Below are 57,295 nucleotides of genomic sequence, written 5' to 3' on the forward strand. Positions count from 1 at the left end.
GTGGCGCTGCCGGCCCAGGCGGCGCTGGCCGCCATGCACCGCAGCATCGGTTTCGACCATCCGGAGCAGTCGTTCCGGCACGTGGACCTGGCTTCGTGGGAGCTCGACACTCCGACGGCGACGACCGTCATCGAAACGATGTTAGGTACTGGAACCGAAGTCGCGCTGCGTGATTCGCGGCAGTATCGGCGCCATCTCGAAGCCCTGCCGGATGGCGCCGTACCGGCGGCCGGGCTGCTCGAGAACGTGGTGGTCACCGGCGGCAACGGCGCGGTCGGCCGCCATTTCGCACGGACCCTCGCCGCCGCCGGCGCGCGCCGCATCGTGCTGGTGAGCCGCAGCGGTACCGATGCGAAGCAACTGGCCGAGTTCGCGCATGGCACCGAAGTGGTGTCGGTGCAATGCGACATCACGTCGTCCGAACAGATTTCGGCCGCGGCGGCCGCCCACGCCGGTGACGGTGCGACGCTCGTTGTCCATGCCGCCGGCGCGGCGACGTTCGGCTCGACGGTCGGCGCTGACGAATTCATCGACACCGCGGCCGCGAAGGTGGTCGGGCTGGCCCGGCTGGCCGAGGGCTGGCCGTTGCGTCCCGAGGCCCGAATTCTGGTGTGCTCATCGGTGTCCGGACTGTGGGGCGGGCGCGGCCATGTCGCGTATGCGGCCATGAACCGCATGCAGGACGTGATGGCCGGGCAGTTCCGGGCCGAGGGCCTCGACTGTGTGGCCGTGCGGTGGGGGCTGTGGCCGGGCGCCGGCATCGTCGACGCCGAGGAGGTGGCGCGGATCGAGCGCGCCGGGCTGCGCGAAATGGACCCCGAGCTCGCCATCGAAGCGGCCCTGGGAACCAGCGCGCCCGCCCCGCTGATCTTCAGCGCCGATGCCGAGCGATTGGCGACGCTGCTCGGTGAGGCTCCCGTTGCCACGGATGCGGCTGTACCGCAGCAGGTTCCAGTCGCCGTCAGTGACGGTGCCGACGTCGAAGACGTCGTCCGTCACGAGCTCTCGGCGGTGCTCAAACTGGGCGACCCGACCGGCATAGACCTGACCGCGGCCCTGTTCGACCTGGGCCTTGATTCGCTGCTGGCACTGGACCTGCGCAAGCGACTGCGCCGGGGCACCGGCCGGTCCGTGCCGCTGGCCGGACTGCTCAGCGGCATCACCGGTATCGAACTGGTGGATTTGCTAACCGATAAATCAGAAAAGGTGGAGAGCTAGCGTGACCGAGACCGACATCCGGGCGCTGCGCACGCGAGGAGCAGATGTGGCGGAAGAGGCGCGCCTGGAACTGTTGCGGCGCAAGCTGGCCGAGCGCGGCCTGCAGTCCCAGGACCACACGCAGCCGCCCGACGGGACGCCCGTCGCGCCGGTGTTGTCCGACGGCCAGCGCCGGATGTGGTTCGTGCAGAACGCCGAACCCTCGGGTGCACTGCTCAATGTCTGTGTGTCCTTTGCCCTCACCGGCAACCTGGACCACCAGCGCCTGCAGGATGCGGTGAATGCCGTTGCCGTCCGCCATCCGGTGCTGCGCACCACCTACCGGGCAGATGCGACCGGCGAACCCGGCCTGACGGTGCATGACCAGTTGGCTCCCGGCTGGAGCACCCATGACCTGAGCGAGCTCTCCGAAGCATCGCGCGCCCTGCGGCTCGAGGTACTGGCGCAGCGGGAGTTCGGCACGCCCTTCCAGCTCGACACCGAATCACCCCTGCGGATCAGCCTGATTCGCACCGCGGCGGACCAGCACATCATGCTGCTCACCGCACACCACATCGCCTGGGACGACGCCTCCTGGCAGGTGTTCTTCAGCGACCTCACGCGGGCTTATGAGGGCGAGCAGTTGGCCGCGGTGATTCCGGCCCCGGTGCCGGCTGACGACCACACCGAGGCGTTGGAGTACTGGCGCTGCGTGCTCGCCGATCCGCCTGAGCCGCTGGAGCTTCCGGGCCCGCACGGCTCGCAGGTGCCCACCGTGTACCGCGCGCAGCGCGTCAGCCGCCGTCTCGATGCAGAGACCGTGGCCCGCGTTTCCGAGCTGGCCCGCCAGACCGGTGCCACGCCGTACACCGTGCTGCTGGCGGCCTTCGGCACCTTGCTGCACCGCTACACCCACGCCGACGACGTTCTCGTCGCGACCCCGGTCCTCAACCGCAGCGGCGGCACCGAAGACGCGTTGGGCTACTACGGCAACACCGTGGCGTTGCGGTTGCGCCCCGAATCGCGTGGGAGTTTCCGCGACTTCGTCACACAGGCCAAGGACACCACCCACGGCGCCTTCGCGCATCAGCAGATCAACCTCGACCGGGTGGTGCGCGAGCTCAACCCGGACCGCCGCCACGGCGTCGAGCGGCTGGCGCGGGTCTCGTTCGGCGCCCGCGAAGCTGACGGCCGAGGCTTCTGCCCGTCCGGCATCACCTGCCGCCGGGCTGAGTACCGCGGCCACCAGACGCAGCTGCCGCTGGGCTTCATGATCGAATTCGACGACGACGGTGCACTGGTCGAGGCCGAGTACCTGACCGAAATCCTCGACGCCACAGTGGCGGACCAGCTGTTGCGGCACTACGTGGTACTGCTGGAATCCGCGTTGGCCGATCCCAGCATGGCGCTGGCCGAGCTGAAACTGATGGATGACCGCGACGCAGATTGGCTGCGCCAGATGGCCACGGGCGAGCAGCTCAGCACACCGGACACGACCCTGGCCGCATTGATCGAGGCCCAGGCCGAGCGCACCCCGGACTCGGTCGCCGTGGCTTACGAGGGCCGGTACTACACCTACCGCGAACTCAACGCCGGGGCGAACCGGCTGGCGCACTGGCTGATCGGCCACGGCATCGGCACCGAGGACCGGGTCGCCGTACTGCTCGACAAGTCGCCTGAGCTCGTGATCACGGCGCTGGCCGTCGTCAAGGCCGGTGGCGTGTACCTGCCGGTCGATCCGACCTACCCGGAGGACCGGTTGGCCTTCATCCTGGGCGACTGCGACCCGAAACTCGTGATCCGCGAACCGATCACCGACCTGGCCGGCCAGCGGGACGACAACCCCACCGACGCCGACCGCGTGCGGCCGCTCACCGCGGGCAACACCGCCTACCTGATCTACACCTCGGGTTCGACCGGTCTGCCCAAGGGTGTTCCGGTGCCGCACCGACCGGTTGCCGAATACTTCGTGTGGTTCGTCGACGAGTACCAGATCGACGCCGACGAGCGGCTGCTACAGGTGGCGTCGCCCAGCTTCGACGTGTCCATCGCCGAGGTGTTCGGAATGCTCGCCTGCGGTGCGCGCCTGGTCATTCCGCGCCCGGGCGGTCTGAACGACATCGGGTATCTGACCGAGCTGCTGCGCACCGAGGGCATCACGTCCATGCACTTCGTGCCGTCACTGCTGGGCCTGTTCCTTTCGCTGCCCGGCGTCAACGAATGGCGCAGCCTCAAGCGGGTGCCGATCGGTGGTGAAGCACTGCCGGGTGAGATCGCCGACAAGTTCCACGCCACCTTCGACGCGCTGCTGCACAACTTCTACGGGCCGACCGAGACGGTCATCAACGCCAGCCGGTACCGCGTCGAGGGCAAGCAGGGCACGCGCATCGTGCCGATCGGCAAGCCGAAGATCAACACGCAGATGCATCTGCTCGACAATGTGTTGCGTCCGGTTCCGGTCGGCGTCATCGGCGAGATCTACATCGGCGGAACCCATGTCGCGCACGGCTACCACCAGCGTCCCGGCCTGACCGCCGAGCGCTTCGTCGCCGACCCGAACGCTGCGGGCGGTCGGCTCTACCGCTCTGGTGACCTGGCCCGCCTCAACACGGAAGGCGACATCGAGTTCGTCGGCCGCGCCGACGAGCAGGTCAAGATCCGTGGTTTCCGCATCGAACTCGGCGAGATCGCCGCAGCCATCGCGGTGGACCCGAGCGTCGGCCAGGCCGTCGTCGTGGCCAGCGACCTGCCCGGGCTCGGCAAAAGCCTCGTCGGCTACCTCACCCCGGCTGAGCGCGGAGACCTGGAATCGGTTGACGTGCAGCGGATCAAGGCCCGCGTGGCGGCCGCGCTGCCCGAGTACATGGTGCCGGCCGGCTACGTCGTACTCGACGAAATCCCGATCACCGCACACGGCAAGATCGACCGCCGCGCGCTACCCGATCCGGACATCCAGTCCCGCAACGCATTCCGGGAGCCGACCAGCGACACCGAGCGCAAGGTCGCCGGACTGTTCGCCGACCTGCTCGGCATCGATCAGGTCGGGGCCGACGACTCGTTCTTCCAACTCGGTGGGCACTCCCTGTTGGCCACCAAGCTGGTTGCCGCGATCCGGGCGCGCTGCGATGCCGAGATCGGTGTTCGTGAGGTGTTCGAGCTGGGCACCGTCGCGGAGATCGCCGCGCGCGTCGACACCGGCGCACCGCGCAACCGGCCGCCGCTGCTCGCCCTCGACCACACCGGTCCGCGCCAGATGTCGGCATCGCAACTGCGCCAATGGTTCCAGTACCGGATCGACGGCCCGGGGCCGGTCAACAACATCCCGTTCGCGGCCCGGATCACGGGCCCGTGCGACGTCGACGCCTTCGTCGCGGCACTCGGCGATCTGGTCGAGCGGCACGAGGTGCTGCGCACCACCTACACCGAAATCGACGGTGTGCCCTACCAGGTGGTGGGCGATCCGGCTCCGTTGCCGGTCCGCCGCGCCCGCGGCGCCGACGAAGAATGGCTGCAGGCCGAACTCGACAGGGAACGGCGCTACGTGTTCGATCTGGAAGCGCAGTGGCCGATCCGGGCCGCGGTGCTGTCCCTCCCCGGGCAGCATGTGCTGTCGATCATGGTGCACCACATCGCCGCCGACCACTGGTCCGCCGGCGTGCTGTTCACCGACCTCGTCACCGCGTACCGGGCGCGCCTCCAACAGCGTGCGCCCGAGTTCGCGCCGCTGCCGATCCAGTACTCGGACTACGCGGCCTGGCAGGCCACTCTGCTGTCCGACGGGTCGGGAATGCTTGCCGCACAACGCGACTACTGGCGTGGCCAGTTGTCTGAGCCGCCCGCCGATCCGGGGCTGCGGCCCGACTTCACCCGGCCGCCGGTGCTCTCCGGTGCGGGCGCGTCGGTGCCGTTCGGCATCGACTCCGACGTGCGCGCCAAACTGACCGCGCTGACCAGCGAACTCGGCATCACCGACTTCATGCTGCTGCAGTCCGCGGTCGCGGTCGCGCTCGCGAAATCGGGGGAGGGGCTCGACATTCCGCTCGGCACTCCGGTGGCCGGCCGCACCGAGGCCGAACTCGACGCTCTGGTGGGCTTTTTCATCAACATTCTGGTGCTGCGCAACGACCTGACCGGGGATCCCACCCTGCGCGAGATTCTGGTCCGCGCGCGGGACACCGCCCTGGCGGCCTACGCACACCAGGACCTGCCGTTCGACCATGTTGTCGACGCGGTCAGCCCGGCCCGGTCGTTGTCGCGCAACCCGCTGTTCGGTGTCGTGGTGCACGTGCGCGAGGACCTGCCGACGGACCACGTCATCGATTCGCGTCCGGAGGGCGACACCACATTCACCGCGTTGGAGCCGACGTTCGATGTGGCGCACGCCGACCTGTCGGTGAATTTCTTTGCCACCCAGGACAGTTACCGCGGACACCTGATCTACCGCACCGACCTGTACACGCCGGAGACCGCCCGGCGTCTCGCGGACCGCCTGGTCCGGGTGATTACCGGAATCGCCGAGAACGCCGATCAGCGGCTGCGGGAGCTGCGGGTCGACGAGGCCTTCGAAGGGCCGGCGGGCACCGACGGGGTGCTGGTGCTCGACGAGTGGCGCCAGCCCGTGGGCATCGGCGTCGTCGGCGACATCTACCAGGCGTCGGCGCCCACCGGCGAACGCGGCAGGTGGTTGGCCACCGGACAGCTCGAGCGCATCGAGGCCGTCCAGCTGCGCGCGGAACGGACGAGGACCACCGTCACCGAGTTGTCGGAGCCCGCCCGGACCGACACCGAACGGGCATTGATCGCGCTGCTGGCCGAGGTCCTCGACGCCGACGCCGAGATCGGCAGAGGCGACGACTACTTCAGCCTGGGCGGCGACAGCATCAAGGCAGTACAGCTCGCGGCCCGCGGCCGTGACGCCGGTATGAAGCTGACCGCTCGCATGGTGTTCGAATATCCGGCGGTCCACGAACTGGCTGCCGCGATCGACGCTCGGTCGTCGGCCGAAATCCACGGGGCGCAGGGTGAGGACCGCGAGCATGCGCCGATGACGGTGTCGGGCCTGTCCGCCGAAGAACTGGCCGAGCTGACCGCATCGTTCGCGACGTCGTGGACCGCATCGCAGGAGCCGCAGTGACGACACTGCAACCGGCGCCGGTCATCGAAGACGTCCTGGCCCTCAGCCCGCTGCAGCAGGGGCTGTACTCGATGGCCCAGCTCGATCAGGCGGACGACCCGTACCTGATCGCGATGTCGGCCGATATCGAGGGCGACGTCGATGCGTCGCTCCTGCGGGAGTGCGCGGCGGCGCTGTTGGGGCGCCACCCGAATCTGCGGGCCAGCTTCGTGCAGGCCGGAACGCGCACGGTACAGGTGATTCCGAATGCCGTCGACCTGCCGTGGGGGCAGCTGACGGCCGAGTCGGCCGCGCACGCCGACGACCTGGAAGCACGCGAACGGCGCCGGCCGTTCGCCCTGGAGCGTGGCCCGGCCATCCGCTTCCTGCTCATCGAAATGCCGCACCAGCGCTGGCGTTTCGCGGTCGTCGCACATCACATCGTGATCGACGGGTGGTCACTGCCGTTGCTCGTCGGCGAACTGCTCGCCCTGTACGCCGCCGGCGGTGACATCGCGGTGCTGCCCGCCGCGCCGCGCCCGTACCGCGACTACATCGGCTGGCTCGCGGCCCGCGACCCCGAGGTCAGTCGCCGGCTGTGGCGGCGACACCTGACGGGGCTCGACGGCCCGACCATGCTGGCACCGGCCCTCGGGTCCGGTGAACTCGGCGACGATCTGCCCCACACCACCGAGGTCACGGCGCCCCGAGACGAGACGCATCATCTGGTCGAGGCGGCGCGGGCCCGCGGGGTCACGGTCAACACCCTCACCCAGATGGCCTGGGCGGCAATACTTTCAGTGCTCACCGACCGGCGTGACGTCGTTTTCGGAGTCACGGTCTCGGGCCGGCCGGGCGAATTGGCCGGCGTCGAGTCGATGGTCGGATTGTTCATCAACACCGTGCCGCTGCGGATCCGGTTGGACCCGCTGCGGCGGGTCGGCGAGCAGTGCCTGGCGGTGCAGCGGGACGCCGCCGAATTGCGGGAGCACAGCTACCTGTCGCACACCGAACTCCGGTCCCTCGGCGGTGTCGGCGAACTGTTCGACAGCCTCCTCGTGTACGAGAACTTCCCGCCGGGCGGCCTGGTCGGCAGCGACGAACTCGATATCCGCGGGGCCACGTTCCGTCCCCGAGCACTACAGAGCCTGGCGCATTTCCCCATCACCGTCGCGGCGCACCTGACCGACGGCGCGCTGACCATTCTGGTCGAGACGAAAGACGGTGCCACCGGGCTGCTCTCACCAGACAGTCTCGGATGGCAGGTGCTCGAGGTGATGCAACGCCTCGTCGACTGCTGGGACCGGCCGTTGCGCGACGTCGGAATCCAGTTGGCGGCACCTGAGTTGGCGGGCTCGCCCGCGGCCGTGGAAACCGGTGGTATCCATGAGAAGTTCACCGCCACCGCGCGCCGCAAACCGGGCTCGGTGGCGCTGACGTATGACGGCGGCGCGCTGACCTTCCGCGGTCTCGACGAGGCGTCCGACCACGTTGCCGCGGAACTGAGGCGCCGCGGGGTCGAGACCGAGACGCCGGTGCCGGTGCTGCTTCGCCGGGGCCCCGACTATGTCGTCGCGATGCTTGGCGTGCTCAAGGCCGGTGGCATGATCGTGCCGCTGGATCCGTCGATGCCCGCCGACCGGATCGAGGAGATCCTGGGCCAGACCAATGCATCGATCGTTGTGGACGACGCCCTCGTGACCGCCGCGAGCAACACCGCGGTCGGCGGATTCATGCCGGAGCCAACACATCCCGGCCAGGGCGCCTACATCGTGTTCACGTCGGGTACCACCGGCAAGCCCAAGGGCGTGATCGGCACGCATGCCGCGGTGCTGTCGTACGCCGCCGACCACGCTGCTCGGGTGCTGCACCCGGCGGTGGCGAAAGCCGGTCGGCCACTTCGGGTTGCGCACGCCTGGTCGTTCACCTTCGACGCGGCGTGGCAGCCGCTGGTGGCGCTGCTGGACGGCCACGGGCTGCACATCGTCAGCGACGAGGTGCAGCGTGATGCCGAGGCCCTGGTGGCGACCATCGGCCAGTACGGCGTCGACCTGATCGACACCACTCCGTCGATGTTCACGCAGTTGCAAGCCGAAGGGCTGCTGACCACGGTGCCGCTGACCGCGCTGGCGCTGGGCGGCGAAGCTGTCGACCCGAACGCGTGGGCGGCCATCCGCGACGAATGCGATCGCACCGGCATGTCGGCCTACAACTGTTACGGCCCAACGGAAACCACGGTGGAAGCGGTCGTAGCAGCGCTCACCGAACACCGCATGCCATCCATCGGGCACCCGACCACCGCGACTCGTGCTTATGTCCTGGATGCGTGGCTGCGGCCGGTGCCCGACGGCGTCACCGGCGAGTTGTACCTGTCCGGTGGCCAGCTCACCCGGGGCTATCTGGGCCGTGCCGGTGAGACCGCCGCACGGTTTGTCGCCGACCCGTACGCGCCCGGCGCGCGGATGTACCGCACCGGCGACGTGGTGCGCCGCGATCCCGCCACCGGTGGTCTGCAGTTCCAAGGGCGCTCCGACGATCAGGTGAAGATCCGCGGTTTCCGGGTGGAACCCGGTGAGGTCGCCGCGGTGTTGCACGCTCATCCCGGGGTGCGGCATGCACATGTCACCGTCCGGCGGCATGGCAGCGGGCCGCGACTGGTCGCGTATGTCGCCGGGGTGGCATCTGCGACCGAGTTGCGGCGGATGCTGGCCTCGCGGCTGCCGAGATATCTGGTGCCGCACCACATCATCGCCGTCGACGAGATTCCGCTGACCGGCAACGGCAAGGTGGACGACGCGGCGTTGGCGGCCATCGACGCCGAATCCGGCACCGGACAGGCGGCGGGTCCGGCCACCGCCACCGAACGGGCGGTGGCGCAGTTGTTCGCCGATGTCCTCGAAGTGGCCGATCCGTCGGCACTCGACGTCGCCGCTGACTTCCTGGACCTAGGGCTGGACAGCATCGTCGCGCTGTCGGTGGTGCAGGCCGCCCGCCGTCGCGGACTCGCCGTGCGCGCCCGGATGATGCTGGACTGCGCCAGCATTCGCGAGCTGGCCGACGAGCTCGATGCCGAGAACGAATCGGCCGCGGCGGCGGCCGAGGAATCCGGCCCGGTGCCGGTGCTGCCCAATGTGCATTGGCTGTACCAATTCGGCGATGCCCGGCGACTGGCCCAGACCCAGGCTCTACGTGTGCCGGAAGCCATGACCGCCGCGCACCTGACCACGTTGTTGCACAACATCATCGCCGCGCACCCGGCCCTGCGCTGCCGCCTGGACCGGGCCACCATGACCCTGGTCGACCATCCGGTGGGGAACATCCTCACCGAGGTCACCGTGGCAGGGGACGTCGTTGCCGCGGTGGCCGAGCAGACCGATCTCGCGGTCGAGCGGCTCGACCCGGAGCAGGGACGCCTCCTGCAGGCGGTGCTGCTGCACCCGCAAGACAGTGCCGGGGAGTCCGGGGGCAAGGTGCTGGTGCTCAGTGCCCATGTGCTCGCCGTCGACCCGGCATCCTGGCGAATCATGCTCGGTGAGTTGGAAAACGGTTGGCACGCACTGACCGCCGGCGCCGAGCCGGCCGTGATCCGCGAACACACGAGCTATCGGACGTGGTCCCGGTTGGTTGCCGAGCGCGCGCAGCACCTCGACACCGTGGACTTCTGGGAGGCGCAGGTCGCCGGCCCCGACCCGCAGCTCGGCAATCGTCGGGTGAACGCCGAGATCGATTGTGCCGCAGACGTGGTGGTGTCCATGGGGTTGATCGACCCGGAACTGACCGGGCGGGTGCTCTCGGCCGGCCGGCGGATCACCGATGTGCTGGCTGCCGCGACTGCCCGCACCGTCACTCGTTGGCGGCGGCGCCGTGGACAGGACACCCCGGCTCCGCTGCTGGCACTGGAGACCTACGGTCGCGCCGACACCGTGCTGTCGGATCAGGCTGATACCGGAGAAACCGTCGGTCTGTTCAGTGCCATTTACCCGCTGCGGCTCAGTTCCGAAGGGCCCCAACAGGTCAGCGCCGAGATCGCCGCGGTGCCTGGCCACGGCATCGACTTCGGGCTGCTGCGTTATCTGCGCACGGACACCGCGGCGCGGCTGGCCGCGTACCCGGAACCCCAGGTATTGCTGAACTACCTGGGCCGGGTGCACCTCGGCGCGAGCGGTGATGCGCTGCAACTCGACGGGGCGCTACTGGCCGGCGCGTCACCGGTGCCCGAACCGAACTACGCGGTGCATCACGAGCTGACCTTGCTGGCCGGAATCATCGACCATGGCGGCACCGCGGCGCTCGGTGTCCAATGGCGCACGGTGCCAGACATTCTCAGTGCAGACGATATTGCCGAATTGCAACAGCTGTGGGAATCGCAGCTCAGGGAAGTGGTGAAATGACGACCAGCGAGGAGCCGGAGGCGGATCGCGCATGACTGAGACGCGAAACACATTGGCCGTCATCGGCGCCGGTGCCAAGGCAGTCGCCGTGGCCGCCAAGGCCGCTGAACTTCGCGCGATGGGCGTGGACGCGCCCGAGGTCATCGCGGTGGAACGCCTTGGTGTCGGCGCCAACTGGCAGGCCGCCGGTGGCTGGACCGATGGTCGGCACCGGCTGGGCACCGGTCCGGAGAAGGACGTCGGTTTCCCGTACCGGTCCGCACTCGTACCGCGGCGCAACGTCGAACTCGACGAACGGATGATGCGGCACAGTTGGCAGTCCTACCTGATCTCGACGGGGCAGTTCGCCGAATGGATCGACCGCGGCCGGCCCGCACCGACCCACCGGCGCTGGAGCCGTTATCTGGCGTGGGTGGCGGAAAGCGTTGCCATGCAGGTGATCACGGGTGAGGTCACGCAGCTGTCGGTGGACGGCGACCAGTGGGTGCTGCACTGCCGCGATCAGCAGGTGCGTGCCGAGGGCGTGATGATCACCGGGCCCGGACAGGCAGAGCGTTCCATCCTGCCGGGGCACCCGCGGGTGCTGTCGATCGCCCAATTCTGGCATCGGGTCGCCCAGGACGAGCGCATCAACGCCGAGCGGGTCGCCGTCATCGGCGGCGGCGAGACCGCCGCGACGATGCTCGACGAGTTGTTCTCGCACCGGGTTTCGACCATCACCGTGATCTCGCCGGGGGTCACCCTGTTCACCCGCGGCGAGGGGTACTTCGAGAACACCCTGTTCTCCGACCCGACAGGCTGGGCCGGCCTCAGCATCTCCGAGCGCCGAGATGCCATGGCCCGCACCGACCGTGGCGTGTTCTCCGCGCGGGTCCAGGACTCGCTGCTGGCCGACGACCGCATCCGGCACCTGCGCGGCCGCGTCGCCCATGCCGTGCCCCAGCAGGACCGAGTCCGGTTGACCCTGCAGACCGAGCGCGACTCCGGCTGCCTGGAGACGGTGCACGGCTTCGACCTGGTGATCGACGGCTCCGGTGCGGACGCCATGTGGTTCGTGCCGCTGCTCAGCCAGGACGCGTTGGACGTGCTGGAGCTCGGTATCGGTGCGCCGCTGTCGTCCGACGCGCTGCAGCAATCCATCGGCTACGACCTCGCGGTGGCGGGCGTTGTGCCGAAGCTGTTCCTGCCCAGCCTGTCCTGGCTCACCCAGGGACCGGGTTTCCCCAACCTCAGCTGTCTCGGTCTGCTCAGTGACCGCGTGCTGGGTGCCGAACTGTCCACCCAATCCGCGAGGAGATGCGATGAGCAGCAATCCGTTCGATGACGAGAACGGTGCGTTCTATGTCCTGATCAACGACGAAGAGCAGCACAGCCTGTGGCCGGTGTTCGCCGACGTGCCCGCCGGTTGGCGGGTCGTGTTCGGCGAGAGCGCGCGCGCGGACTGCCTGGCCTACGTCGAGGAAACCTGGACCGACATCCGGCCCAAGACGCTCCGGGACACCCTGGCCGGCTGAGTACCTCGAGCGTGCGGGATTACGCGGGAATCGCGACGATTTCCCGCGCCAGGTCCCACGCTCGACGGCCCGAGTAGAGTCGCGATGGCCAACGCTGACCAGGGGGAGTGCAGCAATGACGTATCCGGATCCTCGGTATCCGCAGCAACAACCGCCACCGGGGCCGTATCCGACAGGGCCGAATCCGCCCGGCGGCTACCCCAACCAGCAGCAGCCGTACCCCTACGCGCAGCCGGGGTACCAGCAGCCTGTTTATCAGCAGCCGGGTTACCAGCAGCCCTACGGTTATCCACAGCCCTATGGCTACCAACCGCCGCAGCCCCAGCCCCGAAGCGACGGCAATTCCGCGGGTTGGCACGCCGCGAGCATGGTGATAGCTACGTTGTTTCGCGGCACCTACGGCCTTGGCGGCAGTGCCCGTAACCGCGTCGTCACCGCGCTGATGTGTATGGGTATCGGGCTCGTCGCGTTGGTGATCGTCGTACTGGCCGGCATGTACCTGCGCTAGCGAGCGTCACCCGCCGGCGGGCGAGATCTGCTGCGAGAGCGGCACATCCATGTCGTACACCCGGGCGTGCAGCACCACCCTGTTCCGCAACGCCGACCGCACCGCACGGTGCAGGCCGTCCTCCAGATAGATGGTGCCCCGCCAGCGCACGGCATGCGGGAACAGATCGCCGTAGAAGGTCGAATCCTCGGACAGCAGCCGGTCGAGGGCGAGCACCGTCGTGGTGGTGACGATTTCGTCGAGACGCAACTGCCGCGGCGGAATCTGGGCCCACTCGCGGTAGCTCAGCCCGTGTTCCGGGTAGGGCTTTCCGTCGCGTACCCCTTTAAAGATCATGAGCAGGTCCCGCCGCGAACTCCCCATGAGCCGAGCGGGTCCGCGGTGACAGCGTCGGCATACACCTGACCCTAGCGGGTCGGCACGGTGTTTGCCGAGGCATCCAACCACCAGAGGGGCTCTATCGCCCGCCCGAATCCATCGTCACCGTAAAATGGCGGTGAATCCGGAGGTGACGCATGGGTAGTGCCGACGACCGTCGCTTCGAGGTGCTCCGCGCCATCGTTGCCGACTTCGTCTCCACCAAGGAGCCCATCGGCTCCAAGACGCTCGTCGAGCGTCACAACCTCGGCGTTTCGAGCGCCACGGTGCGCAACGACATGGCCGTGCTGGAGGCCGAGGGCTACATCACGCAGCCGCATACCAGCTCGGGCCGGGTGCCCACGGAGAAGGGCTACCGCGAGTTCGTCGACCGAATCGACGACGTCAAGCCGCTGTCGTCCAGCGAACGCCGCGCCATCCTGACTTTCCTGGAGTCCGGCGTCGACCTCGACGACGTGCTGCGGCGAGCGGTCCGGCTGCTCGCGCAGCTGACCCGGCAGGTCGCCATCGTGCAGTACCCGACGCTGTCGCGGTCGACGGTGCGTCACCTCGAGGTGGTGGCATTGACCCCGGCCAGGCTGCTGCTGGTGGTCATCACCGACACCGGACGGGTCGACCAGCGAGTCGTCGAACTCGGGGACTCCATCGGAGAGCATGAGCTGTCCCAGCTGCGTGAGCGGCTCGGCGCGGCGCTGGAAGGCAAGCTGCTGTCGGCCGCGTCCATCGCGGTGGCCGACCTGGCGTCGCAGATGGACGGTCACGGCGGCCTGGGCGACGCGGTGGGCCGCGCGGCGACGGTGCTGGTCGAGACTCTGGTCGAGCACCAGGAGGAGCGGCTGTTACTCGGCGGCACCGCCAACCTGACGCGCAACACGGCTGATTTCGGCGGGTCCCTGCGATCGGTGCTGGAGGCGCTGGAAGAGCAGGTCGTGGTCCTGCGGTTGCTGGCTGCCCAGCAGGAGGCAGGTAAAGTCACGGTACGCATCGGCCACGAAACCGAGGCCGAGCAGATGGCAGGGACGTCAGTCGTGAGCACTGCCTACGGAAGCTTGGGCAAGGTTTACGGCGGGATGGGCGTGGTGGGCCCCACTCGGATGGACTATCCGGGCACCATCGCCAACGTCGCGGCCGTCGCCCGGTACATAGGCGAGGTTCTGGGCACCCGGTGAGGGTGCCCAGCGGTTCGAGAGATTAGGCAAGGTTCTTAGGCGTGGCACGCGATTACTACGGCCTGCTCGGCGTGAGCAAGGGCGCCAGTGACTCAGAGATCAAGAAGGCCTACCGCAGGCTGGCCCGGGAGCTGCACCCCGACGTCAATCCCGACGAGGGTGCGCAGGCCCGGTTCGCCGAGATCAGTACCGCCTACGAGGTCCTCAGTGACCCGGAGAAGCGGCGCATAGTCGACCTCGGCGGTGATCCCATGGAGGGCGGCGGAGGCGGCGGCGGTGCCGGCTTCTCGGGCTTCGGGGGTCTCGGGGATGTGTTCGAGGCGTTCTTCGGCGGCGGTGCGTCCTCGCGCGGTCCGATCGGCCGGGTGCGGCCGGGTTCGGACTCGCTGTTGCGCCTGCGGCTGAACCTCGAGGAATGCGCGACGGGCGTCACCAAGCAGGTCACCGTCGACACCGCCGTCCTGTGCGACGTGTGCCAAGGCAAGGGCACGCACGGCGACTCCCAGCCGGCGCGCTGTGACACCTGCCACGGTCAGGGCGAGGTGCAGACGGTCCAGCGTTCGCTGCTCGGCAACGTGATGACATCGCGACCCTGCCCCGTGTGTGGCGGTGTCGGTGAGGTGATCCCCGACCCGTGCCACCGCTGTGGCGGCGACGGGCGGGTGCGGGCGCGCCGCGAGGTCAGCGTCAAGATCCCGGCCGGCGTGGGAGAGGGCATGCGCGTGCGGTTGGCCGCGCAGGGCGAGGTCGGCCCCGGTGGTGGGCCCGCCGGCGACCTCTACGTCGAGGTGCACGAGCAGCCGCACGATCTGTTCCTGCGGGACGGCGACGACCTGCACTGCACCGTCTCGGTCCCGATGGTCGACGCCGCGCTGGGCACGACCGTGACCGTCGACGTCATCCTGGACGGGCCCACCGAGATCACCATCGCGCCGGGTACCCAACCAGGGTCGGTCACCACGCTGCGTGGCCACGGTATGCCGCACCTGCGGTCCGGGGTCCGCGGCAACCTGCACGCGCATATCGATGTGGTGGTGCCGTCCCGGCTCGACAACCGCGACCTGGAGCTGCTTCGCAAGTTCAAGGAGCAGCGCACCCGCGACGTCACCGAGGTGCGGTCCACGCAGAGCGTCGCCGGCGGCGGTGGTGGCTTGTTCAGCCGGCTGCGTGAAACCTTCAGCGGCCGTTAGCCTTCGGGGCTGCTGGTGAGCCGGGCGCTGTTCTACGTCGACGCGGTGCCGGAGGTCGGCGGTATCGCCGTCGTCGACGGCGACGAGGGGTTCCACGCGGCGACGGTGCGACGCATCCGTCCGGGCGAGGAACTGGACCTGTCCGACGGGGCGGGGACGTTGGCGCACTGCGTGATCGAGGACGCGGTGAAGGGCCGGTTGACGGCACGGGTGCTGTCGATCGCCGACGTCCCGGCCGCGGTGCCGACGGTGACGGTGGTCCAGGCCCTGCCCAAATCCGAACGCTCGGAACTGGCAATCGAATTGGCGACCGAGGCCGGCGCCGACGCCTTCGTCGCCTGGCAGTCCGAGCGCTGCGTCGCCCGGTGGGACGGTGCGGCCAAGGTGGAGAAGGGCTTACGACGCTGGAGTGCGGTCGCCCGGTCGGCGGCACGGCAGTCCCGGCGGCCGTACGTGCCGTTGGTCAGTGGCCCGATGTCGACCGCTGAGCTGGTGGAGTCGATCGGGGCCGCCAGGGGTGAGCGAAGCGACGGGATGGGTCATGTCACCCTGGTCCTGCACGAATCAGCGGAAGTGGCACTGCGCGACGTGATTTCGCCGTCCACCGAGGCGGTGACGCTGATCGTCGGGCCGGAAGGCGGTATCACCGACGGCGAGGTGGCGGCGCTGGTGGCCGCCGGCGCGGTCGCTGTTCGGCTGGGACCGTCGGTGCTGCGGACGTCGACCGCTGCGGCAGTCGCGTTGGGTGCCTTGGGCGTGCTGACGCCGCGCTGGGAGCTCTGACGGTCAGTGCTCGCCGCGCAGGTATGCCGCCTCGGCCTCGGCGACCGCGTCGTCGGCTTGCCGCGGAGTCGGTAGGTCGGAGGCGTTGGCCTCGATGATCGCCTCGACGCGTTCATCGTCGAGCCCCTCTGCCCGCAGGACGCTTTCGATGAGGGCACGTTGCACCGCACGGCCCTTCATGTTCGCGAGCTTGGCGGTTGACAGGATGCTGCGGGCGAGTTCGGTCTCGGTTGCCGCGGCGGCTCCCGGCGCGAGTTTGATCCGCTGGATCGAACCGCTGATCGATGCCTCGGCGGTGACGTTGCCTGCGGGGTCGGATACCGCGAACACCACCACCCGTGGCCCTTCGTCCTGCTGTGGTGGTTCGTCGTCCTGCGGTGCGGCGGTAGCCGGCGGCTCCATCGCCGCGGCATAGGAGTCGGCCCCGGCAGGTTCTTCGGCGCGTGCCTCGTCATCCGGCGTCACCAGCAGATCCAGACTTGAGTCGTCTGGGTTTTCCTCGTCGCTGTCGGTGTCGCTGAGATAGTCGAGCGCACTCTCGGTTTCCGGGTGCTCGTCTTCTGGGTCGTCCCAAGAATGGTCGGACATCGATCAGATCTGCATCTGCTTGCTGAGGTGGGAGCCTTCCTGCGCGTCCGTCTGATCGTATTGAGAGGCGGCTGTGGTCAGATTCGAGGCCAGGTTGCGGGACTTGTTCTGCATCTGCTCGCAGGCGGCCTTGCGCGCGTTGTTCGCGGCGCTCAGCGCTGATTGCGTCGACATGCACAGCGGCCCGTGGGTGGCCAGCACTTTGACTTCGACATACGACGTGGTGTCGCCGGCAGCGCTGAACACCGCGGCAGCATCGTCTTGTTTGGTGGACAGCTCGCGCAACTCTGAGGTCGTTACTTGCAGTTTGCCGGCCATGTGTCGCTCCTTTCAGAAAGCCTAGGTTTCGGTGGTGATGCGAGGTGGCGCAGTGGGATTCGACGGATCGAGGCTCACGTGGACAGGGCCTTTGGCGCTGTCGGGATCGACGGCCACCTCGACATGGTGGGCTCCGTCGTCGAACGAGACCTGGATGGGCGCACGTCCTGCGGGTGACTCCGCCCCGGGCGCCGCGCCAGACGGATTAGGTTCCGCGGGTTGGGCATTGGGATCGGCGGCCGGGTCGTCGGGCTTGCCGTCGCCGTCCTTGTCCGCGCCGGGTGCGTTCGGATCCTGGGCGTTGGGGTCCTGCTTGCCCTGCTGCGCGGCCTGGGCCGCCTGCGTCGCGGCTTGTGCCACCTGACCCGCGATGCCGGCGAGGCTGCCGAGGAGTCCGCCGCCGCCCCCGCTGCCGGAACCGCCGCCCATCTGCGGCAGCGAAGGCATGCCGCCGCCCGCGCCTGCGCCCGTGCCGGCGCCGGTGGGCATGCTCGAGGCGGCAGGCACCTGCGGCATCGACGGCATGCTCGGCGTGCCACCGCCGGCCCCGGCGCCTGAACCGCCGCCGGAGCCGCCGCCGGAGCCGCCGCCCGAACCGCCGCTCGGGCCGCCACCGGTTCCGACGGGATTGCCGGTGCCCGGCGGAGTGCCTGTGGGGTTGCCGGTGCCCGGCGGGTTACCGGTGCTGTCGGTTCCGTTGCCGCCCGAAGCCGGTGGCGGAGGCATGGTGCTCAGCGGCGCAGCGTGCGAAGCGCTCTGGTACATGCTCGTCGCCTGGCTCAATTGGGCTGCGTTGCTTGATGATTGCGCAATCATATTGCTCATCGTCACGCCGGCGGCCGCGGCGGCGACGGCGACCGATGCGGCCTGTAGTGCAAGCGATTCCGGAGAGCCGATTACCGATGCTTCCAGTGCCAGGCAGACGGGGATCATCGCGCCGAGGCCCGTGGCGATGTTGTCCATCTGATCGCGTCCGTCGGCCACCTGCTGCGCTTCGGCGCCCAGGATCTGCACGACCAGATTGTCAGCCTGCAGCAATTGTTCGGCGCTACCGATCTGCTCGGCGTTCCTGCCGGAGTACGACGAAGCGGCGCTGCCGTGCCATTCGTTCGGATAGGCGTTGCTGAGTCCGTCGCCGGCAGCCTGAAAAAGCTCGGCGCCCTGCGAGAAGGATTCCCCGGTGTCGGGATCACCCATGCCGAAGCCGAGCGACACGAGCGTCAGCCCGTACATTCCGCCCTCGATGATGGGGGTCGCCGCCGCCTCCGGCATCAACATCTGGGCGAGTTGGCCCGCGTCGTTGGCCAGTCCGACGAGGCCGCCGATGGGGTCACCCGACATCATCTTCTTGATGTTGTCGGCGATATCCTGCGCCGTGTCGAGGGCGTTGTCGATCTTGTCGAGGACGTCGTTGGCCTTGTCGAGCACCTCCCCGAGCTTGCCCAACGGGCCGGCGCCGTGATGGTCGCCGTCGTGATGGGGGCTGTTCCGGGGTTCGTCGTCGCGGTGGTGCCCAGGGTTGGGGTGACTGTTGCGGGGATGCGAGGGGTTCGGCGCATGTGGCGGGTTCGGCGTATGCGGCGTATGCGGGCGCCCTGGAAGTCGCGGATGACCAGACATGCAGAACCCTCCCCGATTCCTCACCGTCCCGGCGGACCCTCGCCGGCGAATTCGAGCCTAACAGCGCGCAGAGTGCCTCCATTGCGCTAATTCGGAAGTCCACGACGTGGCTGTTCGGGCGATTCATGTGGCCCGGGACACAGCAATTCCTGCCAGTAAACATCAATTTCCTGCCAGCGGAATTAATCTCTTGACCTGCCTGTTTACATGAATGTCACAGCGGCTCGGACCGCAAGGGGACAAAGACGGACAGACGACGTGAAGGGGAACTCGCCATGAAGAATTTCGGAATTGCAGCAGTTATCGCCGGTGGATTGGCCGCCGGTGCCATGGGGTTCGCCGTTCCCGCCGTAGCCGCCACTGGCCCGGCTCCGACAGGAGTGCAGGCGACGGTGGTGCCGACGGGGGTTGATCACCTGAACTGGCTGGACGACGTCCACCAGGGTGCCAAGTCGCCCAAGGTCGACACCAACGTCCACCAGAGCCGGTAATCGGCGACAACTACTACGCAACCCGCGGGCGGTACCGGATCACGGTGCCGCCCGCGGTTGCGTGACCAGCCAACTCGTTGGGCCTGGCATGGGCCCGGCGGTAGAATGTGCTTCTCAGCTCGACCCAAGAAAGCAGGCATCGAAAACCACGTGACGCCCCGCGATACGAACGCCGCCGCGTCGCGCTCCTCGGAGCTCGGCCCGTCGGTTCGAAGCAGCATCACTGTTCCGCCTGACCTTGTGGTGGGTCTGCTGGGCTCCGCTGACGAGAATCTGCGAGCGCTGGAGAATCTGCTGGCGGCCGACATTCACGTCCGCGGCAATTCGCTGTCGATATCCGGCCGGCCGGCTGATGTGGCGTTGGCCGAGCGCGTCGTCAGTGAGCTCATCGCGATCGCCGCCGGTGGTCAGTCGCTGACCCCGGACGTCGTCCGCCGCAGCGTCGGCATGCTCGACGGCGCCGACAGCGAGTCGCCGGCGCAGGTGCTGACGCTGGACATCCTGTCGCGGCGCGGCAAGACGATCCGGCCCAAGACGCTCAATCAGAAGCGTTACGTCGACGCGATCGACGCCCACACCATCGTCTTCGGCATCGGCCCCGCCGGCACCGGCAAGACCTACCTGGCAATGGCCAAGGCCGTCAGCGCATTACAGACCAAGCAGGTCAGCCGGATCATCCTGACCCGTCCCGCCGTCGAAGCGGGGGAGCGCCTCGGCTTCCTGCCCGGCACCCTGAACGAGAAGATCGACCCGTATCTACGGCCGTTGTACGACGCGCTACACGACATGATGGATGCGGAGATGATCCCGAAGCTGATGGCAGCCGGGGTGATCGAGGTCGCGCCGTTGGCATACATGAGGGGAAGGACGTTGAACGACGCCTTCATCATTCTTGACGAGGCGCAGAACACCACCGCCGAACAGATGAAGATGTTCCTGACCCGCCTGGGTTTTGGTTCGAAGATCGTCGTCACCGGTGACGTCACCCAGGTCGATCTGCCGGGCGGATCGAAGTCGGGTCTGCGGTCGGCCGTCGAGGTGCTCGACGGCATCGAGGACATCCATATCGCCGAACTCACGAGTGCAGATGTGGTGCGCCACAAACTGGTGTCGGAGATCGTCGACGCGTACGAAGCAGCGGAAGCCAAAGTGAGCGAGCACGGTCTGGCCAACCGTTCACACCGCCGAGCCACCGGCCGGACGAGGCGGTGACGGAGTGACGGTCGAGGTTTCCAACGAGTCGGGGATCGACGTATCCGAAGACGAGCTGATCAGCGTGGCGCGGTTCGTGATCTCCAAGATGGACGTCAACCCCGCCGCTGAACTCTCGATGGTCTTGGTGGACCAGTCGGCCATGGCCGATCTGCACATGCGCTGGATGGACCTGCCCGGCCCCACCGACGTGATGAGCTTCCCGATGGACGAGCTCGAACCCGGAGGTCGTCCGGACGCACCCGAGCCCGGGCCTTCGATGCTCGGCGACATCGTGTTGTGTCCCGAGTTCGCCGCGAATCAGGCTGAGGCCGCGGGACATTCGCTGGGCCACGAGCTGGCGCTGCTCACCGTGCACGGCGTGCTGCACCTGCTGGGCTACGACCACGCCGAGCCGGACGAAGAAAAAGAGATGTTCGACCTGCAGCGTCAGCTGCTCGAAGAGTGGGTCGCCGACCAGGTGCACGCCTACCACAAGGATCGGCAGACCGAGAAAGACCGCCGGCTGCTCGACAAGTCGCGGTACTTCGACGAGCCGTGACCGGGGTGACGCCGTTGATCGGCGCCATAGTGCTCGTGGTGGTCGGCGGGCTGTTCGCGGCCATCGATGCCGCCATCAACACCGTCTCCATTGCCCGCGTCGACGAGCTGATCCGGGATGAGCGGCCTGGCGCGGTGCGGCTCGCGAAGATCATCCGGAACCGGCCGCAGTACGTCAACCTTGTTGTGCTGCTTCGCGTTATCTGTGAGGCGTCGGCGACCGTCCTGCTGGTCGACTACCTCGACGAGTTGATGACGCGGGGCTGGGCACTGGTATCCGCCGCGGCCATCATGGTGGTCGTCAGCTTCGTGGCCATCGGCGTCGGACCGCGCACCGTGGGACGGCAGAACGCTTATTCCATCTCGCTGCTGTCGGCGCTTCCGTTGCAGGTGATCTCGGTGTTGCTGACGCCGATCAGCCGGCTGCTGGTGCTCATCGGCAATGCCCTGACGCCAGGGCGTGGCTTCCGCAACGGACCGTTCGCCTCGGAAATCGAGTTGCTCGAGGTCGTCGATCTCGCGCAGCAGCGTGGCGTCGTGGCTGCCGAGGAGCGGCGAATGATCAAGTCCGTCTTCGAACTTGGTGACACCCCGGCGCGCGAGGTCATGGTGCCGCGTACCGAGATGGTGTGGATCGAAAGTGACAAGTCGGCGGGTCAGGCGACCTCGCTGGCAGTGCGCAGTGGGCACTCGCGCATCCCGGTGATCGGGGAGAACGTCGACGACGTCGTCGGCGTCGTCTACCTGAAAGACCTGGTGGAGCGGACCTATAACTCCACCAACGGTGGCCGCGGCACCAAGGTGTCCGAGGTGATGCGTCCCGCGGTGTTCGTGCCGGACTCCAAGCCGCTCGACGATCTGCTCAATGAGATGCAGCGCACCCATAACCACATGGCGTTGCTGGTCGACGAATACGGCGCGATCGCGGGTCTGGTGTCCATCGAGGACGTGTTGGAGGAGATCGTCGGTGAGATCGCCGACGAATATGACACAGACGAAGTCCTGCCCGTAGAGGAATTGGGCAACAAGAAGTTTCGGGTGTCCGCCCGGCTGCCGTTGGAGGATCTGGCCGAGTTGTACGACCTCGAGGTCGACGACGACCTGGACGTCGACACCGTCGGCGGGTTGCTCGCGCATGAACTGGGCCGCGTGCCGCTGCCGGGCGTCAAGGTGCGAGTGTCCTTCCCCTCGCATCGCTCGCCAGATGTCCGGTACCTGCAGTTGCGGGCCGAGGGCGGACGCGACCATCGTGGCCGGGTCCGCGTCGGCACCGTGCTGGTGAAGCAGGTCGAGCCAAAACGTCCCGAAGCTCCCGACGTCGTCGAGGAACTCGAAGAAGGAGAACCCGATGAGTGACGAATTCCATTCCGGCTTCGTCTGTTTGGTGGGCCGGCCCAACACCGGCAAGTCGACGCTGACCAACGCGCTCGTGGGCACCAAGGTCGCGATCACGTCCAACCGCCCGCAGACCACCAGGCACACCATCCGCGGCATCGTGCACCGTGAGAACTTCCAGATCATCCTGGTGGACACACCCGGTCTGCACCGGCCGCGCACGTTGCTCGGACAGCGACTCAACGAACTGGTCAAGGACACCTATTCGGAAGTCGACATCATCTGCCTCTGCATCCCGGCGGACGAGGCCATCGGGCCCGGCGACCGCTGGATCTACCAGCAGATCCGCACCGTCGCACCGAGGACCAAGCTGCTGGTTGTCGTGACCAAGACCGACAAGGTGCCGCGCGATCGGGTGGCGGCACAGCTGCTCGCGGTCAGCGAATTGACCGAGGGCACAGCGGAGATCGTGCCCGTGTCGGCCGTCGCCGGTGAGCAGGTCGACGTGCTGATCGACGTGCTGGCCGCCCAACTGCCGCCCGGCCCGGCGTTCTATCCGGACGGCGAACTCACCGACGAGCCCGAAGAGGTGCTCATCGCGGAGTTCATCCGGGAAGCCGCGCTGGAAGGTGTCCGCGACGAGATGCCGCACTCACTGGCGGTGGTCATCGAAGAGTTCACCGAGCGGGAAGGCCGCACCCCCGAACAAGGCGAGATGTGCGACGTGCACGCCATCATCTACGTCGAGCGCGACAGCCAGAAGGGCATCGTGATCGGCAAGGGCGGCGCCCGGCTGCGTGAGGTCGGCACCGCGGCGCGCACCCAGATCGAGAAGCTGCTCGGCACCAAGGTGTATCTGAACCTGCGGGTGAAGATCGCCAAGAACTGGCAACGCGACCCGAAACAGCTTGGCAAGCTCGGCTTTTAGCTCTCCCGCGAGCGTGCGTGTCTGCACCCGACACGCGGGGCCCGGTAGCCCGTTTGGGCACGCTCGCGGCCGGCGAGCGCGACGATACAGCGCAGTTCGCTCGGTGTGTCGCTGACAGACACGCACGCTCGCGGGAAATGGTTAGGGCTGGGGCTGGGACCACCAGTTCTCGGGCTGCTTGGCGGCCCAGCCGGTGATCGCTTCCAGGCTGGCGGCCAGCGAGATCAGGAGCGGCTCGCTGCCCTCCGGGCCCATCAACTGCAGGCCGATGGGTAGCCCGTCGGCGGTGAAGCCGGCCGGGATGTTGATGGACGGCCAGCCGAGCGCGTTCCAGGGCCAGCACATCGGGCAGGCCGCGATGATCGCACGGTCGGTGGCGGTGCTGCCGAGCCGGTCGAAGGCGTCGATCAGCGGAGGGGGCTGGGCGGTGGTCGGCGCCAGCACCACGTCGTAAAGATTGAAGATCCAGCCGATCCGGTGTTGGAGGGACTTTTCCCGCTGTCGTGCCAGCCGGAGGGCGTGCTCCGACAGCAGCCACCCGGTCCGGATGTTGCTGCGGGTACGAGGGTCCAATGCCACGCCGGGACCGACGCGGTCGCGCCATTCGGCCAGTCCTGATGTCGAGCGGGCCAGGAAGTCCAGGGACAGTTGCAGCCCGTATTCCGGGTCGTCCGGGCGGACCGTGTGCCCGAGCTCTTGCAGTTGTCCCGCAACGGTGTTCAGCGCCGCCCGGATCTCCGGATGCAAGCGGGCCGGGAACAGGGTGAACGGAAATTTGGTCGACAACGCGATGCGCAGGGGGCCCGGTGCCCTCCCGACAGCCTCGGCGGCGGCGATGGGTGGCGGCGTGTGGAGATCGCCGTCGGCGTTGCCGGACGCCGCGTCGAGCACGAGCGCGGCGTCGGCCACCGTGCGGGCCAGCACCCCGTTGACGGTGATGCCGTTGAAGGCCTCCGGCAGCGGCCAGGTGGAGATCCGTCCGCGCTGCGGTTTGATGCCGACCAGATGGGTCCACGCCGCCGGAATGCGGACGCTGCCCGCACCGTCGGATCCGATTGCGGCGGTGACCAATCCGGCCGCGACGGCCGCGGCGCTACCGCCCGACGACCCGCCCGGGGTGTGTTCGCGCGACCACGGGTTGCGCGTGTGGCCGAAACCCGGGCCGCTGGTGAACGGCCATTGGCCGAGCTCGCAGGTGTTGGTCTTGCCGACGATCACCGCGCCGGCCGCCTTCAGTCGGCGCACCACCTCGGCGTCCTCGGTGGCCGGGGGCACGTCGCCGTCGGTGCCGAACCGGGTGGGCACTCCTGCGACGTCGACGTCGTCCTTGATGGCGATGGGTACGCCGAGGAGCGGAAGATGTTGTCCGGCAGCGCGTTTGCGATCGGCTTCGGCGGCATCGGCCAGTGCCTGCTCGGTGAAGACGACGCGGAACGCGTTGAGCTCGAGTTGGCTGGCGGCGATGGCGTCCAGGGATTGCCGGACGATCTGGTGTGCTGTCACGGCGCCGCTCGCGAGCCGGTACAGCTGCTGGGTCAGGGTGGGGAATCGGGGCTGTGCAGGAGGTTCGGCCATGGCGATTCCGAGAATAGTAGTGACCGTTCGCCCGGCGCTGCCTAACGGAAGTTGTCGGTCCGCGATGGGACAATCGCCCGATGCGGTTGTACCGGGATCGAGCGGTTGTGCTGCGCCAGCACAAGCTCGGCGAGGCCGACCGGATCGTGACGCTGCTCACCCGCGACCACGGGCTGGTCCGCGCGGTGGCCAAGGGCGTCCGGCGAACCCGCAGCAAGTTCGGCTCGCGGCTGGAGCCGTTCGCCCATATCGACGTGCAGCTGCATCCCGGCCGCAACCTCGACATCGTCACCCAGGTGGTGTCACTCGACGCGTTCGCGGTCGACATCGTCAACGACTACGGCCGCTACACCTGCGCCTGCGCCATCCTGGAGACCGCCGAACGGCTGGCCGGTGAGGAACGTAACCCGATGCCGGCGCTGCAGCGGCTCACCGTCGGTGCGCTGCGGGCCGTCGCAGACGGCGGCCGGCCCCGTGAACTGGTGCTCGACGCCTATTTGCTGCGGGCCATGGGGATCGCCGGCTGGGCGCCGGCCATCACCGAATGCGCCCGCTGCGCCGCACCCGGTCCGCACCGCGCGTTCCACGTCGCGGCCGGCGGCAGCGTGTGCGTGCACTGCCGGCCGTCGGGGTCGGCCACCCCGCCGCAAGGTGTGCTGGATCTGATGGCGGCGCTGCACGACGGCGACTGGGAGTTTGCGCAGGGCTCGCCGGCGGGGCACCGCAGCCAGGCCAGCGGCCTGGTGGCCGCGCATCTGCAGTGGCATCTGGAGCGCAAGCTGCGGACATTGCCTCTGGTGGAGCGGGGCGATGAGCGCTTGCGCGAAGAGCAGACCGGCCGCGTGCGTCCCGATACCGCACTCCTTGAGCAGCGCGTAACCCTACTCAGGCAGGATATTGCCCATGGCACTCAACCGGGCGCGCAAGACCAGCTATCCGCAACTGCCGCAGGCGCCTGACGACTATCCCGTTTTTCCGGACGTTTCGACCTGGCCGGTGGTCTTTCCGGAGCTCCCGCCGAAGTCCAACGGGCGCTTCGCCCGCCCGCCGCAGCACCCCTCCAAGGCCGTGGCTCCGCAGATTCCCGCCGACCAGGTGCCTAACCACGTCGCTGTCGTCATGGACGGCAACGGCCGGTGGGCTACCCAGCGCGGGCTCGGGCGGACCGAGGGCCACAAGATGGGTGAGGCGGTGCTGATCGACGTCACCTGCGGAGCCATCGAACTGGGCATCAAACACCTCTCGGTGTATGCGTTCTCCACCGAGAACTGGAAGCGCAGCACCGAAGAGGTGCGGTTCCTCATGGGCTTCAACCGCGAGGTGGTGCGCCGGCGCCGGGAGAACCTCAACGCGATGGGTGTCAACATGCGCTGGGTTGGGTCCCGGCCGCGCATGTGGAGCAGCGTCATCAAGGAGTTCGACATCGCCGAGCAGATGACGGTCGGCAACGACGTCATCACCGTCAACTACTGCGTGAACTACGGCGGGCGCACCGAGATCGTCGAAGCGGCACGCGAACTCGCCGAGCAGGCCGCCGCGGGCAAGATCAACCCGAGCCGCATCTCCGAGGCGTCGTTCGCCAAGCATCTGCACCGCCCCGACATCCCTGACGTCGACCTGTTCATCCGCACCTCGGGTGAGCAGCGCGCCAGTAACTTCATGCTGTGGCAGGCGGCGTACGCCGAGTACGTCTTCCAGGACAAGCTGTGGCCGGACTACGACCGCCGCGACCTGTGGGCCGCGTGCGAGGAATACGTCAATCGCAATCGTCGGTTCGGTAGGGCCTGATGTCGAACCTGTTGCAGCGGTTGGCTTCTGTGCTCGCTGATTCGGTGACCATCGTGGAAGAGAGCGACGGCGCCCTGACCGTCGCGCACGACGGTACGGTGGCGTCGCTTCGGGTCGTGACCATCGGCGAGGGGCTGGAGCTGATCTCGCTGACCCAACCGCTGGCATGGGACATCAAGCTGGACAACAACGTTCGTGACCGCGTGGCCGATCACGCGGGCCGCACCATGCTCGGCTCGGTGGTTCTGGTGGAGCGGGCCGGCGATCCCCGGAGCAATGGTGCCAAGAAGTTCGGCGACGTGATGCTGCGCTACAACTTCCCGGCCGCCGGACTCAGCGATTCCGCGCTGTCCACACTGGTCATGCTGGTGCTGTCCACCGGTGTCGACGTGCGGGCCGACCTGACCCGGTGAAGCCGAAGTGACTGTCATCCGGATTGTCGCCGCGGTGGTGGTCGACGAGCGTGGCTGGCTGCTCGTGGTCCGTAAGCGCGGGACGACGGCATTCATGCAGCCCGGCGGCAAGCTCGAGCCGGGGGAGTCGGCGGTCGATGCGCTGGCCCGTGAGGTCCGGGAGGAACTCGGGGTTGGGGTGACCGACGTGCGGGAGTTGGGTCACCACACCGCGATTGCGGCCAACGAGCCCGGGCACACGGTTGATGCTGAACTGTTTTCCGTGCGGCTCGACGGCGTGCCGCAGATTGCCGCCGAGATCGAAGAGATGGCCTGGATCGATCCGCACGCGCCCGGCGACATCGAGCTGGCGCCGCTGACCCGCGACACCGTGCTGGAGTTCGCCCGGGTCAGCTGACCGACGCGGATACGGTGCAGGCCGCACACACCCCGAAAATCTCGATGGTGTGGCTGACGTCGGAAAAGCCATGGGCCGCAGCGGTTTCGGTGGCCCAGGACTCGACCTCGGTGCCGGCCACCTCGACCGTCGCACCGCAGTGCCGGCACACCAGGTGATGGTGGTGGTGGGCCTGCGAGCAGCGCCGGTAGAGCGCTTCGCCGTTGTCGTTGCGCAGGCTGTCGACCTGGCCGGCCGCGGCCATCGACTGCAGGGTGCGGTACACGGTCGTCAGACCGATGCCTTCGCCGCGGCGGCGCAGTTCGTCGTGCAGCTCTTGCGCGGACCGGAACTCTTCGACATTGGTCAGCAGCGCGGCGATCGCGGTGCGCTGTTTGGTCGAGCGGGTGGGGGCGCTCATCGGCTGCTGGTTCGCTCGGCAAGCCTCGCTCACGGCCGGTCCTCCTCGGCGTGGGCGATGGCGTCGACGACGATGTGCGTGAGGTGATGGTCGACCAGGCGGTACATCACCTCACGGCCGACACGGTCGCCGGCGACGACGCCGGCCGACTTGAGGATGCGCAGGTGCTGACTGACCAGCGGCTGCGGCACGCTCAGGGCGTCGACGAGTTCGTGCACGCAGCGCTTCGACTCCTGCAGTTGCAGCACGATCGCGATGCGAATGGGGGCGGCCAGGGCGCGCAGCAGGTCGCCGGCGGCGTCGAGCGTCTCCCGCGGTGGGGGCGACGGGAACGGCGCACCGCTGTGCTGGTGGTCGAGCTCGTCATGCGTGGTGGTGGGTGACAACCAGGTACTCCCTGTTATTGGAAACAGTTTTCATTTAGCTTTCCATGCGTGGACACGCATGTCAAAGGGTCTGTCGGCGCCGGCGGATACCGTCGTGGCATGACAGCACTGGAAGTCGTGGTCCGCGGGCCTGCCAGGGCGGCGGGCCCACCCCGGACCTGAGCCCCGACGACATCACGATCGGTGCCGCGGTGGATGCGAAATTCGTGGCCGAATAGCCCCCACTAGTCTGGACGGGTTGCATCCGACCTGACACAGGAGTGCTCGAACATCGTGGCGTCCATCATCGACACCGTTGCCAACCTGGCCAAACGCCGGGGTCTCGTCTTCCAGTCGGGAGAAATCTACGGCGGTACCAAGTCGGCGTGGGACTACGGGCCACTGGGCGTCGAGCTCAAGGAGAACATCAAGCGCCAGTGGTGGAAGTCCGTCATCACTTCCCGCGACGACGTCGTCGGCCTGGACAGCGCGATCATCCTGCCTCGCCAGGTGTGGGTGGCCTCGGGCCACGTCGCGGTGTTCAACGACCCGCTGGTCGAGTGCCTGAACTGTCACAAGCGGCACCGTCAGGACCACATGCAGGAGGCCTACGCCCTCAAGAAGGGTCTGGACGATCCTGATGCCGTGCCGATGGACGAAATCGTCTGCCCGGACTGTGGCACCAAGGGCCAATGGACCGAGCCGCGTGACTTCAACATGATGCTCAAGACCTACCTCGGCCCCATCGAGTCCGAGGAAGGCATGCACTACCTGCGCCCGGAGACCGCGCAGGGCATCTTCGTGAACTTCGCGAACGTGGTGACCACCGCGCGCAAGAAGCCGCCGTTCGGCATCGGCCAGATCGGCAAGAGCTTCCGCAACGAGATCACGCCGGGCAACTTCATCTTCCGCACCCGGGAGTTCGAGCAGATGGAGATGGAGTTCTTCGTCGAACCGTCGACCGCGCCGGAGTGGCACAAGTACTGGATCGAGACCCGCTTCCAGTGGTACGTCGACCTCGGCATCAACCCGGAGAACCTGCGACTGTACGAACATCCGCTGGAGAAGCTGTCGCACTACAGCGCGGGCACGACCGACATCGAGTACAAGTTCGGCTTCGCCGGCAACCCGTGGGGTGAGCTGGAAGGCATCGCCAACCGCACCAACTTCGACCTGAGTACCCATGGCGAGCACTCGGGCGTCGACCTGTCGTTCTACGACCAGGGCACCGACACCCGGTTCGTGCCCTACGTCATCGAGCCCGCAGCCGGCCTGACCCGCTCGCTGATGGCGTTCCTGGTCGACTCGTACCACGAGGACGAGGCCCCCAACGCCAAGGGTGGCGTCGACAAGCGCACCGTGCTGAAGCTCGATCCGCGCCTGGCGCCCGTCAAGGCCGCGGTGCTGCCGCTGTCGCGAAACGCCGATCTGTCGCCGAAGGCCCGGGACCTGGCCGCCGAGCTGCGCAAGAACTGGAACGTCGAGTTCGACGACGCCGGCGCCATCGGCCGCCGCTACCGTCGCCAGGACGAGATCGGCACGCCGTACTGCATCACGGTCGACTTCGACTCGCTCGAGGATCACGCCGTGACCATCCGCGAGCGTGATGCCATGACCCAGGAGCGCGTCGCCATCGACGCCGTCAGCGACTACCTCGCGGTGCGCCTCAAGGGCTGCTGAGTTCGTCTGCGCCTGACCCGAAATTGCCGCCGGGGACCTGCCGCGGGCTCGAATAGGCTTGTGAGCCATAGGGCCAAGGGGATGCAGGCCAAGGTGATGCAAGGGGGCGGCGTGGGGGTTCTCGGCGCATTTCTTTCGACTTGGGACGACGCGCGGGCGGCATTCGGGTCGGGCACACCGGTTGGCGGTACCGAGTTCGACATGAGCACCCAGCTCCACGAACTGCGCGGCACCGTCCTGTCGGCGGCGCCAGGAGGGGAGTGGACGGGCACCGCGGCGGAGGCCTACGACAGCCGTAATCGCGAGCATGCCGGGACCATCGGCAGACTCGCCGAACTCGACCGGCGCATCGGTGCCGAGGTCGACCGGTCGGCAGCCGTGGTGACGGCGGGCCGTCGTGATCTCGACTCCGTCAAGCAGTGGGTTATCGATGCCGCCGCCAGCGTGCCGCCCACCCCTGCGGGTGACCGTGCACTGCTTCCCGTGGTGGCCAAGGGGACGGCGGAGATCGCCGAGATCATCACTCGGTCCAATGCGGATATGGACGCCATCGCGGCGCGCATCCGGTCGATCGGCAGTGGCTACGACGACCTCACCGGGTCGTGTCCCTGTACACCACCTGAGCCGGATTGCTGAGCAGTTTGTTAGCACCCGCCGCCGATCCCGTTGGGCTTTCGGTATAGCGTGCCGGTATGACGCGAGTTGCGGTGATCACCGGCGGCGCCGGCGGCATGGGTGTGGCGACGGCCAAAATCGTCGGACAGGACCACTCGGTGGTGCTGGCCGACGTACGACAGGACCGCCTCGATGCGGCGGCGGCCGAACTGGCCGGCCTCGGCATTGCGGCAACTCCCGTGAATGCCGATGTCACCGACCGCGCCGCAGTGGACCAATTGTTCTCGACTGCAACAGGTCTCGGCCCTGTCGTCTCGGTGATCCACACCGCCGGCGTGAGCCCGAGCATGGGCTCGGCGGACTACGTGACGCGCACCAACGCGGTTGGCACCGTGAACGTCAACGAGGCGTTTTACGACGTCGCCCGCGAAGGCGCGGCGATCGTCAACGTCGCGTCGATGGCGGCGCATCTGTTGCCCGACGGGATCGCCCCGACGGCGAAGTTTCCGCTGGCGCTCACCGACGTCGACGCATTCCTGGCCGAGATGGTGGCCGCCTGCGCGTTCGCGCCTGAGGAACTGCGCTCGGGAATGGCCTACGGCGTGAGCAAGAACTTCGTCAAGTGGTACAGCAGTGCGCAGGCCGAGCGCTTCAACGCCAGGGGATTGCGCATCGTCTCGGTGTCCCCGGGTTCGGTCGACACGGAGATGGGGCTGCTGGAGGCGGATGCCGGTGCCGGCGCGATGGTCATGAACGCCGCGGTCCCGCGTTGGGGCAAGGCCGAAGAGATGGCCGCGCTCTTCGCATTCTGTGCCAGTGACAAGGCCGGATATCTCACGGGCACCGACATCCTCAACGACGGTGGTGTCGTCGCGTCGATACGCGAACGCGCCCGCGTCGCGGCTGCCCAGGGCTAGAAGCGGCCGCCACCTCCGGAGAAACCGCCACCGGATCCGCCGAAAGTCGTTGAGTTCCAACCGCCACCGTGGCTCCCACCGCCGCCCCGGTTGCGCCCGCCGCCGCGGATCATGCCCGACAGCAGACCGCCGATGATGATGCCGCCGAGGTCGGCGCCGGTACTCGCACCGGACTGCGCGTAGGCCTGGCGCGCGGCGCGGACGTCGTCGTCGGCGAGCAATTGGGCCTGCGCGGCAAGGGTATCCGCGACATTGGCCTGCTCGATGGCGGCCGGCACATCGGTGGCCTGCAGCGACTGCGCCGCGCCCAGACGGCGCTGGGCCTCGGCCAGCCGGGTGCGGGCTTCTGAACCGACGCTGCCACGGCGGGTGTCGATGAAATCCGAGACGCCGCGTACGCGGGACTGCGCCGCCAGCAGCGCCTGATCGAACGACTGCCGGAGCCGACTGAGGGCAGCGGTCTCCTCGGCGATGGTGGCGAGCAGCTTGTCCAGCTGCGAGTCGGCGGCGCTCAGTTGCGTGAAGGCGCTCAGCGGGTCGGTTGCGCCCGTCGCCCGCGCGTTGGAAACCGCCTGCACCGCAGCGGAACGCGCTGCCGTCAACTCGGCGTGGTGGGCTCCGGGCGGGATCGCCTCCGCAGCCGTGATGCCCTGCTGGATGTCGGTGATCGCGGCGGGCAGCGCGCTGGTCGCGTGGGTGATGTCGTCCGCGGCGCTGTCGACTGCATCCAGCATCCGCTGCGCCTGTCCCAGCGCCGACTCGGCGGCGTGGATCGCATTGACCAGGGCGGCCTGACTGTCGCCGGGCTTGGTGACCAAGCCGCGGGCGGTGGTGATGTTCTGGTCAGCGAAACGCAATCGATCCCGCGCGTCGTCCACATTGCCGGCCACCGACGTCAGGGCGGTCGGCCCGAACTGACCGTGCAACCCGGTCAAGGTCTGCTGCGCGGGCTCGACGCGCGCCGTGAGAACGACCAGCTGCTGGGTCAGGGCGTCCAACCGGGTCGGGGCGTTGATCACCAGATCGCGCAGCTGATGGAACGCCGTGCGCTGGTTCTCCAGTTCCTTGTCGGCACGGGCTGCCGCGACGACGACCTGGGTCAGCAGGTCGCGCCGCTGCTGCGGAGTCTCGGGCACTGCGTCGTCGAGGGTTTGACGCACGCTGAAGGCCTGTGCCATGGCGCTTTTCGCGTTCTGGACCGCTGTGGTGAAGGGTGCGGTGTCGCGCTCGCCGAACTCGCCGACCGCCAGGGCCAGCTCATTGTCACTGGTGCGTACCGCGTTGTCGACCTCGACGAGGATCGACTTGGACAGGTCCTCCAAGGTCTCCAGCGACATCTTCGCGAGGGCTTTCGCATCGGTGGCGTCGACCTGCTGCGCGGCGTTCAGATCGGCCTGCCGGCGCTGCTGACGCCGACGCCGGACCCACCAGAGCAATCCGGCCAATGCGACGCCGATCGCCGCCAGCGCGGCGATCAACCCAACCCAGTTGAACGGTGGAGTCGGCGCCCGAAGGCCGTCGGCCGCGGCGACGGCGGCGCCGGCCCAGTCGCCGTCGTGCAGCTTCGGTTCGACCGTATCGCGGCGCAATTTGTCGACGTCCACGTGACCCGCGCCTGCCTTCGGGACCAGGAGCGCATAGGCCCGATCCTCGATCGCCACCGCGAGGATGGCGTCATGGTCGCCGAGAAAGCTTTGGCGCCAGGTGTTTTCCGCCCAGTCGCGGGGATTCGCCCCGGAGAAGGTATCGACGTAGACCACCCACAGCCGGGTGCCCCGCTTGTCGTACAGCTGTTGCACCGCGCCGGAGACCTCGCTGCGTTGCTGCGAGTTCAGTGCACCGGCCTTGTCGGTGACGTAGTCCGGCAGCCGCATGGGCGGCTCGGCGGACACGGCCGGGGCCACCAGCGTCCCCACCATCAGGACCGAGACCATCAGCCAGAGCAGCCGCATGATGCGCATGCCGCCCAATGTAGTGACAGGGTATGTGGTAGCCGGGTGCGCCCGGGCTGGCAGACTTCGGCCGTGGGCATCGCAAGCGACGGATACAGCGACTTCGACCGGCAGCGGCTGGTCGAAGAGGGCGTCAAGAGCGCTGCGCTGCCCGGCACTGATTCCGGGCACCGCACGGATTTCGCGCGTGACCGGGCCCGCGTGCTGCACAGCGCGGCATTGCGCCGGCTAGCCGACAAGACGCAGGTCGTCGGGCCCCGCCAGGGTGAGACCCCGCGGACGCGGCTCACCCATTCCCTCGAAGTGGCCCAGATCGGACGCCACATGGCCGTGGGGCTGGGCTGTGACGCCGACCTGGTGGACCTGGCCGGTCTGGCCCATGACATCGGCCACCCGCCCTACGGACACAACGGCGAACGCGCGCTCGACGAGATCGCCAAGCCGTTCGGCGGGTTCGAGGGCAACGCCCAGAATTTCCGGATCCTGACCCGGCTGGAACCGAAAATGCTTGACAGCGAAGGTCGTTCGGCCGGGCTGAATCTGACCCGGGCGGCGCTGGACGCCGTCATCAAGTACCCGTGGTTCCGCGAGGGGCGCGTCAAGTTCGGTTTCTACGACGACGACGCGGCCGCCGCAGCCTGGGTGCGCGAGGGGGCCCCGGACGAGCGGTTGTGCCTGGAAGCCCAGGTCATGGACTGGGCCGACGATGTCGCGTACTCGGTTCACGACGTCGAGGACGGCATCATCTCCGGCCGTATCGATCTACGCGTCCTCGCCGACGCGGACGCCGCCGACACGCTGGCGCGCCTCGGTGCGCGGTCCCATCCGACGGTTACGCACGACGACATGCTGGCGGCGGCGGCACGGTTGTCGCAGCTGCCGGTGGTCGCCGGCGTCGGTAAGTACGACGGCTCGGTCGCGACATCGGTGGCGCTCAAGCAGCTCACCAGTGAGCTGGTCGGGCGATTCGCCAACGCGGCGGTCACCGAGACCAAGAAGCAGTCGGGGCGCGCGACCATGCGCCGTTTCGAGGCCGAGCTCGCAGTGCCGGACCTGGTCCGTGCCGAGGTGGCGGTGCTCAAGATGCTGGCGCTGCAGTTCATCATGTCCGACCACCAGCACCTGCAGATTCAGGCCGACCAGCGCACCATGGTCCGCGAGGTCGCGCTGTCACTCTGGGGGCAGGCCCCGGCGAGCCTCGACCCGCAGTTCGCCGCCGAGTTCGCCCTCGCGGACGACGACGGCGCCCGGCTGCGGGTGGTTGTCGACCAGATCGCCTCGTACACCGAGACGCGGCTGGAACGCGTCCACGAGGCGCGCTCGCCGCGCCCCTTGGATTAGCGGGCAACGTACCGAGGCCAAACCCGCTCAACCGCCGGAAAAGCGCCGCCTACACTGGGCGCGTGGCCGGCCGGATTCCTGATCGCGATATCGCGGCCATTCGTGAACGCACCCGCATCGAGGACATCGTCGGCGAGCACGTGCAGCTGCGGCGCGCGGGTGCCGACTCGCTCAAAGGCCTGTGCCCGTTCCACGACGAGAAGTCCCCGTCGTTCCACGTGCGGCCCAACCACGGCCAGTTCCACTGCTTCGGTTGCGGTGAGGGCGGTGATGTCTACGCGTTTGTGCAGAAGATCGAGCACGTCACCTTCGTCGAGGCCGTCGAATTGCTTGCCGACCGGCTGAGTTTCACCATCAGCTACGAGGGGTCGTCGACCACCAATGTGCAGCGGGACAAAGGCAGCCGCAGCCGCCTGTTGGCCGCCAATGCCGCCGCGCAGGAGTTCTATGCCGAGGCGTTGCAGTCGGCGGAGGCCGCCGCCGCCCGCCAGTACCTGATCGAGCGGAACTTCGACGCCGAAGCGGCCAAGCGTTTCGGCTGCGGGTTCGCGCCGTCGGGCTGGGACACCCTGACAAAGCACTTGCTGCGCAAGGGATTCACCTTCAAGGAACTGGAGGCGGCCGGGCTGTCGCGGGAAGGACGTCGCGGCCCGATGGACCGCTTTCACCGGCGGCTGCTCTGGCCCATCCGGGGCGCGACGAGCGAGGTGATCGGGTTCGGCGCCCGGCGCCTGTTCGATGACGACCAGATGGAAGCCAAGTACGTCAACACGCCGGAGACGGTGTTGTACAAGAAATCCAACGTGCTGTTCGGCCTCGACCTGGCCAAACGTGACATCGCCAAGGGGCATCAGGCCGTCGTCGTCGAGGGCTACACCGACGTCATGGCCATGCACCTGGCCGGCGTGACCACCGCGGTCGCGTCCTGCGGCACCGCATTCGGCGACGAGCACCTGTCGATGTTGCGGCGATTGATGATGGACGACAACTTCTTTCGTGGTGAGCTGATCTACGTTTTCGACGGGGATGCCGCCGGACGCGCCGCTGCCGTGAAAGCCTTTGAGGGCGAACAGAATCTGACGGGGCAGTCGTTCGTCGCGGTGGCCTCAGACGGCATGGACCCGTGCGATCTGCGGCTCAAGGCCGGAGACAGTGCGCTGCGGGACCTGGTGGCGCGTCGAACACCGTTGTTCGAGTTCGTCATTCGCACCGCGCTCGAAGAGCACGACCTGGACAGCGCTGAGGGTCGGGTGGCGGCGCTGCGCCGGTGTGTGCCGCTCGCGGCCCGGATCAAGGACCCCACCCTGCGTGACGAGTACGCCCGTCAGCTGGCCGGATGGGTCGGTTGGGACGACGTGGCGCAGGTGATCGCGCGGGTGCGTGAGACGGCCAAGTCGGGTCCGGCGACGTCGAAGCGCGACGCTCGGCGACCCTCGGCACCGTCGGCCCCGGCGGCCACGACGGTGGGACGTCCGAACCCGAAGGATCCGACCCTGTGGCCGCAGCGGGAGGCACTCAAGTCGGCGCTGCAGCATCCGGCGATGGCCGGCCCGGTGTTCGACGGGTTGCCCGTCGACAGTTTCACCCATCCCGGGTACGCGGCAGTCCGGCAGGCGATCACCGCCGCGGGCGGCACGGCCTCGGGGCTGGGCGGCGCGGAATGGATCGAGGCCGTGCGCGAGGCAGAACCGGCCGCGGTGAGCCTGATCACCGAACTATCGGTCGAGGCGTTCCAGGTGGAAGAGGACAGGCTGCCGCGGTACATCGCGAGCGTGCTGGCCCGGCTGCAAGAGGTCTGGGTGGGCCGCGAGATCGCGGAATTGAAGTCGAAGCTGCAGCGCATGTCGCCGGTGGAGCAGAGCACCGAGTACCACGCCCTGTTCGGCGATCTGGTCGCCATGGAGCAGTACCGGCGCAGTCTGCTGCAGCAGGCGAGCGGCGACGATCTCAGCTGAGACTTTCGGTCTGCTGTAACACGCTGCTGTAACACGCGGAACCACCGTGCGCGATATGGTGGGGCAGAACCGACCGTAGGGGAGAGCTCACCATGACCATTCGGGCAACCCGGCTTTTCGCCGCAGCAGCGCTCGTGGCCACCGCGGTGGCTGCCCCGGTCATCGTTGCGCTGAGCAGCGCCTCGTCCTCGCAGTCGACCGCTGACGGTGGCTGCCTCGCCTGGTTCGGTAACAAGGAAGACGGCAACTGCATGGGCCGGTCCAACGGCCAGCCAGTGAACGTCGGCACGCCGTGGGGAACCTGGGGCCCTAACGGCGGCGTCAGCAGCGGTCCGCTGCTGCCCGGCCAGAGCTGGAACCAGCCGCTCGGCTGACGGTTCTCGAACCAATAACCGCCCGAGGGCGGTCTTCAGGCCTGCCGGTCAGTCGTGAATGGACTCCGGATGCAGCACCGTGGTCTGGGAATCGATTGCGGTCAGCCGCACCATGTTCGGGTCCGGTGACACCTTGTCGGCCAGCCTGCGCCGACCCGCGTCCAGCAGCGCCTTGGTCTTCGGGCTCTCGGTGATGGCGCGGTAAGTGCCGGCGATCTGCTCGTAACGGCGACGGCCTGCCTTGGCTCCCAGAACATAGCCAACGGCCATGACGGCGACGGCTCGGATCACTGGACCCCTCCCTGATGACGGTGCTTGGCTCCATCCTGCCTCACGATCGCCGATGCGTCTGGCCCGACCGGCGGCTACCAGCCGATTCAAAGATCCGCGCAGTCATGCGCTAGAGTCATGCCTCGGTTCAGGGACACGCGCCCGGAACCTGAGCACAATCCCCTGTAGCTCAATTGGCAGAGCTCCCGACTGTTAATCGGGCGGTTATTGGTTCGAGTCCAATCGGGGGAGCAACGGTGACCAGCACGAAAGTGCTGGTCATTTTGCATTCTGACGGTGGGTGCGGGCCCCACGCTCGACACGCGCGCAGCGTTTTGGTGGCGACGCTCGCGGGTATCCGCAATACATGAGTGAATCGCCTACGTCGGTCGGCGCCATGGTGCCGGGCCTGGTGACCATCGGCACGAGTTTTGTGGCGCTGGTTGTCGGCGCCGTCGCGATGGTGGCCGGATATCTGACGTTCGGCGCGGTGGCGATGATCGTTTCGCTGGCTGCTGCGACATTCGGCGCCGTGTGGTTGCTGTCGGGCATGTTGCTCGGCGAGCATCACCATTCACACGGTCGGCACGCCTGATCCCGCGCAGGAGGCGCGGTTGAGGAATAGGGGACCATATCGATGTCGGACGTCGGTCAGCTGGTGGGCGCGACTGCTTATGACCTGTCGGGAGCCAAGATCGGCAAGATTCACCAGGTGTACGTCGATCGGCGCGGACAACCGAGATGGGTGTCGGTTCACCGTGGGCTGTTGGGCATCTCGGAGCCGCTGGTCCCGTTGGCCGGCGCGCGCGATGGTGACGACGGTTCGGTGCGATTGGCTGTTGCGAAAGACATCGTCAAGAGTGCTCCGTCGATCGACAGTGGGGATCACGTCACGCCGGCCGAGGAAGCCGGGTTGCTCGAGCATTACGGAATGTCCGCGGAGCACACGACCGGACTGGAAGCGGTCCGGTCGCTGTCTTCGACCTCGGGCAAACGCCTGCTGGATGCCGCTGCCGCGGCAGCAGGAATCGGCGGCACGGCCGCGAACACCGCCGCGCGTACCGCTGAGCCGGAGCCGCAGTCTGATGACCGCGCGTAGAGAACCTTGAGGTGTGAGCCGGGCTCCGCAGCGGACTCGGCAGGCCCCAGGTGCAGGATCGGAAATGGTCGCCCGTCGCCGTCGGTTTCCGAGCGGCTCAAGGTGACGAAGCCGTGGCGATGGTAGAAACCGACGGCTTGAGGATTCTGCTCGTTCACGTCGACCAGCAGGTCCGGATTCTTGGCGATCGCGTCGGCCAGCAAGACCGATCCCGCACCGCGGCCACGATGCTGGTGGTCGATGAACAACATCTCGAGGTTCCCGCCTGCGACGCCCGCGAATCCGACGGGTACGCCGTCGGAGTCCGCCACGGTCACGTCGACCAGCTTCAAGTACTCGTCGGCGAGCCGGAGTTCGTAGAAGTCGATGTCATCGGCGGTGAGGAAGTCGTGTGTCGCTTCGACCGCGCTGCGCCAGATGCGCACCAGCTCAGGCCATTCCGCGGGGCCGTGGCAAGGGCGGAGCGCGAAGCGATGCGGTGTGGACATGTTCACAGGGTACTGACAGGGTCGGTGACCGCACCACGCGAGAAGTTGGTCCGGGCCCGTCTCTTCGTCACTGTCCGCCGAAACGGGGTTGAGTAGATCGCCCCAGCGCTTGAGCGCGGTTCGCACCGCGTCGGGACGGGACCCGCCCGCCAGTCGCAGGGAATGCCCACCCGACAGCTCGACCAGCGCCTCGGCCAGTACGTAGGGGGACATGTCCGCGTCGTGGGCGACACCGATCAGTTCCACAGCGGCGTCTTGCCATCGTCGCCGCTGCAATCCAACGAGGACGCCGACGGCAAGGGCCAGTACGCGACGTTGTGCCTTGTTACCCGAGGCCGGCCACGTCCCGCCGCCGGACAGCCCCGCGACGCCCCCGGGCAAATCGCCGTCGTACTCCGGCGGTCCACCGACCGTGATCGACATGGCCATTGGTTACCCGCGCCATTGCGCCACGAAACGCGCGGCTATCCGGAGCGCCGCCTGCGCGCCGCTCCGGAGGAGCTGGTATGGCTACTTGTTGCTCGGGCCGGGTTTCTTGGGTCCGGCGCTCTCCGGCCCGGCGTTCTTCGGGCCGGAGATTGTCGGAGCCGACGTCACCTTGGAGTCCTGTTTCGGTGGCTTCGCCTTGGTGGACGCTGCCGGTGCCGCGGTGCCGGTATTGGCCGCCGAAGCGTTGGGCACCAACGCCTTTGGTGTTGCCGCGGCAGTACTGGGCGCCCCCGGAATTGCGGGCGTTGCCGGGGTAGCAGGGGTGGCCGTGACGGGCATCGCCGCAGACATCGATTGGGCGGCAAGGGTTTTGGTGGTTGCGCTCAGTGTCGTGAGGGCTGTCACGGGGATCGCGGTGGGGGCCGGCGGATCGATCGGTGTCTGTGGATGCGTCGCTGTCCATTGAGCGATGACGCTCGCCGCGGGCTTTGGCGTCCAATCCGTTTGGAACACACCGAGCGTGTCCTGGTCGCTGGTGCTGCCGGTGTTGCGGTCTCGGGTGGTGTAGATGAACATCGGCCCGGTGTAGTTGACGCTGCTCCACGAGTTCAGGAAGTTGGAGATGAACGACGCCTGCGTCGTGTTGTCGACGACCGAAGTCGGCTCGCCATATTCGGTGGCCCAAATCTGCTTGCTGCCATCGCCTGCTGCGACCATCTCCTGATGGATCGTCGCCAGCTGGTTGATCGGCGCGATCGGCCCGTACGGCGTGCCATTTCCGAAGGGCACCTGGTACTGGTACGGATGGAACGACAGCGCGTCGAAATAGCCCTGAGCTCCGTCGTTGTACATGTCCTGGATGTATGACGCCGCGTTGATGGCCAGGCCCGGGGTATCGGTGACCCAACCGACGACGCCTCCGATCACCGTGGCGTTCGGATCCGCGGCCTTGATCGCCGGATACGCCGCCTGCAGCAGCTTGGTGTATGCCGCGGGATCCGGCGAGGGGTACCAGGACGTCGCCGCGTTGGGTTCATTCCACACCTCGTAGGCGGACACCTTGCCGGCGTAGCGCTGGGCGACGGTGCTGGCGAACTGGGCGTACTGGGCGTCGGACGCCGGCGGCGTCGCCACGGCCGGATCACCCGCAGGCACCGCCCAGGCCGGTGTCGAGTTGAGGACGCCGAGAATGCCCATGTTGCGGGCGGCCGCGGCGTTGACCAGCGTGTCGACGGTGCTCCAGTTCCAATAGCCCGGGGCCGGTTCGACGTTGTTCCACGGGATCAGGATCCGGACGTTCTGGACACCCAGTGACTGCATTTCGTCGAGTGTCTTGTTGATGTCGGCCGTCGACATCCCGATGATGTCCGAGTCGGCGAATCCGACCGTCGTGTTGGAGTCGGTAATCGCTGCGGACAGCACGTAAGGCACCGGTTCTGGACCGGTGCCTGCGCTCGCAAATAGTAAACCGGCAACCCCGACCGGTAATGCCGTCGAGATTGCCACTGTCACAGCGGCCTTGACCGCCGGCCTCTTGGATTGACCTCTCTTCTGCCTGTGCCACATCGAAATTCCCCTATTCACAATTGATTTCGCGCCCGACCAACCCCAACCGGGCGTCAAAGACAATGTTTGGGTGCCCCGTGGATCGGCGGGGCAAACCATGCTGATAGCAAAAGGCTTGGTGCGCATGGACGTAGGCTGACCCCATGCGGCCCATCAGTTACACGTCAGCGTTTGTCCTGCTCGCGGGGTCGGCCCTGCTCGCTGCCGGGTGCGGCTGGAGTCCGAAAGGCCCGGATCCCGCCCCACAGGCCGACAAGTGCACGCCTGCTGATGCGCCGGCGCAGAACGTCGTGACAGCGTCCATCTACGCGTTGCCGGCACCGACGTCGGGCAAGTGGACGCAGATGGGCAGCGGCCACACCGCGAATTGTGCGTTGTACTGGGTGCAGGTGGGCCAGAACAACTCGACGCCGGACAGTGCGCAACAGGTGGTGTTCTTCAACAAGAACACGATGATCGGCACGCCGACCCCCAACGCGCGGCCGTACATCACCGTGACCGCGAGTGCTCCGGACAACGTGACGGTTCAGTACCAGTGGCAGCAGGCCAAGGATCAGCCGGGGATGCCGACGGGTATCGGCAGCGTGCGGTTCACCGTCGACGGTGGTGCGCTCAAGGCGCTGGATCCGATCCCCGGGCCGTGAACGTCAGTGTGCGGCGAGCAGGCCGCGCATGATCTCGACGGCGGCCGCCAGGGTGTCCCGGTCGGAGCTGTCGAGGTCTGCCAGGAACGGGTCGATGGCGTTGCCGCGGTCGGCGCGGACCTTGGCCAGGGCCGCGATGCCCTGCGGGGTGATGCTGATGAGGACAGCGCGGGCGTCGTCGGGATCGACGGTGCGGGAGACCAGCCCGGCGTCCTCGAGCCGACGGACCTGGGTCGTCATCGTCGGTTGCGAGCTGTGGTCGATGGCGGCGAGGTCGGAGATCCGGGCACTGCCTTCGGCTTCGATGGTGGAGAGCAACCGGGCCTGGGCGAACGGCAAGGAAAGTCGGACGCGCTGATTGGCCAGACGGTTGATGCGGGCCACGACGGCGAGGAGATCCGAGGCGAGAGTCGTTTCGGACGCCGGTGCAGCTGTCATGGTCAACATAGTTTCATAGATTCTCTATGTAGTCGAACAACCGCCCACAGTGGTGACGGTCACAACACCGTCGAGTTTACTCGTCAAAATGCCTGGCAGAATTGTGCAATGACTGCTGCCGGCACCCGAGGCGAAGCCGGTCCCCTCAATCCGGGCGAGTACGCCCAGGCCGCCGTGATGGCGGCGCTGAGCGCGGCCACCGCCATCATCGCCGTCGTCGTCCCCTTCGCCGCCGGCCTCGGCATGTTGGGCACGGTCCCGATGGGACTGCTCGCCTACCGCTACCGCCTTCGGGTGTTGGTGGCCGCGACCGTCGCCGGCGCCACCATCGCTTTCCTCATCGCCGGGATGGGCGGCCTGATGACGGTGGTGTTCTGCGCCTACATCGGTGGCCTGACGGGGATCGTCAAGCGCACGGGCCGCGGCATCGTCACCGTGCTGTGGGCATCGGTGTTCGCGGGAGCGGCGTTCGGCGCCTATGTCATCGGCATCCTGCTGTTGGTGGGGCGGCTGCGGGAGCTGATCTTCGCGTCGATGACCTCGAACATCCACGGCATCGCCAACATTGTCGCGGCGGTGCCCGGCGGCGAGCGCGCGGCCGAGGACCTGCGCACCGGGTTCGCCGCGTTCCTGCACTACTGGCCGGTGCCGGTGATGCTCTCGATGATCCTGCACATCATGCTCGTCACCCTGCTGGGTTGGTGGGCGCTGTCGCGAGTCTTGAAGAGGCTGTTCGGTATTCCCGACGTCCATAAGCTCGACACCATCGAATCCGCCGGCCCCGCGGCGCCGGTTCCGGCCCGGCTGCGCGACGTTCGATTCCGGTACCCGGGTGCCAATCGCGATGCGCTCGGCCCGGTGAGTATGGACATCAAGGAGAGCGAGCACGTCGCCGTCACCGGTGCCAACGGATCGGGCAAGACCACGCTGATGCTCATGCTCGCGGGCCGCGCACCGACCGCCGGCACCATCGACCGGCCGGGTGCGGTCGGGCTCGGCAAGGCCGGTGGCACCGCGGTGGTGATGCAGCACCCGGAGAGTCAGGTGCTCGGCACCCGGGTGGCCGACGACGTGGTCTGGGGCCTGCCGTCGGGGACCACCATCGACGTCGAGCGGCTGCTGGGTGAAGTCGGCCTGAGTGGCATGGCAGGCCGGGACACCGGCGGGCTGTCCGGCGGCGAGCTGCAGCGCTTGGCGGTGGCGGCCGCACTGGCCCGCGAGCCGGCACTGCTGATCGCCGACGAGGTCACCAGCATGGTCGACCAGGAGGGCCGCGATGTGCTGCTCTCAGTGCTGTCCGACCTGACGCGGCACCACCGCATGTCACTGGTGCACATCACTCATTACAACGATGAAGCCGACTCGGCCGACCGGGTGGTCCGGCTGGACGGCACGACCGACAACATCGAGATGGTCGCGACCGCACCGGTGCCGATCGTGGCGGCCGGCACCGAACCCGACGGCCCGGCGGTGCTCGAGGTCCGGGGCGTCGGCCATCAGTACGGCAGCGGAACGCCTTGGGAATCAACGGCTTTGCGTGACGTCAGCTTCACCGTCCACGAGGGCGAGGGCGTGCTGATCCACGGGCTCAACGGCTCCGGCAAGTCGACGCTGGCCTGGATTCTGGCCGGACTCACCGTGCCGACCACCGGCAGTTGTCTTCTTGATGGCAAGCCGGTGTCCGATCAGGTCGGTGCCGTGGCCATTTCATTCCAGGCGGCCCGGCTGCAACTGATGCGCTCGCGCGTGGGCGCCGAAATCGCCTCGGCGGCGGGATTCTCGCGGCGGGACACCGCCCGGATCACCGAGGCCCTCGCGATGGTCGGACTGGACCCGGAAATGGCCGACCGGCGTATCGATCAGCTCAGTGGCGGCCAGATGCGCCGGGTGGTGTTGGCTGGGTTGCTGTCTCGTCGTCCGCGGGCACTGATCCTGGATGAACCGCTGGCCGGGTTGGACGCCGCGAGCCAGCGCGGTCTGGTGACGCTGCTCGCAGAACTGCGCCGCACCACCGGGCTGACGGTCGTCGTCATCTCGCACGACTTCGCCGGGCTCGACGAGCTGTGCCCGCGCATCTTGCGGCTGCACCGCGGCGAACTCGCTGAAGCTCCGATCACCGCCGGAGAACGATCATGACGGCTCCCACCCAGCGCCGGTCGATGGTGCTGCTGCGTCCCGTGCCCGGCACCTCGCGTGTCCACGAATTGTGGGCCGGCACCAAACTCATCGTGGTGGCGCTGATCGGCGTCGTCCTGACCATGTATCCGGGCTGGGTGCCCATCGGCCTGGTCGCGCTGCTGGTGATGCTCACGGCGTGGCTGGCGCGCATCCCGCGCAGCGTGCTGCCATCGGTGCCGCGCCTGGTGTGGGTGCTGATGTTGCTCGGCGGCGGCACGGCGGCGCTGGCCGGCGGCGAGCCGTTCCTCGACATCGCGTCGGTGCATCTGGGGCTGGGCGGCTTCCTGAACTTCCTGCGGATCACCGTGCTGTCCATCGTGCTGCTGGGCTTGGGCGGTCTGGTCTCCTGGACCACCAACGTCGCTGAAATCGCGCCTGCGGTGGCTACATTGGGCCGGCCCCTGCGGTGGCTGCGGATTCCGGTCGACGAGTGGGCCGTCACGTTGGCCTTGGCATTGCGGGCGTTCCCGATGCTGATTGACGAGTACCGCGTGCTGTTCGCCGCCCGTCGGTTGCGTCCCAAGGTGCGGCCGGAGACCCGCCGCGAGCGGCGGCGGCAACGTCGCGCCGAGATCGTCGACCTACTGGCGGCCGCGATCACGGTGGCGCTGCGCCGCGGCGACGAGATGGGTGATGCCATCACCGCGCGGGGCGGAGTGGGCCAGATCGTCGCGAGTCCGGCGCGGCCGGGACGGGCCGATGCGGTGGCATTGCTGATGGTGATTGCGATGTGTGTGCTGTCGGTATGGGTCGAGGTGGCCACGCCGCTGGCCACCCACCGGCTTTAGCGATCGGCGGCGGCGTTGGCCGCCTTCTGCGCGTTGGCCAACGTCGATGCGACCGGCGCGCGGCCCAGGAACATCTCGTCGAAAAACGGCTTGACGGCGAGGAATCCGGCCGGGAAGCCGGCCCCGCCGGGTGCCGGGATGCGAGGGCCGTCCAACACTTCGAAAAACGGCTGCACGGCAATGCCGCGCTGTTTCCAGTAGTCGAAGTAGACCGGTTGGGCCCCGAGCACCGCGGGCACCGCCGCTCCTTTGGCGCCCAGGAACGCGTTTCCGTCGGTGCTGCCCATCCACTCCAGCACCGCATGCACCGCGTCGGGATGGCGGGTGGCCGAACTGGCCGCGGCGGCAATCCCGTTGGTAACGCTGACGCGGCCGGCCGGGCCGCTGGGCAGCATCGCCACGCCCCAGCGGAAGCGCGCCTGATCGGCGATGGCAGCCAGGTTGTAGGTACCGGACTGAAACAGCGCCATTCGCCCCTGCAAGAACTGGTTGCGGGAGAAGTCGCGGTTACCGTTGGTGTCGGCCGCTGACGGGGACACGTGGTCGCCATTGATCAGCGTGACCAGATACTCGAATGCCTCCCGTGCGCCGGGGTTGTCGAACGCGAACCGGTCGCCGTCGCTGAACGTGCCGCCGGCCGAACCGATGTAGTTGAGATAGATCCCCTGTAGATCGTTGGCGGCGTTGTAGCCCCACTGCCGCACCTGCCCGGCGTCGAACCCCGGTGTCCCGGCGTGGTTTCCGTGCCGGTCCAGCGTGAGCCGCCCCAGTAGCGGACGCAGAGTGTCGTCGGGGCCGGGCGACCAGTGCAGCGTGTCCAGCTCGGCCGGGTCGATTCCCGTGGACGCCAGCAGATCGGCGTTGTAGTACACGGCGATGCCGCCGTCGGTCAGTTGCGGCACCCCCCACAAGGCTCCGTTGCGGGTGAATTGCTGGTTCACCGACCGGTCCCACGCGGCGGAGGTGCCGTGGCCCAACAGTTTTTCGATATCCAGGAGCCGGCCGGTGTCGGCGTAGCCGGCCAGGTAGGCATTGGACAGCCAGAAGATGTCGTCGGCGCCGCCGCCCGCGACATCGGTGCGCAGCGAATCGAAGTACGACGCGTAGGCGACGACGTCCACCCGGACCTCGATGCCGGGGTGCCGGCGGGTGAACTCCGCGAACGACGCGCGGTATGCGGCAGCGACCTCGGCGTCCCACACCCGCACCGTGACAACGGTTTTCCCGGAGTCCTGTGTCCGGCCCATGAGTACGGCGGCCACGAGCAGAATTGCCATGGTGGCGGCCAGGGCTGCCACGAAGCGGGTCGAGAACTTCATTTCATGCCGGTGACGACGATCGAGCGGACGATGTGCCGGCCCAGCACACTGAAGAGCAGGATCAGCGGCACGATCGCGACGGTCGTTGCCGCCAGCACCACGGTCCACTGCGCGTCGAACTGGGACTGCAGTCCGGCCGTGGCGACGGTCAGCACGCGCCATGATGCGCCGCTGGTGATCACCAGCGGCCACATGAAGCTGTTCCATTGCGAGACAACGGTGATCAGGCCCAGCGTGACGAGGATCGAACGACTGGCCGGCAGCACGACGTGCACGATGACATCGAGGGTGCCGGCACCGTCGATCCGCGCTGCGTGGATCAGGTCGGCCGGGATGGACCGGAAGTACTCGCGCAACAGGAAGATCGCGTACGGGGAGCCGAACATGAACGGCAACACCAACGCCCAGAACGTGTTACGGAGTCCCGCCTCGGCCATCATCAGGTACAGCGGCACGACTGTGACCGTCGCCGGCACCATCAGGGTCGCCAGATACAGCCAGAACAGGGTGTCCCGCCCCGGAAATTCCAGCCGGGCGAAGGCGTACGCGGCGGTCACCGAAAACGCCAGCTGGCCCAACAGGATCACCGCGGTCATCAAAGCGGTCACCAGCGCGGCCCGGCCGAAACCGGCGTCGGCCAGCGCGGTGTAGTTGGCGAGTGTCGGTGGATTCGGCAAGGACAGCGGCGATTCGGTGTTGAACTGGCGGGCCGAGGTGAACGACGTCAGCAGGCCCAGACCGAACGGCACCAGGGTGATCGCGGCGGCGAGGGCAAGCACTGCGTAGATGGCCGCCGGCCGAGCCGACGACAACAATCGAGCGTTACGTGAGGTCATAGCTGACCCGTCGGCGGAAGTAGCGATGCTGCACGAGTGTGACGCCGAGCAGCAGGACGAACAGGATCAACGCCATCACAGCGGCGCGACCCACTGTGGCCGCCCCGAACGCCTCGGCGTAGATGCGGTGTGCGATCAGGTCGGTGCGGCCGTCGGGGCCGCCGCCGGTCAGTGCGTACACGGTGTCGAAAACCTGCGCCGCACTGACGATTCCCGTCACCAGGACGAAGAACAGCGTCGGCCGCAGCATGGGCAGGGTGATGCGGCGGAACCGTTGCCAGGTTGTCGCGCCGTCGATTCGGGCCGCGTTGTGCACATCGCTCGGGATGGCCAGGATCCCCGCGAGGAAGAACAGCGTCACGTAGCCGACGTTGGTCCACACCGTGATTGCCGAAACCAGCAGTAGGGCCAGCGTCGGGTCGGTCAGCCATTCGACGCGGTGTCCGAGAACGGTGCTGACGGCGCCGTCGGTGGGGCTGAGAATCCAACGCCACAACACCGCGATCGCCAAGGGTGAGCAGATCCAGGGCAGGACATACAGCGTGCGGAAGAACGCGGTGCCCGGCAGTCCGCGGGACAACAGCACGGCAGCTCCGAGGCCCAGCAGGGTTTGAACGGGAACCACGAGCGCGATGAAACCGAACGTCACCGCCATCGAGAGGCCGAATGTCGGGTCGGTCAGCACACCATGCCAGTTGTCGAGCCCGACGAACCGGATGGGTCCCAGCAGGTCCCACCGTTGCAGGCTCAGCCAGGCCACCACCAGCATGGGGAGCAGCATGAACATGACCACGCCGAACAGGCTGGGAGCGAGCAGCGCATATCCGGTCAGGGTGTCCCGAAACCTGCGGCGTGCCACCGGATCATTAAAGCGTGTCCGGCTACTACGGTGTAGCCGTGACTGCGCTGCGACGGGTTGATGCCGACTTCCTGGTCTTGCCGCGCCATGTGCTGGCCGAGGCCGCGGTGTCGGCCGCGCTGGCCGCTGGCGCGAGCTACGCCGACCTCCGGGTTCACCGGATCACCACCGAACACATCCAGCTGCGTGACGGCGAGTTGGAGACGTCGGTGGTGACCCGCGAGATCGGGCTCGCGGTGCGGGTCATCGTGGACGGCGCCTGGGGTTTTGCGTCGCACGCGGAGCTGACCCCCGAGGTCGCGGCCGAAACGGCGCGCCGCGCGGTGCGGGTCGCGGCGACTTTGGCGCCGCTGAACGCCGAACGCATCGAGTTGGCTCCGGAACCCGTCTACACCGACGTGTCGTGGGTATCGCCGTACCGCGTCGACCCGTTCGAGGTGACCGCGGCCGACAAGATCGCGCTGTTGGGCGAGTATTCGGGGCGGCTGCTCGCGGCCGACGGAGTGGACCACGTGTCGGCGGGCCTGCAGGTCGTCAAGGAGCAGGTGTTCTACGCCGATGCCTTCGGCTCGTCGATCACCCAGCAGCGAGTGCGGGTGCAGCCGACACTCGAGGCCGTCGCCGTCGACACGGCCGCCGGTTCGTTCGAGAGCATGCGGACGCTGGCGCCGCCGACCGCCCGCGGGTGGGAAGCAGTCGCAGGTGACGAGGTGTGGGATTGGACCACCGAATTGGCCGAGCTGCCATTGTTGTTGGCCGAAAAGGTGAAGGCACCCAGCGTGACGGCCGGTCCCACCGACCTGGTGATCGACCCGACCAATCTGTGGCTGACCATCCACGAATCCATCGGCCACGCCACCGAATACGACCGGGCCATCGGTTACGAAGCGGCCTACGCCGGGACGTCGTTCGCCACGCCGGACAAGCTCGGCACCATGCAGTACGGGTCGCCGATCATGAACGTGACCGCGGACCGCACCGTCGAGCATGGTTTGGCCACCATCGGGTTCGATGACGAGGGCGTGCGGGCGCAGAGCTGGGATCTGGTGCGCGACGGCGTCTTCGTCGGCTATCAGCTGGATCGGGTGTTCGCCCCGAAACTGGGCGTGGCCCGGTCCAACGGCTGCTCGTACGCGGATTCGCCGCACCACGTACCGATCCAGCGAATGGCCAACGTCTCGCTGCAACCGGGTACTGAGGACCTCAGCACCGACGACCTGATCAGCCGGGTCGAGGACGGCATCTACATCGTCGGCGACAAATCGTGGTCAATAGACATGCAGCGGTACAACTTCCAGTTCACCGGTCAGCGGTTCTTCAAGATTCGAGACGGAAAGCTGGACGGCCAGGTGCGCGACGTCGCCTATCAGGCGACCACCACCGACTTCTGGGGTGCGATGGAAGCCGTTGGCGGACAGTCGACCTGGCGCCTAGGTGGCGCGTTCAACTGCGGCAAGGCGCAGCCGGGCCAGGTGGCCGCCGTCAGCCACGGCTGCCCGTCCGCGCTGTTCCGCGGAATCAATGTGCTCAACACGCGAACAGAATCGGGGCGTTGATGATCAGTGCACCGCAGGTCGTCGACCTGGTACTTGCCGAAGCCGCCCGCCGCGGTCGGGCCGACGAGACCATCGTGCTGGTGACCGACAGGTCGACCGCGTCGTTGCGTTGGGCCCGTAACACCATGACCACCAACGGCGAATCCGTGAGCCGCGAGACCACCGTCATTTCGATTGTCCGCCAAGGGGATAAGGCCCGGGTCGGCGCAATGAAATCCAGTGAGGTCGATCCGGACACCATCGCCGGCCTGGTGGCCGCGTCGCAGGACGCCGCGCAAGCCGCGCCCGAGGCGCGCGACAGCGCACCGGCGCTGACCGGTCAGGAGGTGCCCGATGACTGGGAGGCTCCGTCACCGCTGACCGGGGCCGCGGTGTTCGGCAACGTCGCCGCGCGTCTCGTCGACGGTTTTCACCGCAGTGACGCGCTGTACGGGTTCGCTCGGCATGAGCTGGAAACCACGTATCTGGCCACATCGGGTGGCATCCGGCGCCGGTTCACCCAACCGACCGGCTCGGTGGAGGTGAACGCCAAGCGGGGCGGCGCGAGCGCGTGGGCCGGGGTCAGCACCGCTGACTTCGGCGACGTGCCAATCGATTCCATGCTCGACGACCTGAGCCTGCGGTTGGGCTGGGCGTCGCGGACGGTGGAATTGCCCGCGGGCCGGTATGAGACGCTGATGCCCCCGTCCACCGTCGCCGACATGATGATCTATCTCGGCTGGACCATGGATGGCCGTGGGGCGCAGGAGGGTCGCACCGCGCTGTCGGCTCCGGGCGGCACCCGGGTGGGGGAGAAGCTCACCGATCTCGGTCTGACGCTGTACTCGGATCCCTTTGCGGCCGGGCTGAATTGCCTGCCGTTCGTCGCGACGTCGAGTTCGTCGGAGCGGGTGTCGGTGTTCGACAACGGACTCGACATCGGCCGCGTCGACTGGATTCGCGACGGCGTGGTCAACGCGCTGGCCTATCCACGTGCTGCCGCAGCGGAATTCGACGCTCCCGTGGCCGTGCCTGCCGACAACCTACTGATGACCGGTGGCGCCGTGGGTCTGGCCGACATGATCGCCGGAACCGAACGCGGCCTGCTGCTGACCACGCTCTGGTATATGCGTGAGGTCGACCCGACGGTGCTGTTGCTGACCGGCCTGACCCGCGACGGCGTCTACCTCATCGAGGATGGCGAGGTGACGGCGGCGGTCAACAACTTCCGGTTCAACGAGAGCCCGCTGGACCTGCTGCGCCGGGCCACCGAGGCCGGCATCAGCGAGACCACGCTGCCCCGCGAGTGGGGCGACTGGGCCACTCGGGCCCAGATGCCGTCGCTGCGGATACCGGACTTCCACATGTCGTCGGTCAGTCAGGCGCAATAACTTTCAGCACCGTGGCGACATCCTCGTCGGTGGTGGCCCAAGAGCAGACGAACCGGATGATCGGTCGTAGCGGGTCGGGAGCGTGGACGGCGAAGCGCTCCCGCACCCGCGCCGTGGTTGCGGCGTCGAGGACGACGAACACCTCGTTCGCCTCGGTCGGTGCGGCCAGTCGCAGGCCGGCTGCGGTCATTCCGGCGCTGAGGGTCGCGGCCATGCGGTTGGCGTGTGCTGCGGTCTGCAACCACAGGCCGTCATGCAGCATCGCCTCGAACTGGGCCGAGACGAAGCGGTGCTTGCTCGGCAGGTGACCGATCTGCTTCTGTACGAAGCGGATTCCGGGGAAGTACTCGGGGCGGCGGACCAGCACCGCGTCACCGAACAGCAGGCCGTTCTTGGTGCCGCCGACGGTGACGATGTCGGCGTCACCGATGGCGTCGCGGGGGTGGACATCAAGGGCGGCAATGGCGTTGGCGATGCGGGAACCGTCGACGTGTACCAGCAAGTCGTGCCGGTGGGCGTAATCGATGAAGTCCGCCAGCGCGCCGGGTGACCAGACGCGGCCGTTCTCGGTGGATTGGGTGATGGTCACGATGCGCGGCTGAGAATGATGGACCTCGCCGCGGCGGGCAATATGCCGATCCAGGTCGTGGGGCGCGATCAGGCCGTCATCGCTGGGCAGAGGAGTGAGCTGTGCGCCCGCGAGCCGAACCGGACCGCCGGCTTCATCGAGCAACGAGTGCGCTATGTCGCTGCACAGGATTTCCTGCCATGGCTGCACAGCCGAGGCCAGCGCGATGATGTTGGCCGCGGTCCCGGTCAGCGCGAACAGCACGTCGGCGTCGGGCGCATCGAAGGCCGCTCTGAGCGCTTGTGTGGCGCGATCAGTGCTCGGATCGGTGCCATAAGAACTCACGGTGCCCTGGTTCGCGGTGACGACGGCCTCGATAACGCGGGGGTGAGCACCAGCAGCGTTGTCGGAGGCGAATGCGGCCGAGACGGTCGAAGCCATGCGTCGATGGTCTCATCGCGGCAATAATCCGATGTGTGGAGGATCTACTGACGGGCTTGATCGCATTGTCGCCGCCTGCTGATCGCCGGCTCAATGCGGTGATGCGGCAGACATGTGCCGAAACATTGGGGCTGGCGGCGCTGCCGTATGAGGAGATCTTCGGGCCGGTGTCCGGCGCGGAGCCGCTGGTGGCGGAATACGCCGAGCAGTTCAGCACCGACGTGTCGGTGGTCACCGTGGCCCAGCGCGACCAGCTCACCGCGGCACTGGGCGCCAACAGTTTTCGCATCGTCGCGCTGATGTTCATCGCCGACTTCGTGCCGCGGGTGCGGGCCGGGTTCGCAGCGCTGGGCCTGCCGCCGGTTCCCGATCCCGACAGCTGGGACCATGAGACCGATCCGGTGGACCTGCTGCTCAACCGGTTCGCCAGTTCAGTTGGGGCACGACGTGAGCTGGACCCGGTGGTGACCGAGGTGGTCCGGTTGCGCGGCGCGGCCGCGCACAACTGCCGGCTGTGCAAGTCGCTGCGCGAGGGCACGGCGCTGGACGCGGGCGGCAACGAGTCGATGTACTCCGAGATCGAGCTGTACGAGTCGTCAACGCTGCTCGATGAGCGGCAGAAGGCGGCGCTGCGCTACGTCGACGCCCTGGTCTGGACGCCCTCTCGGATACCGGCCGAGGTGGCCGCCGGGGTGCAGGCGCACTTCTCCGACGCCGAGGCCACTGAGATCACACTGGATGTCATGCGCAACGCCATCAACAAGATCGCCGTCGCACTGGGCGGTGACGCACCGCGGGTCGCCGAGGGTACCGAGCGCTATCTGCTCGGGGCGGACGGGCAGCCGGTGTTCTCGTAGCGGCTCTCCGGGGCCTCTGAAAAAACTTTGGTCACTTTGTTTGCGCTGGTCACAACAGGTAACTAGGACCACATTCGTCACAGCGAATTGTCGGTTGTTCGAACTAATGTTCGAAGTATGGGATTGACTGATCCGGCCTCCGTCGAGCAGGCGTACGCCGCTTACGAAGCCGCCGCGGCCGCGATCGCATCCCTGGACTACACCGGCCTGGACGTGCGGACATTGCTGGAGTTGCAGTCCCGTCGCGAAACCCTCAAATGCGCCGCCGAGGCGGTCGACCACCAGATTTTGGCCGCCGCTCAGACCCAGGCCACCGCCAAAGACATCGGCGCCAAAGACTGGCCCGAGGTCCTGCACATCCGGCACCGAATCGGCCGTGACGAAGCCCGCCGCCGGGTCCGTGACTGCGACCACCTCGGTCCCCGGTCGGCGATCACCGGGGAGCCGTTAGGTCCGGTGTGGGCGCTGGTGGCTGCGGCGCTGGCGGAGGGTGCGATCAATATCGAGCATGTCGCGGTGATCACGAACTTTTTCGCGAAGGTGCCGTTGTGGGTGGACCCGGCCACCCTCGCCCAGTGTGAACGCGACCTGGTGTCCTGGGCGCGGTACAAGAGCCCCGAGGACTTGCGGGCCGCCGCAAAAGCGTTGTTGTACCGGCTCGATCAGGACGGGCCCGAGCCCGACGATGACGAACGTGACCGCAAACGCGGCATCACCGTGAGCAAGCAGCGGTCTGATGGGACCTCGGAGGTCGCCGGCACCCTCACCCCGCAAGCCCGCGCCTATTGGGATGCGATCTACGAGAAATACGCCGCGCCGAGCATGTGCAACCCCGCCGACCCGACGCCCTGCACATCCGGAACCCCGACCGCCGAACAGATCGCCGGTGACACCCGCACCGTCGCGCAGCGCCAGCATGACGCGCAGATGTGGGTCGCCCGCATGGCCCTGACCTCCGGGATGCTTGGTGAGCACAATGGGCTGCCGGTCTCGGTGGTGGCCACCACCACTCTGCAGGAACTGCAACAGGGTGCCGGCGTCGCCGTCACCCACACCGGGTCGAAACTCTCGATCCGAGACGTGATTCGGATGGCCTCCCGCTCGTACTGCTACCTCGCGGTGTTCGACCAACACACCAACATCCCGCTCTACCTGGGGCGGACCCGGCGCACCGCCACGCCCGGGCAACGCATCATGCTGTTCGCCCGCGACCGCGGCTGCACCAAACCCGGCTGCACCGCCCCGGCCTCGCGCTGCCAAGCCCACCACGCGGTATGCAACTGGCGCGACGACGGCCAGACCGACATCACCGACATGACCCTGGCCTGCGGCTGCGACAACGTCCTGGCCGACACCGGCGGCTGGACCACCACCATGAAAAACGGCCGAGCCCACTGGACCCCACCACCACTACTGGACGTCGGCCAACCAAGGACGAACCAATACCACCACCCGACGCTGTATCCGGCAGAGGGCGAGGACGCCGATGGTGAAAGCGACAGTCCGGCAAGCTAACCCGGCACCCCGCCACAGCACCCCACGCCGCGACGGCAGCACCGCACGCACTGATATGAAATCAGTGCATTGACGACACGGCCTGCCGAGAATCAGCCCTTGAAGTACACGATCTGATGGGTGCTGGCCAGCAGCGCGCCGTCACGGGTCCACACGTGGGCGCTCTGGTCGAAGTAGCCGTCCGAGAAGCGGTTTGCGTGGGCACTGCCCAAGACGTAGTCGCCGCCGATGGTCTCGAGCTCCCGGCCGTTGGCGTGGAAGTACGTCGTCAGCGAGATGGTGCCTGCTGGGAAAAACCCGCCGCGCCGCAGGAAAACCCGGGGATAGAAGATGTCGGACATCGCAGCGAGCGCGGCGAAGTCGAGGCCACGTTGGTTCGCGTCCCGCACCCATAGCGTCGTCCTCGACGACTGACTGGGCTGGGCATCTTCTGCCGGAAAAGGGTTTTCGACGAAGCGCATGTCGTACTGGCCGACCCACGGCAGGGGAGGGCCGCTGATGGCGAGTCCCTCGGGTCCCGGCGCACTCGGCATCTGCGACTCGTCGTCCGACCACGTGTCGCGCCGGATGCCGAACACCATGGTGGCCGTCGTCTTGATGTCGCCTTCTTGGCTGAGTTCGGCAATCCAATGCTGATTGGTGCGGTTGGTCCGCGCGGCTTTCAGTGAGATATCGAACTCGCCGTCGACGATGGGCGCCGCGTAGTTGACGGTCAGTGCGAGTGGTTCACCGATACGATCCGGCCGCAGCTCTACCGCGTGCAACAACGTCGCCGCGGTGATCCCGCCGAACGGGCCGACCATGTTCGCCCAGTCCGGCTGCGTCCGGCCACGCATACGGGTGGCGTCGATGGGCTGCAATTCCAGGGCCTTGTCGAACGAATGAGTGTCGGTCACGCTCACATGATGCCTGGTGCCTCCGCGCGACGAGTTGGCCCGCGGCGTGTCCTCCCGGCACGGCGTGCGACCATGGTGGCCGCGATATTCGCGATGGGGCGGTAGCTCAGTTGGTCAGAGCCGGGGACTCATAATCCCTTGGTCGCGGGTTCGAGCCCCGCCCGCCCTACTCACAGCCTTGCCCGAGCGGGTTGCTCGAATAACCAACCACTAAGGCAGGTTCACGTTCTGTCAGCGGTTGTCGTTGAGAGCACGCAGCGCTGCGATGACAGCGGTATCGAGGGCAGCGAGGTCTGCCGCAGAAGGAACGTGGGTGTCGCGAGTGACCCGTCGCAGCTCGGTCAGCGGTCCGATGACGATGGCAGACACGAGATGGGCAGGAGCGCCGACCGCTAGGTGGTGATTGTCCAGCCATAGCCGTAGCTGCTTGCCGAAGCGGACTGCGTTGCGTCCGAGGCGGCCATGTTGGCTTTCTGTTTCGATGAGTTCGGCCAGTGCCGGGTGTTGTCGGCTCCACGCCAAATCGGCTGCTACAGCGGACGCGTACCCGCCGTCCTGCAACGCCTGTAGGAAGGAATCAGCCCAGTCCTGGAGGGCTTCGTCGGCCACGAGCGCGCGGAGTCGATCAAGTGACCCAACGTGGTGATAGACGCTGCCGTTGCTGATCCCGGACTCTCGGACCAACGCCCGCACAGTCAACGCGTCAACTCCGTCGCGGTCGACGATGACCAGCGCGGTTTGTAGCAGAGCCTGGGGCGGCCGAAGTGTGTCCACCGCCGCAGGATAGCTACTAGAGCAATGCTCTAATGTGATCGGTATGAGCGGACGACCTGAGAGGACCTGGTGATGGCAGCGACTGAGGCGATGACGAAAATGCCGTGGATCGGCTGGCTTGACTTGGACACAGAGTTCGGTCCGGACGGCTCGCTCCAGGTGATTCTGCGACGACCAAAACCCGAGCATCTGAATCACAACAACCATGTGAACGCGCCAGTGATCTACGGTGTCGCCGAAGTCGCCGGCGCCGGCGCTGCCGTGATCGCAGCGGGTGCCGAAGGTGAAGGTGCATACACCGTAATCCGGGACGCCACAATCAAATACAGCCGGCCTGCTCATGGTGGCGTCTCTGCATCCGCCAAACTTGACGAGGACTGTGCCGAGCTCCTCCGGCAGGAACTGCGTGCGGGTCGCGGCTACGACGTCATCGTTCGGGTCTCGTTGGCGGATGCCGAAAACACCCGCACCGGCACATGCGACTTCACCGTCAGCCTGCGACCGCCGCGCGAACTCCGTGTGGCCGATTGAATTCGCCACCTAGCCGGAGCCGCGCATCAGGACACGAGGAACGCTGCGAAGCCACCACGTGACGCACGCCGAGCTGAGCGTGCCGCCCAGCCTGATGCCGCAGAATTGTCCTGTGCAGGTATCGGCAGCGGTGCGGAGAGCGAGTGTCCTCAACGCCGTAGATCCCGGCCGCATCCGACTGCACAGCGCGGCGGCAACCACGTTCTCTCTGATACTGGCGATCGGTGCGATGCTGGCGTTCACTCGCGTAGCCGGACAGCCGGTGACCGTCGCGATGCTCGGCGCCGTGGTGGCCATGCAAGCCTCCGCTGCCGTCAAGGACCGCGATCAGCGCAGCCGCAACATCACCACAGCGCTGCTGTTCTTCCCGGCGATCGGCGCCATCGCGCTCGCCGCATTCTTGGGTCCGCACGGGAAGATCGCCGATGCCGGCTTCATTGCGGTCCTGTTCGCCGCCGTATGGGTACGGCGTTACGGTCCCCGTGGGAACGCGCTGGGCATGGTCGCCTTCATCTCCTATTTCTTCGCGCTGTTCCTGCGCACGCCGCTGCACCAGATGCCCGTGCTGGCGGTCGCCGTCGCGGTCGGGATCGCGTCCTCACTGCTGGTGCACCTGCTGCTGTTTCCGGAGCGGCCGCGCGTCGAGGCCCGCCGGCTGCTGTCCGCGTTGCGCGCCGCCTCGACAGCCGCCTTGGACGTTGCGGCCAACCAGCGCGGCGTGGTCGAGGTCGAGGTCTTGCGACGTCGACTCGATCAACTCGGTGAGACGGCGTTGCTGATCGATGACTGGCTGGATCGGCACGAGGCGGCGAACTCACTGAGCGTC

Annotated in this window: 52 protein-coding genes, 2 tRNA genes and 1 pseudogene (2 of these 55 only partly in view); 37 read left to right on the top strand and 18 right to left on the bottom strand. The window is 67.5% G+C overall.

Features of this window, described 5'->3' with window-relative positions; all coding sequences use genetic code 11:
- The 6 genes from mbtD to G6N59_RS30850 form a co-directional block, all read left to right on the top strand.
- On the top strand, positions 1–1,218 hold the 3' portion of the coding sequence (mbtD, locus tag G6N59_RS24560; RefSeq protein ID WP_179970383.1) for a mycobactin polyketide synthase MbtD. It extends 1,704 nt beyond the left edge of the window; the window shows 1,218 of its 2,922 coding nt (coding positions 1,705–2,922); its start codon lies beyond the left edge, outside the window; it ends in the stop codon at positions 1,216–1,218.
- 1 nt (position 1,219) lies between these two features.
- Entirely contained in the window at positions 1,220–6,331 is a 5,112-nt protein-coding gene (locus tag G6N59_RS24565; protein WP_234884141.1) for a non-ribosomal peptide synthetase, read from the top strand.
- A complete protein-coding gene (locus tag G6N59_RS24570; protein WP_138229526.1) occupies positions 6,328–10,701 on the top strand; it encodes a non-ribosomal peptide synthetase in 4,374 nt (1,457 codons plus the stop codon). The genes G6N59_RS24565 and G6N59_RS24570 overlap by 4 nt, the downstream gene beginning before the upstream one ends.
- Positions 10,702–10,732: 31 nt before the next feature.
- Positions 10,733–12,025: an NADPH-dependent L-lysine N(6)-monooxygenase MbtG gene (mbtG, locus tag G6N59_RS24575; RefSeq protein WP_138229527.1), complete on the top strand. Its 1,293-nt coding sequence runs from the start codon at positions 10,733–10,735 to the stop codon at positions 12,023–12,025.
- Positions 12,003–12,215 (top strand): MbtH family protein, encoded by a 213-nt coding sequence (locus tag G6N59_RS24580; protein WP_138229528.1) that lies wholly within the window; start codon positions 12,003–12,005, stop codon positions 12,213–12,215. The genes mbtG and G6N59_RS24580 overlap by 23 nt, the downstream gene beginning before the upstream one ends.
- Positions 12,216–12,330: 115 nt before the next feature.
- A complete protein-coding gene (locus tag G6N59_RS30850) occupies positions 12,331–12,723 on the top strand; it encodes a hypothetical protein (RefSeq protein ID WP_138229529.1) in 393 nt (130 codons plus the stop codon).
- A gap of 6 nt (positions 12,724–12,729) precedes the next feature.
- On the opposite strand, the gene G6N59_RS24590 is transcribed toward G6N59_RS30850, so the two are convergent.
- Positions 12,730–13,059 (bottom strand): type II toxin-antitoxin system VapB family antitoxin, encoded by a 330-nt coding sequence (locus G6N59_RS24590; protein ID WP_138229687.1) that lies wholly within the window; start codon positions 13,057–13,059, stop codon positions 12,730–12,732.
- Positions 13,060–13,238: 179 nt separating this feature from the next.
- Between G6N59_RS24590 and hrcA the strand changes: the two genes are divergently transcribed.
- The 3 genes from hrcA to G6N59_RS24605 are packed head-to-tail and all read left to right on the top strand — an operon-like array spanning position 13,239 to position 16,243.
- Entirely contained in the window at positions 13,239–14,270 is a 1,032-nt protein-coding gene (hrcA, locus tag G6N59_RS24595) for a heat-inducible transcriptional repressor HrcA (protein WP_138229530.1), read from the top strand.
- Between the two features lie 41 nt (positions 14,271–14,311).
- On the top strand, positions 14,312–15,460 hold the full coding sequence (gene dnaJ / locus G6N59_RS24600; RefSeq protein ID WP_138229531.1) for a molecular chaperone DnaJ: 1,149 nt from the start codon (positions 14,312–14,314) through the stop codon (positions 15,458–15,460).
- A 15-nt stretch (positions 15,461–15,475) separates the two neighbouring features.
- A complete protein-coding gene (locus G6N59_RS24605; RefSeq protein ID WP_138229532.1) occupies positions 15,476–16,243 on the top strand; it encodes a 16S rRNA (uracil(1498)-N(3))-methyltransferase in 768 nt (255 codons plus the stop codon).
- A 3-nt stretch (positions 16,244–16,246) separates the two neighbouring features.
- Here the strand turns inward: G6N59_RS24605 and G6N59_RS24610 are convergent, their stop codons facing one another.
- From G6N59_RS24610 to G6N59_RS31675, 3 genes are read right to left on the bottom strand one after another with little or no spacing between them, the layout of a single operon-like run.
- A complete protein-coding gene (locus G6N59_RS24610) occupies positions 16,247–16,831 on the bottom strand; it encodes a hypothetical protein (protein WP_138229533.1) in 585 nt (194 codons plus the stop codon).
- Positions 16,832–16,834: 3 nt separating this feature from the next.
- Entirely contained in the window at positions 16,835–17,149 is a 315-nt protein-coding gene (locus tag G6N59_RS24615; protein WP_138229534.1) for an ESX-1 secretion-associated protein, read from the bottom strand.
- 21 nt (positions 17,150–17,170) lie between these two features.
- On the bottom strand, positions 17,171–18,769 hold the full coding sequence (locus tag G6N59_RS31675) for an EspA/EspE family type VII secretion system effector (protein WP_138229535.1): 1,599 nt from the start codon (positions 18,767–18,769) through the stop codon (positions 17,171–17,173).
- Positions 18,770–19,044: 275 nt separating this feature from the next.
- Between G6N59_RS31675 and G6N59_RS24625 the strand changes: the two genes are divergently transcribed.
- The 5 genes from G6N59_RS24625 to era all read left to right on the top strand — a co-directional run bounded on the left by G6N59_RS24625 (position 19,045) and on the right by era (position 23,275).
- Positions 19,045–19,260 (top strand): hypothetical protein, encoded by a 216-nt coding sequence (locus G6N59_RS24625; RefSeq protein ID WP_061009718.1) that lies wholly within the window; start codon positions 19,045–19,047, stop codon positions 19,258–19,260.
- A gap of 150 nt (positions 19,261–19,410) precedes the next feature.
- Positions 19,411–20,472 (top strand): PhoH family protein, encoded by a 1,062-nt coding sequence (locus G6N59_RS24630; RefSeq protein WP_138229536.1) that lies wholly within the window; start codon positions 19,411–19,413, stop codon positions 20,470–20,472.
- 4 nt (positions 20,473–20,476) lie between these two features.
- Positions 20,477–21,013 carry an rRNA maturation RNase YbeY gene (ybeY, locus tag G6N59_RS24635; RefSeq protein ID WP_020102089.1) on the top strand — a complete coding sequence of 179 codons (537 nt, stop codon included), beginning with the start codon at positions 20,477–20,479 and terminating at the stop codon, positions 21,011–21,013.
- The gene (locus tag G6N59_RS24640; RefSeq protein ID WP_138229537.1) at positions 21,010–22,368 is read left to right on the top strand and encodes a hemolysin family protein; all 1,359 of its coding nucleotides are present in this window, start codon (positions 21,010–21,012) and stop codon (positions 22,366–22,368) included. Before ybeY ends, G6N59_RS24640 begins: the two co-directional genes overlap by 4 nt.
- On the top strand, positions 22,361–23,275 hold the full coding sequence (gene era, locus G6N59_RS24645) for a GTPase Era (protein WP_138229538.1): 915 nt from the start codon (positions 22,361–22,363) through the stop codon (positions 23,273–23,275). The genes G6N59_RS24640 and era overlap by 8 nt, the downstream gene beginning before the upstream one ends.
- 141 nt (positions 23,276–23,416) lie before the next feature.
- On the opposite strand, the gene G6N59_RS24650 is transcribed toward era, so the two are convergent.
- On the bottom strand, positions 23,417–24,850 hold the full coding sequence (locus G6N59_RS24650; RefSeq protein ID WP_138229539.1) for an amidase: 1,434 nt from the start codon (positions 24,848–24,850) through the stop codon (positions 23,417–23,419).
- A gap of 80 nt (positions 24,851–24,930) precedes the next feature.
- Between G6N59_RS24650 and recO the strand changes: the two genes are divergently transcribed.
- The 4 genes from recO to G6N59_RS24670 are packed head-to-tail and all read left to right on the top strand — an operon-like array spanning position 24,931 to position 27,448.
- Positions 24,931–25,809 carry a DNA repair protein RecO gene (gene recO / locus G6N59_RS24655; RefSeq protein WP_138229540.1) on the top strand — a complete coding sequence of 293 codons (879 nt, stop codon included), beginning with the start codon at positions 24,931–24,933 and terminating at the stop codon, positions 25,807–25,809.
- Positions 25,754–26,638, top strand: a complete 885-nt coding sequence (locus G6N59_RS24660; RefSeq protein ID WP_138229541.1) for a decaprenyl diphosphate synthase — start codon at positions 25,754–25,756, stop codon at positions 26,636–26,638. The genes recO and G6N59_RS24660 overlap by 56 nt, the downstream gene beginning before the upstream one ends.
- Positions 26,638–27,051, top strand: coding sequence for a hypothetical protein (locus G6N59_RS24665; RefSeq protein WP_138229542.1), 414 nt, complete (start codon positions 26,638–26,640; stop codon positions 27,049–27,051). Before G6N59_RS24660 ends, G6N59_RS24665 begins: the two co-directional genes overlap by 1 nt.
- Before the next feature lie 7 nt (positions 27,052–27,058).
- On the top strand, positions 27,059–27,448 hold the full coding sequence (locus tag G6N59_RS24670) for an NUDIX hydrolase (RefSeq protein WP_138229543.1): 390 nt from the start codon (positions 27,059–27,061) through the stop codon (positions 27,446–27,448).
- Here the strand turns inward: G6N59_RS24670 and G6N59_RS24675 are convergent.
- Positions 27,441–27,848 carry a Fur family transcriptional regulator gene (locus tag G6N59_RS24675; RefSeq protein WP_138229688.1) on the bottom strand — a complete coding sequence of 136 codons (408 nt, stop codon included), beginning with the start codon at positions 27,846–27,848 and terminating at the stop codon, positions 27,441–27,443. The genes G6N59_RS24670 and G6N59_RS24675 overlap by 8 nt on opposite strands.
- A 29-nt stretch (positions 27,849–27,877) precedes the next feature.
- Positions 27,878–28,234 (bottom strand): ArsR/SmtB family transcription factor, encoded by a 357-nt coding sequence (locus tag G6N59_RS24680; protein ID WP_138229544.1) that lies wholly within the window; start codon positions 28,232–28,234, stop codon positions 27,878–27,880.
- Between the two features lie 273 nt (positions 28,235–28,507).
- Between G6N59_RS24680 and G6N59_RS24685 the strand changes: the two genes are divergently transcribed.
- The 3 genes from G6N59_RS24685 to G6N59_RS24695 all read left to right on the top strand — a co-directional run bounded on the left by G6N59_RS24685 (position 28,508) and on the right by G6N59_RS24695 (position 31,425).
- Positions 28,508–29,893: a glycine--tRNA ligase gene (locus G6N59_RS24685; RefSeq protein WP_138229545.1), complete on the top strand. Its 1,386-nt coding sequence runs from the start codon at positions 28,508–28,510 to the stop codon at positions 29,891–29,893.
- Between the two features lie 96 nt (positions 29,894–29,989).
- The gene (locus tag G6N59_RS24690; RefSeq protein WP_268815785.1) at positions 29,990–30,529 is read left to right on the top strand and encodes an EspA/EspE family type VII secretion system effector; all 540 of its coding nucleotides are present in this window, start codon (positions 29,990–29,992) and stop codon (positions 30,527–30,529) included.
- 56 nt (positions 30,530–30,585) lie between these two features.
- Positions 30,586–31,425: an SDR family oxidoreductase gene (locus G6N59_RS24695; RefSeq protein WP_138229546.1), complete on the top strand. Its 840-nt coding sequence runs from the start codon at positions 30,586–30,588 to the stop codon at positions 31,423–31,425.
- Here the strand turns inward: G6N59_RS24695 and G6N59_RS24700 are convergent.
- On the bottom strand, positions 31,422–33,386 hold the full coding sequence (locus G6N59_RS24700) for a TPM domain-containing protein (protein WP_138229547.1): 1,965 nt from the start codon (positions 33,384–33,386) through the stop codon (positions 31,422–31,424). The genes G6N59_RS24695 and G6N59_RS24700 overlap by 4 nt on opposite strands.
- 63 nt (positions 33,387–33,449) lie before the next feature.
- Between G6N59_RS24700 and G6N59_RS24705 the strand changes: the two genes are divergently transcribed.
- From G6N59_RS24705 to G6N59_RS24715, 3 genes are all read left to right on the top strand, one after another.
- Positions 33,450–34,718, top strand: a complete 1,269-nt coding sequence (locus G6N59_RS24705; RefSeq protein ID WP_138229548.1) for a deoxyguanosinetriphosphate triphosphohydrolase — start codon at positions 33,450–33,452, stop codon at positions 34,716–34,718.
- A 62-nt stretch (positions 34,719–34,780) separates the two neighbouring features.
- On the top strand, positions 34,781–36,673 hold the full coding sequence (gene dnaG / locus G6N59_RS24710; protein ID WP_138229549.1) for a DNA primase: 1,893 nt from the start codon (positions 34,781–34,783) through the stop codon (positions 36,671–36,673).
- A 92-nt stretch (positions 36,674–36,765) separates the two neighbouring features.
- Entirely contained in the window at positions 36,766–37,047 is a 282-nt protein-coding gene (locus G6N59_RS24715; RefSeq protein ID WP_138229550.1) for a DUF7155 family protein, read from the top strand.
- Between the two features lie 48 nt (positions 37,048–37,095).
- Here G6N59_RS24715 and G6N59_RS24720 read toward each other — a convergent pair whose 3' ends face one another.
- Positions 37,096–37,338 (bottom strand): hypothetical protein, encoded by a 243-nt coding sequence (locus tag G6N59_RS24720; RefSeq protein ID WP_138229551.1) that lies wholly within the window; start codon positions 37,336–37,338, stop codon positions 37,096–37,098.
- A 158-nt stretch (positions 37,339–37,496) separates the two neighbouring features.
- Between G6N59_RS24720 and G6N59_RS24725 the strand changes: the two genes are divergently transcribed.
- The 3 genes from G6N59_RS24725 (at position 37,497) to G6N59_RS31965 (ending at position 38,416) form a co-directional block, all read left to right on the top strand.
- Positions 37,497–37,569, top strand: a tRNA-Asn gene (locus G6N59_RS24725).
- A 115-nt stretch (positions 37,570–37,684) separates the two neighbouring features.
- Positions 37,685–37,912: a hypothetical protein gene (locus G6N59_RS24730; RefSeq protein WP_138229552.1), complete on the top strand. Its 228-nt coding sequence runs from the start codon at positions 37,685–37,687 to the stop codon at positions 37,910–37,912.
- Positions 37,913–37,954: 42 nt separating this feature from the next.
- Positions 37,955–38,416: a PRC-barrel domain-containing protein gene (locus G6N59_RS31965; protein ID WP_407665782.1), complete on the top strand. Its 462-nt coding sequence runs from the start codon at positions 37,955–37,957 to the stop codon at positions 38,414–38,416.
- Between the two features lie 20 nt (positions 38,417–38,436).
- Here the strand turns inward: G6N59_RS31965 and G6N59_RS24735 are convergent.
- Positions 38,437–38,904 (bottom strand): annotated as a pseudogene (locus G6N59_RS24735) (GNAT family N-acetyltransferase); the annotation flags it as partial.
- A gap of 510 nt (positions 38,905–39,414) precedes the next feature.
- Entirely contained in the window at positions 39,415–40,755 is a 1,341-nt protein-coding gene (locus G6N59_RS24740; RefSeq protein ID WP_234884143.1) for a cellulase family glycosylhydrolase, read from the bottom strand.
- A gap of 287 nt (positions 40,756–41,042) precedes the next feature.
- Here G6N59_RS24740 and G6N59_RS24745 point away from each other — a divergent pair, with 287 nt between their 5' ends.
- Entirely contained in the window at positions 41,043–41,543 is a 501-nt protein-coding gene (locus G6N59_RS24745) for an LppP/LprE family lipoprotein (protein ID WP_138229554.1), read from the top strand.
- Between the two features lie 3 nt (positions 41,544–41,546).
- Here G6N59_RS24745 and G6N59_RS24750 read toward each other — a convergent pair whose 3' ends face one another.
- Entirely contained in the window at positions 41,547–41,990 is a 444-nt protein-coding gene (locus G6N59_RS24750; RefSeq protein ID WP_138229555.1) for a MarR family winged helix-turn-helix transcriptional regulator, read from the bottom strand.
- Between the two features lie 99 nt (positions 41,991–42,089).
- On the opposite strand from G6N59_RS24750, the gene G6N59_RS24755 reads away from it, so the two are divergent.
- Positions 42,090–44,117: an ABC transporter ATP-binding protein gene (locus tag G6N59_RS24755; protein WP_138229556.1), complete on the top strand. Its 2,028-nt coding sequence runs from the start codon at positions 42,090–42,092 to the stop codon at positions 44,115–44,117.
- Entirely contained in the window at positions 44,114–44,947 is an 834-nt protein-coding gene (locus G6N59_RS24760; RefSeq protein WP_138229557.1) for a CbiQ family ECF transporter T component, read from the top strand. The genes G6N59_RS24755 and G6N59_RS24760 overlap by 4 nt, the downstream gene beginning before the upstream one ends.
- Here G6N59_RS24760 and G6N59_RS24765 read toward each other — a convergent pair.
- The 3 genes from G6N59_RS24765 to G6N59_RS24775 are packed head-to-tail and all read right to left on the bottom strand — an operon-like array spanning position 44,944 to position 47,961.
- The gene (locus tag G6N59_RS24765; protein WP_138229558.1) at positions 44,944–46,266 is read right to left on the bottom strand and encodes an ABC transporter substrate-binding protein; all 1,323 of its coding nucleotides are present in this window, start codon (positions 46,264–46,266) and stop codon (positions 44,944–44,946) included. The two genes, G6N59_RS24760 and G6N59_RS24765, sit on opposite strands and share 4 nt — an antisense overlap.
- Positions 46,263–47,102 (bottom strand): carbohydrate ABC transporter permease, encoded by an 840-nt coding sequence (locus G6N59_RS24770; protein WP_138229559.1) that lies wholly within the window; start codon positions 47,100–47,102, stop codon positions 46,263–46,265. The genes G6N59_RS24765 and G6N59_RS24770 overlap by 4 nt, the downstream gene beginning before the upstream one ends.
- Positions 47,089–47,961, bottom strand: a complete 873-nt coding sequence (locus G6N59_RS24775; RefSeq protein WP_138229560.1) for a carbohydrate ABC transporter permease — start codon at positions 47,959–47,961, stop codon at positions 47,089–47,091. Before G6N59_RS24775 ends, G6N59_RS24770 begins: the two co-directional genes overlap by 14 nt.
- Before the next feature lie 38 nt (positions 47,962–47,999).
- On the opposite strand from G6N59_RS24775, the gene G6N59_RS24780 reads away from it, so the two are divergent.
- Both G6N59_RS24780 and G6N59_RS24785 read left to right on the top strand, forming a co-directional pair.
- Positions 48,000–49,517: a TldD/PmbA family protein gene (locus G6N59_RS24780; protein ID WP_138229561.1), complete on the top strand. Its 1,518-nt coding sequence runs from the start codon at positions 48,000–48,002 to the stop codon at positions 49,515–49,517.
- Positions 49,517–50,887 carry a metallopeptidase TldD-related protein gene (locus G6N59_RS24785; protein ID WP_138229562.1) on the top strand — a complete coding sequence of 457 codons (1,371 nt, stop codon included), beginning with the start codon at positions 49,517–49,519 and terminating at the stop codon, positions 50,885–50,887. The genes G6N59_RS24780 and G6N59_RS24785 overlap by 1 nt, the downstream gene beginning before the upstream one ends.
- On the opposite strand, the gene G6N59_RS24790 is transcribed toward G6N59_RS24785, so the two are convergent.
- Positions 50,871–51,896, bottom strand: coding sequence for a threonine aldolase family protein (locus G6N59_RS24790; RefSeq protein ID WP_138229563.1), 1,026 nt, complete (start codon positions 51,894–51,896; stop codon positions 50,871–50,873). The two genes, G6N59_RS24785 and G6N59_RS24790, sit on opposite strands and share 17 nt — an antisense overlap.
- A gap of 14 nt (positions 51,897–51,910) precedes the next feature.
- Here G6N59_RS24790 and G6N59_RS24795 point away from each other — a divergent pair, with 14 nt between their 5' ends.
- Positions 51,911–52,753, top strand: coding sequence for a carboxymuconolactone decarboxylase family protein (locus G6N59_RS24795; RefSeq protein WP_170212374.1), 843 nt, complete (start codon positions 51,911–51,913; stop codon positions 52,751–52,753).
- Positions 52,754–52,870: 117 nt separating this feature from the next.
- Positions 52,871–54,268, top strand: coding sequence for an HNH endonuclease signature motif containing protein (locus G6N59_RS24800; RefSeq protein ID WP_138229565.1), 1,398 nt, complete (start codon positions 52,871–52,873; stop codon positions 54,266–54,268).
- A 92-nt stretch (positions 54,269–54,360) separates the two neighbouring features.
- On the opposite strand, the gene G6N59_RS24805 is transcribed toward G6N59_RS24800, so the two are convergent.
- Positions 54,361–55,164: an acyl-CoA thioesterase gene (locus tag G6N59_RS24805; RefSeq protein ID WP_138229566.1), complete on the bottom strand. Its 804-nt coding sequence runs from the start codon at positions 55,162–55,164 to the stop codon at positions 54,361–54,363.
- A gap of 95 nt (positions 55,165–55,259) precedes the next feature.
- On the opposite strand from G6N59_RS24805, the gene G6N59_RS24810 reads away from it, so the two are divergent.
- Positions 55,260–55,333: transfer RNA gene (locus G6N59_RS24810), tRNA-Ile, on the top strand.
- Between the two features lie 62 nt (positions 55,334–55,395).
- Here G6N59_RS24810 and G6N59_RS24815 read toward each other — a convergent pair.
- Entirely contained in the window at positions 55,396–55,938 is a 543-nt protein-coding gene (locus G6N59_RS24815) for a TetR/AcrR family transcriptional regulator (RefSeq protein WP_163911692.1), read from the bottom strand.
- A gap of 99 nt (positions 55,939–56,037) precedes the next feature.
- On the opposite strand from G6N59_RS24815, the gene G6N59_RS24820 reads away from it, so the two are divergent.
- Both G6N59_RS24820 and G6N59_RS24825 read left to right on the top strand, forming a co-directional pair.
- Positions 56,038–56,469, top strand: coding sequence for a YiiD C-terminal domain-containing protein (locus tag G6N59_RS24820; protein ID WP_163911695.1), 432 nt, complete (start codon positions 56,038–56,040; stop codon positions 56,467–56,469).
- A 94-nt stretch (positions 56,470–56,563) separates the two neighbouring features.
- On the top strand, positions 56,564–57,295 hold the start of the coding sequence (locus G6N59_RS24825) for an FUSC family protein (RefSeq protein WP_138229690.1). 1,365 nt of this gene lie beyond the right edge of the window; only the first 732 of its 2,097 coding nucleotides appear in the window; its start codon is at positions 56,564–56,566; the stop codon falls past the right edge of the window.

Source organism: Mycolicibacterium aubagnense (genome assembly GCF_010730955.1).
Lineage (GTDB): Bacteria > Actinomycetota > Actinomycetes > Mycobacteriales > Mycobacteriaceae > Mycobacterium > Mycobacterium aubagnense.

Bases quoted from the DNA above. Each gene is read 5' to 3' on its own strand.
- G6N59_RS24750 (WP_138229555.1), bottom strand. From the start codon at position 41,990: ATGTTGACCATGACAGCTGCACCGGCGTCCGAAACGACTCTCGCCTCG.
- G6N59_RS24755 (WP_138229556.1), top strand. From the start codon at position 42,090: ATGACTGCTGCCGGCACCCGAGGCGAAGCCGGTCCCCTCAATCCGGGC.
- G6N59_RS24700 (WP_138229547.1), bottom strand. From the start codon at position 33,386: ATGCGCATCATGCGGCTGCTCTGGCTGATGGTCTCGGTCCTGATGGTG.
- G6N59_RS24690 (WP_268815785.1), top strand. From the start codon at position 29,990: ATGCAAGGGGGCGGCGTGGGGGTTCTCGGCGCATTTCTTTCGACTTGG.
- G6N59_RS24625 (WP_061009718.1), top strand. From the start codon at position 19,045: ATGAAGAATTTCGGAATTGCAGCAGTTATCGCCGGTGGATTGGCCGCC.
- G6N59_RS24800 (WP_138229565.1), top strand. From the start codon at position 52,871: ATGGGATTGACTGATCCGGCCTCCGTCGAGCAGGCGTACGCCGCTTAC.
- era (WP_138229538.1), top strand. From the start codon at position 22,361: ATGAGTGACGAATTCCATTCCGGCTTCGTCTGTTTGGTGGGCCGGCCC.
- G6N59_RS30850 (WP_138229529.1), top strand. From the start codon at position 12,331: ATGACGTATCCGGATCCTCGGTATCCGCAGCAACAACCGCCACCGGGG.
- G6N59_RS24730 (WP_138229552.1), top strand. From the start codon at position 37,685: ATGAGTGAATCGCCTACGTCGGTCGGCGCCATGGTGCCGGGCCTGGTG.
- G6N59_RS31965 (WP_407665782.1), top strand. From the start codon at position 37,955: ATGTCGGACGTCGGTCAGCTGGTGGGCGCGACTGCTTATGACCTGTCG.
- G6N59_RS24675 (WP_138229688.1), bottom strand. From the start codon at position 27,848: ATGAGCGCCCCCACCCGCTCGACCAAACAGCGCACCGCGATCGCCGCG.
- G6N59_RS24770 (WP_138229559.1), bottom strand. From the start codon at position 47,102: ATGACCTCACGTAACGCTCGATTGTTGTCGTCGGCTCGGCCGGCGGCC.
- hrcA (WP_138229530.1), top strand. From the start codon at position 13,239: ATGGGTAGTGCCGACGACCGTCGCTTCGAGGTGCTCCGCGCCATCGTT.
- G6N59_RS24650 (WP_138229539.1), bottom strand. From the start codon at position 24,850: ATGGCCGAACCTCCTGCACAGCCCCGATTCCCCACCCTGACCCAGCAG.
- G6N59_RS24765 (WP_138229558.1), bottom strand. From the start codon at position 46,266: ATGAAGTTCTCGACCCGCTTCGTGGCAGCCCTGGCCGCCACCATGGCA.
- G6N59_RS24745 (WP_138229554.1), top strand. From the start codon at position 41,043: ATGCGGCCCATCAGTTACACGTCAGCGTTTGTCCTGCTCGCGGGGTCG.
- recO (WP_138229540.1), top strand. From the start codon at position 24,931: ATGCGGTTGTACCGGGATCGAGCGGTTGTGCTGCGCCAGCACAAGCTC.
- G6N59_RS24715 (WP_138229550.1), top strand. From the start codon at position 36,766: ATGACCATTCGGGCAACCCGGCTTTTCGCCGCAGCAGCGCTCGTGGCC.
- G6N59_RS24590 (WP_138229687.1), bottom strand. From the start codon at position 13,059: ATGATCTTTAAAGGGGTACGCGACGGAAAGCCCTACCCGGAACACGGG.
- G6N59_RS24820 (WP_163911695.1), top strand. From the start codon at position 56,038: ATGCCGTGGATCGGCTGGCTTGACTTGGACACAGAGTTCGGTCCGGAC.
- G6N59_RS24695 (WP_138229546.1), top strand. From the start codon at position 30,586: ATGACGCGAGTTGCGGTGATCACCGGCGGCGCCGGCGGCATGGGTGTG.
- G6N59_RS31675 (WP_138229535.1), bottom strand. From the start codon at position 18,769: ATGTCTGGTCATCCGCGACTTCCAGGGCGCCCGCATACGCCGCATACG.
- G6N59_RS24610 (WP_138229533.1), bottom strand. From the start codon at position 16,831: ATGTCCGACCATTCTTGGGACGACCCAGAAGACGAGCACCCGGAAACC.
- mbtG (WP_138229527.1), top strand. From the start codon at position 10,733: ATGACTGAGACGCGAAACACATTGGCCGTCATCGGCGCCGGTGCCAAG.
- G6N59_RS24760 (WP_138229557.1), top strand. From the start codon at position 44,114: ATGACGGCTCCCACCCAGCGCCGGTCGATGGTGCTGCTGCGTCCCGTG.
- G6N59_RS24580 (WP_138229528.1), top strand. From the start codon at position 12,003: ATGAGCAGCAATCCGTTCGATGACGAGAACGGTGCGTTCTATGTCCTG.
- G6N59_RS24615 (WP_138229534.1), bottom strand. From the start codon at position 17,149: ATGGCCGGCAAACTGCAAGTAACGACCTCAGAGTTGCGCGAGCTGTCC.
- G6N59_RS24790 (WP_138229563.1), bottom strand. From the start codon at position 51,896: ATGGCTTCGACCGTCTCGGCCGCATTCGCCTCCGACAACGCTGCTGGT.
- G6N59_RS24785 (WP_138229562.1), top strand. From the start codon at position 49,517: ATGATCAGTGCACCGCAGGTCGTCGACCTGGTACTTGCCGAAGCCGCC.
- G6N59_RS24665 (WP_138229542.1), top strand. From the start codon at position 26,638: ATGTCGAACCTGTTGCAGCGGTTGGCTTCTGTGCTCGCTGATTCGGTG.
- G6N59_RS24660 (WP_138229541.1), top strand. From the start codon at position 25,754: ATGGCACTCAACCGGGCGCGCAAGACCAGCTATCCGCAACTGCCGCAG.